Consider the following 56,594-nt stretch of genomic DNA (forward strand, 5'->3'; position numbering starts at 1 on the left):
AAATTCACGGGATGGTGCATTGCAGTGGAGGCGCACAAACCAAGATCCTTCATTTTGTTGAAAATCTGCATATTATTAAAGATAAGCTCTTTGAAGTGCCGCCATTGTTTAAGCTTATTCAGCAGGAAAGCAAAACCGACTGGAAAGAGATGTACCAGGTGTTCAATATGGGCCACAGGATGGAGCTATATGTAGACGAAGAGATCGCCTCAGAGATAATAGAAATCTCTAAATCCTTCAATGTAGACGCTCAGATTGTGGGTAGAGTGGAAGCTTCCGAAGAAAAAAAACTCAGTATTAAAAGTGAGTTTGGAAAGTTTGAGTACAAATAGAAATCTAACTGGTAAATTCCGGATTTATATATCCTAATTCTTCTAATTGCAGGGGACTTGTGATAAGTTTGGTGCAGCCCTTTTTTAGAAAGTATAAATCATCGGCAATTTCCTGGATTTCCTTATAAAGGTGATCAGTAATTACAAAAGCTTTAAATTGCTTTTCCCGAAGTATTTCCTGTTTAATAATATCCATATAAATCGGATCCAGGTGAGTGAATGGTTCATCAAGTAAAACCAATTTGGCATCTGACTTTATAATTAACCAGGTTTCTACCAGTCTTTTTTCTCCTCCTGAGAGTTCTGCGATTCGGTGATTTTTCTGTAATGCAAGCTTTGGAAAAATTTCGGCGAATTCAGCCCAGTTTATATTAAATAAATTGAAAAGGCTTTTCAATTTAATATTTAAGGGTAGATAATTTTTCTGCGAAAGAAATTTCACCATTTTTGTACGGTAAAATCTATTGAGATAACCTTTTCCATCTACTCTTATAAGCTGGTTATTCGCCGTGAGGTTTCCGAAGAAAATTTTAAGCAACGAGGTTTTCCCACAACCGTTTGTGCCTAAAAGTCCGGTTACTTTTCCGGTTTCGGTTTTTAAGTAGACCCCGTAGAGAATATTTTTTTCTCCAAAATTTAGTTCTATATTTTCGAGTTCAAAAACCATAGAGCAGTCTAAAAAATTTATAGGAAACAGCGGTAAGAATGAATTCGGCAATAAGACATCCGGCTAAAAGAAATCGCGGACTGATTCCAAAATTCCTAAAAAATATCAGCTTATCATCTTCAGGAGTAAATCTAAACCAGGCAAATAAACCTGTAAAAAGAAAAAATTTAAGAAGTAGCGTAACCTCTGCCGGATTCTTCATAAAAACCAGAAATGCATTCAGAATAAGGCTGGGAAAAAGAAATTTCCTGTAGAAAATAAAGAAGACTCTAATTTTTAAAATCAAACCGGAGGTTTTAGTACCGTTTCTAAAGTTATGAAAAATTGGTGGAGTGGATTTCCAATTTCAAAAACACCGCGGTTTTTCTAAAAATTTTCCATTACCCGAAATCGCCTAAAATATCGTAAATTTGCTTTCCTAAAAATCAGTTAGATTTATATGATTGAGAAGCTTAACATAGTAAAGCAGCGTTTTGATGAGGTGAATGATCTTATCATTCAACCCGATGTGATTTCAGATCAGAAACGATATATAGAATTAAACAAAGAGTACAAGGACCTTAAGGCGCTTATGGATGAGCGCACCAAATACCTTGAACTCACCAATAATATCAAGGAAGCTGAAGAGATCATTGCCGATGGCAGTGATGCCGAAATGACCGAGATGGCTAAAATGCAGTTGGAAGAGGCAAAAGAGGAACTTCCAAAACTCGAGGAGAAGATTAGAATGATGCTTGTGCCAAAAGATCCTGATGATGCCAAAAACGTAGTTATGGAAATCCGCGCCGGTACCGGTGGGGATGAGGCCAGTATTTTTGCCGGAGACCTTTACCGGATGTACACTAAATACATTGAAAGCAAAGGCTGGAAAAGTAATATTGTAGATTTTAGCGAAGGAACCAGCGGTGGTTTTAAAGAGATAATCTTTGAAGTTACCGGTGAAGATGTTTACGGCACCTTAAAATTTGAAGCCGGAGTTCACCGGGTTCAACGTGTTCCGCAAACGGAAACCCAGGGTCGGGTTCATACTTCTGCTGCTACGGTAATGGTACTTCCTGAAGCCGAAGAATTTGATGTAGAAATAGATCCTAAGGATGTGCGAATAGATTATTTCTGTTCCTCAGGTCCAGGAGGACAGTCGGTGAACACCACCTATTCAGCAGTACGACTTACTCACGAGCCTACCGGGTTGGTAGCACAGTGTCAGGATCAGAAATCTCAGCATAAGAATAAGGATAAAGCTTTTAGGGTACTTCGTTCCCGTTTATACGAAATGGAGCTTGCCAAAAAGCAGGAAGCTGATTCTGCAAAAAGAAATTCTATGGTATCCAGCGGAGACCGTAGTGCTAAGATTAGAACTTATAATTATTCCCAGGGAAGGGTAACCGATCACCGTATCAACTTAACCCTTTATGACCTTGGCAATATCATAAACGGCGATATTCAGAAGATCATCGATGAACTGCAATTGGTGGAAAACACCGAAAAGCTCAAGGAAAATTCTGATGTATTTTAAAATAGTCACCTCCGCGAAGGCGGAGGTCTCTTTTTTAATATCAATACAATTCACCAATAATTTAAATCCTCCCAAAAACCAGTTTCAATGTCCAACCAAGAACTAACCGAACAAATACTGAAGAAAAAATCTTTTTTATGTGTAGGCCTGGATGTTGATCTGGAAAAGATTCCAACCTATTTGCTTTCTGAAGAGGACCCTATTTTCAGTTTTAATAAAGCGATCATTGACGCCACCCATAAGTTTTGTGTGGCCTATAAACCCAACATCGCTTTTTATGAAGCTAATGGGATTGACGGCTGGAAAGCTTTGGAAAAGACTATAAATTATTTGCACCAGGAATACCCCGAGATTTATAGTATTGCAGACGCTAAGCGGGGAGATATAGGAAATACTTCCCGAATGTACGCCAAGACCTTTTTAAAGGATTTAGGTTTCGATTCGGTTACAGTAGCGCCTTATATGGGAAAGGATTCTGTGGAACCCTTTCTTGAATTTGAAAATAAACACGCCATTCTTCTGGCCCTAACTTCGAATGAGGGTGCTTTTGATTTTCAGACCCAAAAAATCGATGGGGAAGAACTTTATAAAAAAGTCATTCGGGTGTCCCAAACCTGGGAAAATGCCGATAGACTAATGTATGTGATTGGAGCAACAAAAGCAGAATTTCTCACTGAGATCAGAAAGATCATTCCCGAAAACTTTTTGCTGGTGCCTGGAGTTGGCACCCAGGGTGGAAAACTGGAAGATGTATGTAAATATGGTTTGAGCAAAAATGTAGGTCTTTTGGTTAACTCTTCCAGGAAGATCATTTATGCTTCTGAATCTTCTAATTTTGCCGAAATAGCCGGGGCCAAAGCTGAGATACTTCAACGACAGATGGCCGAGGAATTAAGGCAACTTTAAATATATTTTTATGGAATTGTGGGATCAGCTTCAACGAAAAATCGTATTAGATGGAGTTCCGCAGCGCGTGGTGTCTTTGGTGCCCAGCCAAACCGAACTCCTCATAGATCTGGGACTGGAAGAAACACTGGTGGGCGTCACCAAATTCTGTGTGCATCCCATTTATCTTCTGAACACTAAAAAGATCGTGGGTGGTACCAAGCAGGTTCATATAGACAGAATAAAAAATTTACAGCCCGATCTCATTTTATGCAATAAAGAAGAGAATACTCCTGAAATAGTAGAAGCTCTGGAAAAAATTGCTCCCGTTCATGTCTCAGATATCAACGAAATTGATGATGCTTTTGAAATGATGCTTCAGTATGGGCAGATATTTAACAAGGAAGAATTTGCCAAAACGATGGTGAAATCCATAAAGGATAAAATTTCAGCATTAAAGGAAATTAATAAAGGAAAACCGACAAAAAAAGCAGCTTATTTGATCTGGAAAAAACCCCTGATGGTGGCCGGAAAAAATACTTTTATCGATACTCTTTTGCAGTTGAATAATTTTGAAAATGTATTTGAAGATGAAAGATATCCGGTTACTAACCTTGAAGAACTTAAAGCGAAAAAACCTGATTTGATCTTACTGTCATCAGAGCCTTATCCTTTTTCTGAAAAGCATATTGAGTTTTTTGGAAATACTGGAGCGGAAATAAAACTAGTGGACGGGGAGTATTTTAGCTGGTATGGCTCGCGTTTATTAGGGGCCATGGATTATTTTAAAAATCTGAATTTTTAATGGTCTATTTTATCATATTCCATTCTGTGTAGTTCGTCCAATATTTTTCTTGCCTTATCATTTAACCGATCACTTTCTTCCTTATCGGTTAATGCAAGTTTGTAGGAGCGGTGCATAAGCTGTTTATACTTATCACACATGCATTCCTCTTTTGTTCTTGTTTCAAAAATCTTAAACATAGCATCATCAACCTTAAACATTCCATCTTCCTTTCGCGTACAAAGATAGATTTAGGCCTCCATAAGTTGTGCTAAGCTTTGGTTAAGCTTATTGTAAAATAATTTTTATAAGTACTGTGTTTGTTAAAAAATTAAGGTAAACCCTGGAAATTAAATGGTTTAGGTTAATCCTGCAGCGAAAAAACCCTTTTTAGTAAGGCAGTGCTTCTGGCAGCCACATTTTCCCTGATTTCCTTTTCCTCTATTGCGATCATGGTATAAACCCCTTCAAGGGCTTCGCTTGTGACATAATCCACGAGGTCCGGATTTACATTGTTGGTTAAAGGTAAATTATTATAACGGTTAATAATGTTGCGCCAAACTTCAGTTGCTCCAACTTTATCCAACGATTCCTTTACAACCGGGTTAAAACTGTTATAGAGTGGAGTCTCGGTTTTATTGGTAAGATACACTGTAGCCGCGTTTTCACTTCCCAGTAAAATGTTGCGGGCATCGGTAAAATTGATCTCTCTTACAGCATTCACAAAAATGGGTGTAGCCTCTTTAACGGCTTCCTCGGCAGCACGGTTAAGTACCTTTAAGCCTTCATCGGCTAGGGCATCCAGGCCAACATCTCTCAGGGTTTTATCTACTTTTTGCAATTCCTGGGGAAGACCAATCCTTACGAGTTCGTTACTGTAAAATCCGTTTTCTTCGGTGAGTTTCGTGACTTGTTTGTCGATGCCGTAATCGAGTGCCTGGCGCAGGCCGGAGGCTATTTCGGTGTCGGTGACTCCAATTGGATATTCACTGGCTATTTGTTGCAATTCGGCACAGGAATAAAAACTGAAAATACTTAACAGGACAAAAAACTTCTTCATAATCTGGATTTTGCTTCAAAGGTATCAATAAATTTCCGGTGAAAATATTGGAAAAACTTCAAGAGCTTCGAACTTTGCTTTTGATGTTCCATAACTGAACTCTGAAAAACGTTAATCCAACTCTTATTTCTTTGCGATTTTCGTAAATTGCGGAACCTAAATTTCGATATCATTACAAATGGAACAACAGAGCCCATATAAACCTAAAAATAAAATAAGAATTGTAACCGCAGCCTCCCTTTTTGACGGGCACGATGCCGCCATTAATATCATGCGCCGCATCATTCAGTCTACAGGTGTTGAGGTGATCCACCTGGGTCACGACCGTAGTGTTGAAGAAGTTGTGAATTGCGCGATCCAGGAAGACGCCCAGGCTATCGCAATGACCTCTTACCAGGGCGGTCACATCGAATACTTCAAATATATGTTCGATCTGCTGCAGGAGAAAGACGCGGGCCACATCAAGATCTTTGGTGGTGGAGGCGGAGTAATCCTTCCCGAAGAGATCAAGGAATTGATGAATTACGGTATTACCCGGATTTATGCTCCCGATGATGGCAGGGAAATGGGTCTTCAGGGAATGATCAATGATATGGTGAAGATGGCCGATGAAGCTCATTCCGATCTTGATGCTGAAAAATCTGTTTCTGAATTACTGAAAAATAAAGATGTTAATACCATTGCCAGGCTTATTTCCCTTGCTGAAAATAAACACGATTCCTTCCTTCAACATTTTGAGCCGTTAAGAAAGAAATTAGAAAGTAGCGAAATTCCTGTACTTGGAATTACCGGTACCGGTGGGGCCGGAAAATCAAGCCTTGTTGATGAACTGGTTCGCAGGTTTCTGTTGGATTTCCCGGAAAAGAATATCGGGATAATTTCCGTAGATCCCTCAAAAAGAAAAACCGGCGGGGCCCTTTTGGGAGACCGCATCAGGATGAATTCGATCAACAATTCCCGGGTGTATATGCGCTCGCTGGCTACAAGACAGTCTAACCTGGCACTTTCCAAACACGTAGCAGAAGCCGTGGAGGTTTTAAAAGCTTCAGAATATGATTTGATAATTTTAGAAACTTCAGGAATTGGACAAAGCGATACAGAGATCCTCGATCATTCTGATGTTTCATTATACGTAATGACTCCTGAATTTGGGGCTGCTACACAATTGGAGAAAATCGATATGCTTGATTTTGCCGATCTGGTGGCGATAAATAAATTCGATAAACGCGGGGCCCAGGATGCCCTTAGGGATGTAAAAAAACAATATCAACGCAATCACCAGCTTTGGGATGAAAAACCTGATAATCTTCCGGTTTTTGGAACCATTGCTTCTCAGTTTAACGATCCCGGGATGAATACGCTTTACCGCGAAATCATGGACAAGATCGTGGAAAAGACCAAAGTTGAACTTCAATCGGACTTTGAGGTTTCCGCAGAAATGAGCGAAAAGATCTTCATTATTCCGCCAAAACGAACCCGTTACCTTTCAGAGATCGCTGAAAATAACAGGGCTTATGATGAGAAGGCTTCCAAAGAAGCTGAGGTAGCCCAAAAGCTCTATGGAATTTTCAAAACCATAGAATCGGTTTCAGGAATGGAACTGGATAAAGAACAAGATAAATATCTTACAAAATACGGGGTTGAGCAGGACGAGATCCTTGAAGGCACAGAGGAATCTCAGAAAAACCTTATCAAACTTTTGTTTGCAGAATTTGACAGGGTTAAGATGGATCTCGATCCTCATCATTGGGAAACGATCCTGGGCTGGCAACAAAAGGTTACAAAATACCGACAGCCGGTTTACAGTTTCAAAGTTCGTGACAAAGAGATTAAAATAGATACACATACCGAATCCCTTTCGCATACTCAAATCCCTAAAGTAGCCCTGCCAAAGTACAAGGCCTGGGGTGATATTTTAAAATGGTGTTTGCAAGAAAATGTTCCGGGAGAATTTCCATATACGGCCGGCTTATATCCGTTTAAACGTCAGGGAGAAGATCCAACCCGTATGTTTGCCGGAGAAGGTGGGCCGGAGCGTACGAACAGGCGTTTTCATTATGTGAGTTTAGGACTTCCGGCAAAGAGGCTTTCTACCGCTTTTGATTCGGTTACGCTTTACGGAAACGATCCGGACCATCGTCCTGATATCTATGGAAAGATCGGGAATGCAGGGGTGTCGATCTGTTGCCTGGATGATGCGAAGAAATTGTACTCAGGTTTCGATCTTGCCGATGCTTATACCTCTGTGAGTATGACGATTAATGGTCCGGCTCCTATGCTGTTAGGGTTCTTTATGAATGCCGCGATCGATCAGCAATGTGAAAAATACATAAAAGAAAATGGTCTGCAAGATAAAGTTGAAGCGAAACTTAAAGAGCTTTACGACGATAATAATATAGACAGACCGGTTTATCGTGGAGAACTTCCCGAAGGCAATAATGGCCTTGGGCTTATGCTTCTTGGATTGACCGGCGACCAGGTTCTTCCCAAGGAAGTTTATTCAGAAATAAAGGAAAAAACTATTAGCGTAGTGCGTGGTACCGTGCAGGCCGATATTCTGAAAGAAGACCAGGCACAAAACACCTGTATTTTCTCTACGGAATTTGCTTTGCGTTTAATGGGAGATGTGCAGGAATATTTTATCAGAGAGAAAGTGCGCAATTTCTATTCGGTTTCTATTTCGGGGTATCATATCGCCGAAGCAGGAGCCAACCCAATTACCCAGCTGGCTTTCACCCTATCAAACGGATTCACCTACGTGGAATATTACCTGAGCCGGGGAATGGATATCAATAAATTTGGACCTAATCTTTCCTTTTTCTTTTCCAACGGAGTAGATCCCGAATACGCGGTAATTGGGAGGGTTGCCAGAAAGATATGGTCTAAGGCTTTAAAATTGAAATACGGTGCTAATTCCAGGGCTCAGATGTTGAAATATCACATCCAGACTTCTGGAAGGTCTCTACACGCGCAGGAAATCGATTTTAACGATATCAGGACTACCCTTCAGGCGCTTTACGCTATTTACGATAACTGTAATTCGCTGCATACCAATGCTTACGATGAAGCAATCACCACGCCAACTGAAGCTTCAGTAAGAAGGGCAATGGCTATTCAGCTTATCATAAATAAGGAACTAGGTTTGACCAAAAATGAAAACCCAATCCAGGGATCTTTTATAATAGAAGAGCTTACCGATTTGGTTGAAGAAGCGGTACTTTTAGAATTTGACCGTATTACCGAAAGGGGAGGAGTGCTTGGCGCGATGGAAACCATGTACCAGCGCGGGAAGATCCAGGAAGAGAGTTTGTATTACGAGACTTTGAAGCACAGCGGTGAATTCCCTATTATTGGAGTAAATACATTTTTGAGTTCCACCGGGTCGCCAACAGTTACTCCGGGAGAAGTTATAAGAGCTACTGAAGAAGAAAAGCAACATCAGATAAAAACATTAGAAACACTGCATACAGCAAAAGAAGATTCAGCCCAAGCTGCTTTGGATGAGATAAAAGAAGCCGCGGTAAATAACAAAAATCTCTTTGAGGTCTTAATGGAGGCCACTAAAGTTTGTTCCCTCGGCCAAATCAGCCAGGCGATGTTTGAAGTCGGCGGGCAGTATAGAAGAAATATGTAAGCAGATCGCCCTTTTTCTCAACTGAAAGGCAGAGAAAAAGGTACAGGCTGCTTATCCCGATGAGCGCAGCGATATCGGGATCTTTAGAGGAGGAAGTTGATGCAAAAAAATCTAACCCTTGCAGGTTTCTAAAACCTGCAAGGTTTTTTTATTTACTCGGGATCATCGTCAAAAGGATTTTCAAAAGGGATATCCTCATCGGGATCTTTATCGTCATAGTTAACGCCGGGTGGATTAAATAAACCCCAGCGGTCTATAATGTAATTCCATTGATCGAAAGTCTTAACCCATTCAGCAAACAAAATCCTGAATTCTTCTATGGTAGCCCTCAACATTTCCAGATAATCAACATCTTTGAAATCTTCTATTAAAAAATGATTGCAGGAAACATAAATATCCCGGGCACTTTTTCTGATAATCGTGGCATTTTCCATTTTTAAATCGTAGAGATCACCCCCGTGAGCCCCGGCTATTTTTACAGGAATTTTCATTGCATCACTCATCATGAACTGCCCGGTGCTTTTAAGCATTTCATTTTCCTCCGGAATTAATTGTACAATATGCTCTACCAGATCAAGGATTTCAATTCCTTTTTTATATAAAGGCATTTTTTCAAATTCTCTATTCATATTTTACAAAATTTAAGTCTTTTAGTTTGCCACTCTTAAATTTCAGCTTAATTTTGCAGCTTCTTAAAATTAACCTGTAACTTCGTAAGTGTCTAAAGGATAAAACTATGGAAAATTTCTGGTTGTTTGCCATAGGAGTTTTTACCGCGTTTTTCGCCATTAATAATCCGGTGGGAAATATTCCAATCTTTATGAGCCTTACCAAACAGGCCGACAGGAGCCGGAAGAAATTTATTTCTAAAAAAGCAACCTTCACCGCCTTTGTTATCGTTTCCGGTTTTATAATTCTGGGAAAATATATTTTCGAATTTTTTGGCCTTACCATTCCGGCCTTTAAAATCACCGGAGGACTTTTGGTGTTTTTTGTTGGTTTTGAGATGATAAGAGCGCAGCAATCCAGTATTGATAACCAAACCGAAATAGATTTTAACGAAGGTATTTCTATCTCACCATTAGCAATTCCAATTTTGGCAGGTCCCGGTACCATTGTAACAGCAATGAACTATACCACCACAGCCAGTTACCTTGATATGGCTATTTTGGTGGTTATGTTTGGGCTTGTAATGCTTCTCAATCACCTGGCCTTTATTTCCAGCGATTACCTGGTGCGCTTTATAGGCCAGAATAAGATTATTGTTATCGAAAAAATTATGGGATTGATTATCGCGATAATCGGAACCAACATGTTGATTGAGGGTATAAATTTAGCTTTCCTCGAATAAGCACTAAGTCTTGTGGTTTTGGAACCAGTCGGAAACCATTTTATCAAAAAGATGGATTTCTTTCCGAAGTAGGTTCAGAAATTCCACCTCTTTAACTCCACAGCCTTCCAGTTTTCTACAAAGGTGCTTAAGGTTTTTGGCCACTGCCTTGATATTTTTAACGCGCTGAAGCCTTGATTCTGAATTAGGAGCACAGGCTGCCGAAGCAATTCCTGGAGCGAGCTGTAAGGATTCAGTTACAAGAGAACCGGCTTGGTAATGCCGGGGATTAGCTGAAAAATCCATTTCAATAACGTGTTTATCATCAGAGAAATAGGCGGCCATGGCCCTGGAAATCTTAAAGATCTCTAAGGCTTTTCTGTACACGGGTAGATGGTACGTGTTATTGGGAAATGCTGAATCCATAACCTGACAATTTTAATATAAATTTACTATGGAAATTTCAGTTCTAACTTTAGGTTTTAATTCTATATATTTAATTTACCTTTGATTTTAAGGAATAATATCTAAAATAATTAAAAATGCAGCTTGATGAATTGAACTGGGCTATCCTGGAAAAACTTCAAAAAAATGCGCGGCGGTCCTTCTCTGAGATAGGCCGGGAAATCGGTTTGAGTTCTCCTGCAGTGGCCGAAAGGGTAAAAAAAATGGAAGATGCCGGGGTGATCTCAGGTTATAAAACCGAAGTCTCCTATCACAAAACAGGACATCAGCTAAAGGCCATTATTACCCTTAGAGCATTTATGGGCCGGTTAAAACCCTTTCTTGAAAAAGTGGTTGAGTTCAGAGAAGTAGTTAACTGTTATCGAATCACAGGAAATGAGAATATCATTATGGAAGTTGTGCTTTATGACCAGGTTCATCTCACCGAATTCATTGACAGGTTAATTACCTACGGCGAAATAAAAACCCATATTATCCTCTCCAATGTAATTGAGCACGCCCCTATAAAGAGGCGACTTGGTTAAAAATATTTTAAGGTTACTCTACAATTGTTAAAAACCACGCTTTGGCTACGAAACCTTAACGTAATTTTGAGCCGGTCATATTCTTTTAGTTAAATCGGGATTAATTGTAATTTTCTTAATAATTATACGACAAACCTGTGTTTAGATTTGTATCCAACAAAACAATAAAAAAAGTTATGCGAAAATATAGTCCGATTTTTTTAATATTAGCGGTAGTGACTGGGCTGATAGGCTTTACCGGTCTTAGCTTCTCCGGAATTGAAGTGGTGAGAGTATTATTTTTAATATTTGCCGATTTACTGGTAATATCCCTTCTAGCCAAATTGATTTTTCCGGCTGAAAAATTCAAATTACAGCGCGTGAAAACTAAATAAAAAATTTAATTCTGCCCCAAGATAAAAGCTTTCCTCTTAAATAGACGAAAGCTTTTTTTATGGAAGAATATTAAATTACAAAATGCGTATCTTTATATTAAAGGAGTAATATGAAACGAGGTTTATTATTAAGTTTTTTTATAGCCATTCTCTCTTTTGGTCAAATCTGCTCACAGGAAGCACGTATAGCCAAGGGAACGGTAGTAGATACTTTAAGCGTGCAGGATAGTATATCTGAAACCTTTTCAATTTACATTCCTCAGGATTTTCAAAATGGTGAAACCTGGCCTGTCCTGGTTCTTTTCGATCCTCAGGGGCGGGGTAGGCTTACTGCCCAGCTTTTTAGAAGTATCGCGGAGGAACAGGGATATATAATCGCCGCTTCCAATGAGGTTTTAAATAAATCTTCCTTGCAGACCAATCTGCCTAAAGCCAGTCGGCTTATAAACCGTTTGCTAATCTCTATGCCGGTAAATGCGAATATGGTTTATGTTGGAGGTCTGGGGGAGGGTGCCCAACTGGCATCGGCGGCACCTTTAATTTATAAGGATATTAAGGGCGTACTTGCTGTGGGCGATGCCTGGGCCAATGCAGAACTTACCGATAAATTAAAAACATTTGTTTTTAGCGCGGTGGCCGGCGATGAAGACGCTAAGCTTTTTAATATGCAAGCGCTGGTTGAATTTTATAAGCAAAGGAAATTTCCTACTGAAATTAATTATTTTGATGGAAAAAATAACGAGTGGCCTGATTCATTTGTGTTAAGCAATGCAGTAAACGCTTTTACCCTTGATGCTATTAACAGAGGGTTTAGAGAGAGTAATCAGGAATTGGTGCAGCGATTATTCAGCAACGAACTTGAATCAACCGAGATGCTTCGGCGCCAAAGGAATTACTATCAGGCTTACGAAAAGCTTGAACAGATGGAAGCCAAGTATGCACTCTTTGATGTAAATACCGATGAGCTGAAAGATCGTATGAAGTCTTTAAGGCGTAACAAAGTATATAGACAGCAACGTAGGGATTTTAGGAAAGCAGAGAATCTGGAAGCTGAAAAGCAGGAGGAATATCGTTACCTGATGGAAATGGATATCATAAGTACCAATTTTGAAAATATTGGGTGGTGGGAATACCAAATGGAAGAACTTCAGGAGCTGTATGAAAAAGGCAATCTTGCAGAAAAAAAAGTCTACAACCGATTACAGGATTTTCTGCAGGAACTTTCCCGAAGCCATTTCAATATTATCATGGAAAGCCAGGCTGGGATCGATACTAAAATTTTTGTGAGTGTTTTGAGAACCGCCCTTGATAAGGAAGATCCTGAAGCATATTTAAAAATTATTTCCCTTGCAGGCCACGATGGGGATCACCAGACAGCCCTGATGTATCTGGAAGACCTATTAAAAACTGGTTATGACGATATGGATGCTTTGTATGAAATTGATGGAATTCTTGATTTGAAACTGAGCAAAGAGTATAACGATTTAATAAGAAAATACCTGGGAGAATCAAAATACTATAAGCAATCCTGAAAATGAAGTTTGTTGTTTTTTCTCTGTTTTTGGTCATCTTTGATCTTTGTATAGCCCAGGAGAAGGAGTATTTGGCTGAATTGCAACAACATCGTAAAGCGATTGACTTAAAATTTGCAGATGAAGAAGAATCTCCACTTGAAGAAAACGATCTTCGGGATTTTAAAAATCTGGATTACTTTGAGGCAGACCCCAAATTCAGGCTAAAGGCAAAATTTGTGAGGACTCCAAACACGCCATTATTTGCAATGCCTACCACAACTTTGCGACTTCCGTTATACCGGAAATATGCCGAGATTTACTTCAGCCTTAATGGAAAGAAATATAAGTTAGATTGTTACCAGAATCAAGAATTAATTTCAGATCCTGAATATCATGATTATTTATTTCTTCCTTTCACCGATCTCACCAATGGCGAAACCACCTACTCCGGCGGACGGTATTTGGACTTAAGGATACCGGAGGGTGATTCCATTATTTTAGATTTTAATAAAACATATAATCCTTACTGTGCTTATAACGGTGAATATTCCTGCCCCGTGGTTCCGAATGAAAATCATCTGGAAATCCCTGTTGCTGCCGGGGTTAAAAAGTTTTAATCAACTTTCATTTATTCCCAGACTTGTATAGGCTGCTGTTCCGTGCTCATGAGCATCCAAACCTTCGATCTCTTCGATTTCTGTAACCCTTAAGCCAATGCTTTTCTTTAAGCCGAAAAGAATAATGAATGAAGAAGCTACACAAAACAGACCAACGGCTAAGATTCCTGCAAACTGATTTAATAATTGGGACCAACCTGCCAGTTCTCCGAAAATTCCTACTGCCAGGGTACCCCAAATTCCGCAAACCAGGTGTACGGATATTGCGCCCACCGGATCGTCCAGTCTTAAACTATCAAGAAATGCCACTGCCAGGACTATCAATACTCCGGAAATGAAACCAATAGCGAGGGCATCAATAACCCCCATTAGGTTGGCGCCGGCAGTTATTCCTACTAATCCTCCAAGAACTCCGTTCAGGATCATACTCAAGTCGTTGTCACGATATCTAAGGTAGGAGACCACAAAGGCTCCAAGACCTCCGGCAGAAGCAGCAATACAGGTGGTGACCAGCACCAGGGAGGTTGTGGCAGGATCGGCGGAAAGAACAGAGCCGCCATTAAAACCAAACCAGCCAAACCAAAGTAAAAATACCCCAACTGTAGCTAATGGAATGCTATGGCCGGGAATCACACTTATCTTCCCTTCTTTAAATTTTCCAATTCTTGCACCTAATAAAGTAATGCTCACCAGGGCTGCCCAGCCTCCCACAGAATGAACCAGGGTTGAGCCGGCAAAATCGTAAAAACCAAGTTTGTCCAGAAAACCGCCACCCCATTTCCACATTCCGGTTATGGGGTAGATGAAGCCAACATACAATATCGAGAAGATCAAAAAACTTGAAAGTTTGATTCGTTCAGCTACTGCACCGGAAACAATAGTAGCTGCGGTTGCTGCAAACATTGCCTGAAACAGAAAATCGGTATAAAAAGTATAAGCACCATCGGCATAATCGGCAGAGAGACCGTTGGAGGGTAAAAGCAAACCAAAATTGGAAAATCCGAACACCGCTCCAGCGAAAGTTTCTCCCGGGTACATTAAGCTAAAGCCAACAAGGGTGTATGAAAGTATCCCGATTATTAAGATCATAACATTTTTGAAGAGAATATTGATGGTGTTTTTGGCCCGGGTAAGCCCTATTTCGAGTAGAGAGAAGCCCAGATGCATAATAAATACAAGAGCTATGCAGATCATCATCCACAAGTTGTTGGTGGTAAAAACAGCGTAGTCCATGCTAATTAAGAGATTTTATTCCGGTTTCCCTGGTTCGTATTCTATAAACTTCTTCGACCGTGGAAATAAATATTTTCCCATCGCCCACATTCCCGGTATAAGCGGTTTCTAAAAGAATATTGATCGCTGCTTCGGTAAAATCCTCGCTAACGACCATAGAAAGCATACGTCTTTGAATATCGCTGGTACTATAGGCAACCCCGCGGTAAACCTTCCCGTGTTTTTCATTTCCAACTCCGGTGACATCCCAGTAGGTAAAGAAGTTCACATCAATTTGTTGAAGGGCATTCTTAACCTCCTCGAATTTCGATTTTCGGATTATTGCTTCAATCTTTTTCATATGTGTTTTTATTGTCTTTTGATGTTCATAGGTAATTCTCATATCGGTAATCGCCCTTATGTTGAATTCCGGTTATGTCTATTTAGTATGTTCAAATCGACTGTTGATTTGATCCAAAAGTATAAAATAATTCTTCAGAAGAATAAAAATTAGGGGTGTGATGCTAATTTTTATTAAAATATAGAAAACAACCCCTATAAAATTAGGGGTAACATAAATATAGGTGCGTTTTTTATGGAATTCGTATGTGGAATTCGGGGGTTATAACGATTTAGAGAAGAAAAGACCTAAACCTATAGCAAGAATTCCCAGGATAATACTACCCAGAGTATAAATTAGAAAATGAAGATAATCTCCCGACTTTAGAAGGCTTTGATTTTCAAAAGCAAAAGTGGAAAAAGTGGTGAAGCCTCCACAAAACCCTACAGCAAGTGCAAGATTGATATTTGAATTCAGGGCATTGTTCTTTATGGCCCAGCCGAGAATAATTCCCAGTAGCAAGCTTCCCAGTATATTAACCGTAAGGGTGCCATATGGAATATTGAAATGAGCTTTGTTAAGGTATTTGGTTACCAGAAATCTTAAAGCGCTGCCAAGGCCACCTCCTAAAAATACAAGAATAATTTGTTTAGTCATTAAAACTATTTAATAGGAAAATGAATTTGGGTAACCCAGTCTGCCGGGTTTGAGCTACTTTTAGGCCCGGTGATATAGACTTCAAAAACATCTTCTTCTTCATTTAATTCCAGGCTGTGCTCTTCAATATAATCGTAAGCAGTATTCCAGGCATCCGGGAGGTTTTTATAATCACCCTTAAGGGTTGCTCTTAAAACTTTTTGGTTTGGAAGGTTGCCGTTAAGTACCCGGCTATTGTTTGGCGTTACCACCTGACTCGGTGTAAAGATCCCTGCTGAAAAAATTGCTGTGCCAGCATTTTCATCCCTTTCATTATAAAGGGTAAAAGGTTTCCCGCTTATTTCTATATTATTTTCTTCCATATAGGTTCTTACATCTGCGATCATTTTTTGTACCCGCTGATTAACCTGGGAAGTTTTGGTGGCTGTAGTGGTGTACATATAATAGCCACCTCCGTGCTGTATCACTCCATCTATATTGATGGTAAACTTTTCCATCTTCTTTATCACTGAATTTTCCAGGTTTTCCAGGCCTTTTCTAAACATTGGCCGCATCATTTCACTTAAGGTTTCCGACTGGAAACTGAAAGCGAGTTTTTCCATGAAACTCTGGGTGCCTTTCATACCCCAGGTAACTTTAGTGCTATCTTCCATTTGGTTGAATTCCCAGTAAATATCACTGGTGGAAGTGCCAAAGGGCGTGTCAAAGTTTATTTCCTGGTCAATGCTGGAAAAAGGTTTAGCGTCCAGGGTTTTAATCTTTCCATCTCCCATACTTTCACTTTTCCAGGAATAACCGGCATCTTTACCACGGGTTTTTTCATCATATTCAACAACCATATCATCTGTTTCCAGAGACCAGGGTTCCCAATTTTTCCAGTTATGGTATTCATTCACTTCATTAAAAATCACTTCAACCGGAGCCGGAATTATTCGGGTTTCTTCAATGTGATATTCCCCGTCTTTGGTTGCGATATAAATTGAACCGGCAATTACAATAATCAGAAGTAAAAAGAGAAGGTATTTAATTATTTTCATTTTGGCAATGGTTGATTATACTGCTAATATAAAGAATTTAACAAACCAATATTGCCTATTCCCGGTTAGATTAATGACCAAGCCATGATTTCAGGAAAAAAAGAAGAATTATGAAAGCAATAAAACCAATTAATACGTAAATACTACCTTTATAATACTTTTTGTGCAGCTTGGTATCTTTCCGGTAGGAGAAAATAATTATTGCAACAAATGCAATAAGAAAAAGGGCCGCAAATACTAATTGTCCGGTGCTAAACATTCTGAATAATTTGTGGCAAAGTTACATTTTTATAGTTTTATCTTCTCTAATTATTGCGGAACAAAAAGAAAACTAATAAATTATAAAAGCCAGGATTAGCTCTTATTCATAGTTCTTCGAAAGCTTGTGCTAATTTTAAAAGAAAAATATGAAATACACTCTTTATATCTTATTGTGTTTGTTGAGTTTTTCTGCTTGTAAAGAAAAATCTAAAGAAGAGTCAAAGACCAGAAAAACTAAAAGCAGTGCTGTAAAAAAATCTTCCAAACAGTATAATTCAGCCGATTTTCAGCTCGTATTTGAATATCCTGTGAATTATGAAGTTAGGGAAGACAGCCTTGCAGGTCAGACTCCCGTGATAAATGTATTCAGAAAAAATAACCCTGGGGTGCCTCCATTTGGAATTCACGAGGATTTCGAAAATGTCTATATTTCATTTTTACCTGACGGATTTGGAGTAGACGGGCCTGCAGGAGCTCAAAAATCTATCGAGGAATTCGGCAATCCACTGCCTCTTTCTTTTGAAGTTGATGAAAAGAAATCCCGGGTTTATCTTTTGAATAGTGGAGAGGTTTGGGGTTTTCACCTCAGGTTTGCGACCCCTCCTGAAAGCTGGAGTGAATTTGGCGGTATATTTATCAGGTATAAAGTGCGGGACTTCAAAGCCAGATGTAAATCCTCCAGGGATATGGAAATACCTATGGAAGAATGCGATCCCCTAACAGGGGATAAGATTTTATATTTTGGTGAAGTGGATGGAAAATCTAAAAAGGAGATCGACGAAATCCTTAAGAGTCTTTGGTTCTCCCGAGAAAATTATGATCGTAAGAATATTTCTGATTTAATCAGGCTTGATAAGCCGGTTGAAGGAAAAACCATAGACTCTCCTCTCCAGATTAAAGGAGAAGCCCGCGGAAACTGGTTTTTTGAAGCCACAGCTCCAGTGGAATTGCTTGATGGTAATTTTCAATCTCTTGGCGCAAGCTACATAGAAGTTGCGAACGCTGATTGGATGACCGAAGATTTTGTAGACTTTCAAGGCAGTATTGATTTCAAAAAGCCAGATACCGAAAAGGGATATTTGTTGCTTAAAAAAAACAATGCTTCAGGAAAGCCCGAACTGGACCAGATTCTAAGGATCCCAGTTAAATTTTAAACTACTGTTTTACCTCGTATCTCCAGCCGTATCTATCTTCGGCCTGGTTATACTGGATTTTCATCAGTTTGTCTTTAAAGAAACTAGCGTAGGTATCCTCTAATTTTGGAAGCTCAAATTTTTCACCCTTGTGACCAAAGCCAACAATTGGGTTGATCACTGCTGCTGTGCCGGCACCAAACATTTCTTTTAATTCTCCCTTTCTGGCAGCTTCAACGATCTCTTTCACGCTTACCTTTCTCACTTCAACAGGAATATTGAATTCTTCGGCAAGTGTAATAATGCTCTTTCGGGTAACCCCATCCAGAATCCTGTCGCTGGTAGGAGCAGTGAGCAATTTATCTCCAACCCTGAAGAAAATATTCATAGTTCCCGCTTCTTCCAAGTATTCGTGCGTATTAGCATCGGTCCAAACTATCTGCTGAAAACCTTCCTCTTTTGCAAGGTTTGTAGGATGGAACTGCGCAGCATAGTTTCCGGCAGCTTTGGCATATCCTACGCCGCCATCGGCAGCACGGCTAAAGGTTTCTGAAAATTTCACTCTTACCTCGCCGCTGTAATAAGCCTGGGCGGGTGAGCAAATAATCATAAATTTATATTTGGTAGATGGTGCGGCAGAAACACATTCTTCGGTAGCGATTACAAATGGACGGATATAAAGTGAGTTGCCGAAACCTTTCTGAATCCATTCCTTATCTATTTTTAATAATTCCTCAAGACCATTGAAGAAATAATCCTTCGGGAATTCTGGAATGGCAAGCCTTGCGCCAGATACATTTATACGTTTAAAGTTTTCTTCCGGCCTGAAAAGCCAGATCTTATCATCTTCATCCTTAAAGGCTTTCATTCCTTCGAAAACCGCCTGTCCATAATGAAAAACCTTCGCCGATGGCATAAGCTCTATGGGGCCATAGGGTTTGATTTTTGGGGTCTTCCACTTTCCATTTTCATAATCACACTCCAGCATATGATCGGTGAATATTTCACCAAATACGAGCTTGTCCAGCTTAGTTTGATCAAGTTTAGAGGTAGTAGATTTTATAATTTCGAGAGAGGAAGTGTCGGTTTTCATTGATTTAAATTTAGTTAACAAATTTACCGAAATATTGGCAGAATAAAAATCAAAAGTTTTGGTAAATTAGTTTTTTACTAATTCACTTAAGCTTATCGATAATGAATAAAGTATTTACTGTAATCACCTTATTTTTGACCTTGTTTTGCTGGAATGTGAATTTTGGTCAAAATTCTGAAGGTGTTTCTTATTCATCTTACGGAGAGAAAATTTCTCCTGAAAAGCCGTTTGAACCCCTGGCAGCGAAAAGTCAGTTTGACTTACTGAAAGTTGGGGATACTTTAGATCTTAAGTTTTCTACAAGAGTAAAAAGCGTATGCAAGATGAAGGGTTGCTGGATGATCCTGGATCTGCCCGGGGAAGAAGTACGTGTTACCTTTAAGGATTACGGTTTTTTTGTTCCGAAAGATATTGAAGACAGGGAAGTGATAGTTGCCGGAAAGGCATATCTGGAAGAAATTTCAGTGGAAGATCAAAAACATTATGCCGGGGATGAGGGAAAAACTGAAGAAGAAATAGCACTTATCAATGAGCCCGTTTTAACCAGGTCCTTCCTGGCGCACGGGGTTTTGTTAAAAGAATAATTTGGAAAGAAAGATAATAAAGACCGCCGATGGGTCTGTAACAATTCATTTACCCGAATGGGATGAACAATACCATTCTAAACACGGCGCGGTACAGGAAGCCCAACATGTTTTTATTAAAATGGGTTTGCATCATTTCTTAAAGCAAAGCCCAAAACCTCAAATTTCCATATTGGAAATAGGTTTTGGTACCGGGCTTAACGCTTTTATCACTTTTCTGGAAGCTCAGAATTTGCCTCTGCAATTTGACTATACCGGGGTGGAAGCTTATCCTGTCACTTCTGAAGAAATTGCAGCCTTGAATTATGCTGAAATGCTTTCAGCTGGAAGTCAGGATTGGGCATTACAGAAGATGCATAATTGCCCCTGGGGACAACCGGTAGAAATAAGCGATAACTTTAAATTAAAAAAACTTCAGAAGAAATTTGATGAGATCACCATAAAAGATGAGTTTGAAATTATTTATTTTGATGCTTTTGGGGCCAGGGTGCAGCCTGAACTCTGGACCGAGGAGATTTTTGAAATCATGTATTCTGCTCTAAAAGAGGGAGGAATCCTAGTCACTTATTCGGCAAAAGGTAGTGTTAGACGTGCTCTGCAAAAGGTAGGTTTCATCGTTGAAAGACTTCCCGGCCCGCCTGGAAAAAGGGAAATGTTAAGAGCAACAAAAAATTGAAATGTTATCTTGTTAAACCTCTAATAAAATCTTGGGGTAGCCCGTGGCAAGTGCTTATCTTGTAAAGAAAAATGCGTGTATTAATTACCGGAGCTACCGGCCTTATTGGAACAAAGATTACCCAGCTATGCCAGGAAAAAGGTATTAAGGTAAATTATCTTACTACCACCAAAGATAAAATTGAATCCAACCCCGATTATCAAGGATTTTACTGGAACCCGGAAAAAGATGAAGTAGACCCTGAGGCTTTTAAAGGCGTAAGTACTATTATTAATCTTGTTGGAGAAAATATTGCTAAGAGATGGACGCAGGAGCAAAAAGATAAAATTTTAAGTAGCCGGGTAGATACAGCGGCACTGCTGTATAAAACGCTTCAGAATAACAATCATCATATCACCCATTTTATTTCTGCCAGCGCAATTGGGATTTATCCCAGCTCTCTGGAAAAACTCTATACCGAAGATAATGAGGCTGTAGATGATTCCTTTGTCGGGGAGGTTGTTGTTCAATGGGAGGAAGCTGCCGATAGTTTTGGTGATCTGGGAATGGATGTTGCCAAAATACGGATAGGCCTTGTTTTAGCCCGGGAGGGCGGTTTATTGGAGAAACTAAAGGAGCCTGTGAATTTTAACGTGGGCTCTCCGCTTGGCAGTGGCAATCAGTGGCAATCCTGGATACATATAAATGATGTGGCGGGAATTTTTATGCATACCCTGGAAAATAAACTGGAAGGAACCTTTAATGCTGTGGCTCCCAATCCCGTGACCAATAAGGAACTGGTGAACGAAGTCGCCTCGAAAATGGGGAAATCGGTATGGTTGCCTAATGTGCCGGCTTTTGCCATTAAAGCAGTGCTGGGTGAAATGTCACGGCTTGTGCTATCCAGCCAGTTGGTAAGCAGCGATAAAATAGAGCAGACGGGCTATAGTTTTGAATACACCAATTTAGCGAAAGCCCTGGAAGATCTTATGCAATAAAAAAGTCACTAAACCTAGTGACTTTTCTATTGGTATTAATGGTGATTTTAAGATTTTTCGGCGATAAGCTTTATCCGTAATTTAATATCATCGTAAACAAAATTATCTCCAAGCCCATCAAAAACTGATCTTGATCCAAAATTAATCTTCCAATGGGTACGGTCTATGCTGAATTCATCGCTTGAAATTTCTACCTGCTCTCCACTATGATTAATGTTAACCGGGAAGGTGATATTTTTGGTGTCTTCCTTTATAGTAAGGTTGCCCGAAAGCATCGTTTGCCCGTTTTCATCAGTTATATCGGTGATTTCGAAGGTGGCTTCAGGATATTCTTTCGTATTGAAAAAGTCGCCTTCCTTGCCTTCAACGGTACCTTTTAGATGGGCCTCAAGGTCAGAGCGATCCTTGCCTTTTAGGTCGGTCACCTCTATGGATTTCATATCGATTACAAAACTTCCACTTTCGATGGTGGTGTCGTTTGCCTTGAAGGAACCTTCTGCAAGTTTGATAGTCCCCGTGTGAGTGGCGGTGGGTTTCCGGCCTTTCCAGTGAATAACAGATTCATCGGTCTTTACATTAAAAGTTTCAGCTTCAAGATTCGCTTCGCGGGCATCTCTGGCATCTTCTGTTTTAGCCTTATTGTTTTCATTTTTACAACCTGTAACAGCTATACTTAGAAAAGCAATAAAAAATGTTTTACTCAAAAGTTTTCTCATTTTTAGTCGATTTAGGTATAAATTCAAATTTAAGCTTTCTGTTATTCGAAGTTTCATAAAACAATATTAAAAAGATTTTGTGACATTTTGACATTTGATAAGAATTGGCAATACTTTTGACCGTTTCTGCCCGTATTTAAATGCTGAAAAATGAGTAAAAAGAAAACAGATAAAACCAAAAATCACGTAGAGGATAATTCGGTTAAGGATAAAGTAGAAGACGCTATCGACCAGGCTATTGAGGACGTTGAAGAAAATGCCGAAAATAACCAGGAAGATGGAGAGTTTTCTGAAACCGACAAACTAAAAGAAGAGGTTCAGAAGGAAAAAGATAAGTTTTTACGTCTTTTTGCTGAATTTGAAAATTATAAAAGACGTACATCCAAAGAAAGACTTGAGCTATTTAAAACTGCCAACCAGGAAGTAATGTCAGCCATGTTACCTGTGCTGGACGACTTTGACAGGGCTTTAAATGAAATTCAGAAAACCGAAGATAAAAGCCTGCTTAAAGGGGTGGAGCTTATTCACACTAAATTTAGTGAAACCTTAAGGAATAAAGGCCTCGAGCCTATGAATGTTGAAAAAGGGGACGATTTTGATGCAGACCTGCATGAAGCGATCACCCAAATCCCGGCGCCTTCAGAAGAGCTTAAAGGCAAGATTGTTGATGTAGTGGAGCGTGGTTACAAACTTGGAGAGCGTATAATTCGCTATCCCAAGGTAGTAACCGGGAAATAAAATGCATTTTTTGAATCGCAAAAACACCAAATGAAAGAAGATTATTACGAAATATTAGGAATAAGTAAAGGTGCTTCTACTGCCGAAATAAAAAAAGCATATCGTAAGATGGCTATTAAGTATCATCCGGATAAAAATCCCGATGATCCTAAAGCCGAAGAGATGTTTAAAAAATCGGCAGAGGCTTATGAAGTATTAAGCAATGAAGATAAGCGTGCCCGTTACGACAGATTTGGTCATCAGGCTTTTGAAGGCGGCGGTGGCTTTGGCGGCGGCGGAATGAATATGGACGACATCTTCAGCCAGTTTGGCGATATTTTTGGCGGTGGCTTTGGCGGTGGAGGTTTCTCTGGTTTTGGCGGAGGCTTTGGCGGCGGAAGACGTCGTGCTAAAGGTAGTAACCTTCGTATTCGCGTTTCGCTCACCCTGGAAGAAATTGCCAATGGTGCAGAGAAAAAGATAAAAGTTAAACGTAAAGTTCAGGCTCCCGGCACTACCTATAAAACCTGCAGTACCTGTAACGGTACGGGGCAGGTGACACGGGTAACCAATACTATTTTAGGAAGAATGCAAACGGCATCTCCCTGCGGTACCTGTAGCGGTTCCGGACAGATTATAGACCAGAAACCCGCCGATGCCGATGCCCAGGGGCTTAAAATGAAAGAAGAGACTGTTTCCATAAAAATCCCTGCAGGGGTAGAAGAAGGAATGCAGCTTAAAGTTGGAGGGAAAGGGAATGACGCTCCCGGAGATGGTGTTCCAGGAGATCTTCTGGTAGCTATAGAGGAGAAAGAACATCCAAGTTTACAGAGGGAAGGTGACAACCTGCATTACGATCTTTATATAAGCCTTTCTGAGGCCGTGTTAGGAACCTCGAAAGAGATCGAAACGGTTAATGGAAAAGTTCGCATTAAAATAGATGAAGGTGTGCAATCGGGAAAAATCCTGAGATTACGCGGTAAAGGTATTGGTAACCTTAACGGCTATGGCAAAGGAGACCTTTTGGTGCACGTAAATGTTTGGACACCCAAAACAGTTAACAGGGAACAGAAGGATTTCTTTGAACGAATGGCTGATGATGAAAATTTCCAGCCAAATCCGGAAAAATCTGATAAATCCTTCTTTGAGAAGGTTAAAGATATGTTTTCTTAAAACTCCCATTTTAAGAAATTATTTATATATTTGATTATCACTAAGTCTTTTGGTGATAATTTTTCTTTTTCATAGCAATTTTTTTCCCATCCTTAATTTATTAAGGGTGGGTTTTGCTTTTTAGACGGGTACGCAAATTATAAATTCTTCTTAATTCAAAATCTCTCTCCTGCCATTTCAATATATTTACCAATCACGAAATCTCACGTATGGATAACCTGTTAGTGGCAGAAAATATTTACAAAACCTTTGGAAATTACACTGCACTAAATAATGTTTCTATAAATGTTCCCAGAGCCAGTGTCTTTGGACTTTTAGGCCCTAATGGCGCCGGTAAGACTACACTGTTAAGGATTATCAATCAAATTACTATGCCAGACCGTGGCACGATCTATTTGGACAATAAACCTTTGCATCCTGATGATATTCAGCATATTGGTTATCTGCCTGAAGAGCGGGGACTTTATAAATCGATGAAAGTTGGGGAGCAGGCTCTTTACCTGGCACAATTAAAAGGACTTTCTAAGGCTGAAGCAAAACAGCGTCTTGAATACTGGTTTGAGAAACTCGAGATTTCCGGTTGGTGGAACAAGAAGATCCAGGAGCTTTCCAAAGGCATGGCTCAAAAGGTGCAATTTGTGATTACGGTACTTCACAAACCAAAATTGCTAATCTTTGATGAGCCTTTTAGTGGGTTTGATCCCGTGAATGCAAGGCTTATTAAGCGTGAAATCCTTCAATTAAAGGAGGAGGGGGCAACTATACTTTTTTCCACCCATCGTATGGAAAGTGTAGAGGAGCTTTGTGATTATATGGCCCTTATCCATAAATCGAAAAAACTTCTGGATGGTCGCGTTTCTGATATTAAAAAAGAGTATAAGTCGAACACCTTTGAAGTGGGTATGGAAGCCAAAAATGAACCTGCATTGCTGGCCGAGCTTCAGCAAAAATTTATTGTGGGGAATGCTACTTTTAAAAGTATCCATACCGATTTGAAATTAAGAATTCAACTTCAGGAAAATGAATCGGCGAATCATTTGTTGGAGTTCCTTATAAATCGTGCGCAGATAAATCATTTTGTTGAGGTAATTCCTTCAGTAAACGATATTTTTATCCAAACCGTCACCCGGGATGCGTAATTTGAAACTAATCATAAGGCGTGAATACCTGGCAAGGGTTAGGAATAAAACCTTTATCATCATGACTTTTTTAAGTCCGTTGATTCTGGTTGGGATGTTTATGCTGGTGGGATATTTAAGTATGCTGAATAGCAGCGAACAGCAAATAATCGGGCTTTATGATGAGACCGGTATTTTTTCTTCAGATTTTAAAGATGGAAGGCAGGTACAATATTTGGATTTTTCAAACCTTTCTTTCGAGAAGGCTTTGGTTAAGGTTAGGGAACAGGAATATTACGGATTGATTTATATTCCTGAAAAAGAAAATGGGGATGTAGGCCAGATTCAGTTTTTTGGATTAGAACCTCCAGGCCTGGGTACGGTACAGACCGTGGAGAAAACAATTTCTGACAGGCTTACCAAAAGGGAATTGATGCTTCGTGGGATAGATATTAGCGCGATGGAGGCTGCAGAGGTAAAAGTGGATGTTGAAATTCAGAATTTTTCCGGACAGCGAACTTCTAAGATGTCCAACTATATCAAAATGATCTTTGGGGGTATTGCCGGGTATTTATTAATGATGTTCATTATAATTTATGGCAATATGGTGATGCGTAGTGTGATTGAAGAGAAAACCAATCGAATTATCGAAATAATAGTCTCTTCGGTGAAACCTATACACCTTATGTTAGGTAAGGTTTTAGGAACGTCTCTCGCGGGGCTTACCCAATTCAGCATCTGGGTAATACTGGGAGCGGTATTGCTGTGGATCACAAGTTTTACACTGGGAATTGATATTCTATCCACTCAAAAGGAACAGATGGAAATGATGGGGCAAATGGCTCAGTCTGATCTTAGCCTGTTCCTTGCTGATGTATATAATTTACCATTGCTGAGTTTATTCGTATTTTTTGTAATCTATTTTCTGGGGGGATACTTCCTGTACAGTTCTATCTATGCAGCCATTGGAGCAGCAGTAGACAGCGAAACCGATACCCAGCAATTTATGTTTCCGGTAATTTTCCCATTAATGCTTGGAATTTACGTTGGATTTTTTGCAGTGATTGAAAACCCCCATGGTACTATTTCTACGATTTTTTCTATGATTCCCCTTACCTCCCCAATCGTGATGTTAATGCGTATACCTTTTGGAGTGCCGTGGTATGAATTGCTCATTTCTTTAAGTTTGCTTTTAATTACTAATTTAGGAGTAATATGGCTGGCCTCAAAAATTTACAGGGTGGGAATATTGATGTACGGGAAGAAGGCCACATATAAAGAATTATTTAAATGGCTTAAATATTAAAAATGCAGGATCAAAACACAGCCGAAAATATTAAGGAGGTAATAGAACAGGACATCTGGGGGTTAATCCAGGATATATGGAATCATGTTCTGTTTTCCTATGACCTGGGAGGTGATAGGATATATATATCTGTAGGATTGATTCTACTGATTATTTTTGCCTTTGTTCTTACCAGTACCATCCTGAGAATAATAAGATCTTTTGTTACGGGAAAACTTGTCGATGAAGATAAGATGAAATTTATAAGCATCTTTAAATTTATAAAATACTTCATATATGTTGTAGTGATTTTAATAACTCTGGGCTCCGCAGGGATAGACATTACAATACTTTTAACAGCATCAGCAGCGTTATTTGTTGGTTTAGGATTAGCTTTACAAGAGTTATTTCAGGATGTGATTGGGGGCATATTTATTATCCTGGATAAATCACTTCTGGTTGGAGATATCATCGAAATGAACGGGCGCGTAGGAAGGGTTTTTGAAATTAAACTCCGAACCACAAGAGCACTTACCCGGGACGACAAAGTGATGATAATTCCAAATCATAAGTTCATGAGTGACGTGATTTATAACTATACACAAAACCATAAAACCACTCGTGAAATGGTAAAAGTTGGAGTTGCCTACGGCAGCGATACTCAATTAGTGAAAAAGATCCTGCTTGATAGTGCAAAACAGAATGATAGTATTTTGGATACACCTGTACCATTTGTTCTTTTTGAGGATTTTGGAGATTCAGCCCTATTGTTTGCGGTTCATTTTTATGTGAGCGACAGTTTTGTTGATCCAAAGATTAAAAGCAACCTGAGGTTTAAAATAGACCAGGAATTTAGAAAAAACAAGATTACCATCCCATTCCCACAGCGCGATGTGCATATTTTTAATGACAACCTATCTACAAAATAGAATAAAAATGTGTAGGACTTTAATTTTATTGGGTTTAACCCTGATGCTGGTGGGAACGACTACGAAGCTTTCAGCCCAACCAACCGACATTGCAAGAATTGAATATACTTATTTTCCGCAATCAAACTCTGATAATTCCTTTAGAAGATTCCGAAGTTTTGTGAATTTTCCTATTAAACTTAATAATAAGGGAGCTTATCTCGTTCCGGGGGTTGAATATCGCAATGTGAACTTTATCTACGAAGATCACGAAAATTTTAATACTAAAAATTTGGATCGCTTTCATTCATTCAAAGGAAATCTGGCCTATACTTTTAAGTTAAGTGATGATTGGCGGTTCGCGGCTGAAGCTGGCCTTAAGATCGCCTCTAATTTCACCACCGATAAAGCTATAGATGATGACTTTATCTATGAAGGTTCAGTGTACTTCGTGAAGATAAAGGAGGATGAACGCTATGTAGAACCCTGGCGATTAATTCTGGGGCTAAATTACTCTACAACCACCGGGTTTCCTTTTCCACTACCAATTGTGAATTATTACAAGAGATTTCATCCCAATTGGTCTTATACCGTGGGAACTCCAAAATCTAATTTAAAATATTATTTTAACGATAAACATTCCATGCAGGCCTTCGTAACCCTCGATGGATTTTTTGCGAATATTCAGGAAAACTTTCGGGTGCAGACCCCTGATAATGGAATTGCTGAAAGTGTTTCCATGACGATTCTCCTTAGCGGTCTGGGTTATGAATATCACTTCACCGACCATATTTCATTTTACACTTATGCAGGTTATACTTTGATGAATGATATTCGGTTACGGGATAAAGACTTGGAAGATCTATACACTATTAACAAAACCAATACTTTTTATGCCCGCGGAGGTTTAAAATTTAGTATATTATAATTATGGCAAAAATTTTATTAATAGAAGACGAAGCATCTATAAGAAGGGTATTGGTGAAAATCCTTACCGAAGAAAATTCTAATTATTCTGTAGTTGAAGCTGAAGATGGTCTTGTTGGCACCGAAAAGATAAAAGATGAGGATTTTGACCTGGTTCTTTGTGATATCAAAATGCCCAAAATGGATGGAGTTGAAGTCCTTGAAGCGATCAAAAAAATAAAACCGGAAGTGCCTGTAGTGATGATCTCCGGCCACGGAGACCTGGATACTGCTGTGAACACTATGAAGATGGGCGCTTTTGATTATATTTCTAAACCACCAGATCTTAATCGGTTGCTTAATACCGTTCGAAATGCTTTAGACCGTAAAGAACTTGTGGTGGAAAATACCCGCCTTAAAAAGAAAGTAAGCAAGAACTTTGAAATGATTGGTAAGTCCAAAGCTATCCAGCATATTAAAGATCTTATCGAGAAAGTGGCACCTACAGATGCCCGGGTGTTAATCACAGGGCCAAATGGGAGTGGTAAAGAACTTGTAGCGCATTGGTTGCACCAAAAGAGCGATCGTTCTTCAGGGCCTATGGTAGAGGTGAATTGTGCCGCAATTCCTTCAGAATTGATAGAAAGTGAGCTTTTTGGCCACGTTAAAGGTGCTTTTACCTCGGCTAATAAAGACCGTATAGGGAAATTTGAGCAAGCCAACGGAGGTACTATTTTTCTGGATGAAATAGGAGATATGAGCCTTTCGGCGCAGGCGAAAGTTCTTCGTGCTCTCCAGGAAAGTAAAATATCAAGGGTTGGTAGTAGTAAAGATATTAAGGTAGATGTTCGGGTGATTGCCGCTACCAATAAAAACCTGAAGAAAGAGATTGAGGAGAAACGATTTAGAGAAGACCTATACCACAGGTTGGCCGTTATTTTGATCCAGGTACCAGCCTTAAACGAAAGGCGTGAAGATATCCCGTTGCTCGTAGAGTACTTTGGCGAAAAAATAGCCAACGAACACGGGACTAACAAAAAACATTTTACTCCAGAGGCTTTAAAGCTTTTGAAGGAATACGACTGGCGTGGTAATATTCGTGAATTACGCAATGTAGTGGAGCGCCTTATAATTTTAGGAGGAAACGAGGTGACCGAAGACGATGTAAAGGTTTTCGCAGGGAAATTATAATTTCTTAGTCTTTAGCTGGCGGTATATATCTTAAAAAATACATAGTATCCCCGCTGGGATGTTGCCACTCGTGAAAAAGTTCAAATCCGAAGCGCTGATAAACAAGGGCATTTTTACGCATGCGGGTTTCAGCATAAAGAGGAATCTGGTATTCCCTGGACTGCCGATAAAACTCATCTTTCATCTCTTTGCCAACCTGGGTGTCGGCGCCACGTGAATCGGCGAGTATTCCCCAAAACCAGCAGTAGAGGTAGTCCCCTTCAGCAGGGCGTTGCTTCTTGATATAATTCTGATTTTTGATAATCCGGAAAGCATTATTTATTCCGGTTACATTAATAACCAAACCCAACTGTGTCCAGATATCTTTCCAGAAATTATCGGCTTTACTATTGGTTTTAAATAAAATGGCTATTCCTTTTCGGTTTTCAGAAATTATAAGAGCATCTTTCTCAATCGCTTTTTCTACCATATGATTGGCGAGATATTGAAAGCGTTTATGCCTGTTTCCACCTTTTTTAACGATATCCATTGATGAAGGAATCTCCTTTAAAAGGCTGGTTACTTTTTCTATTATTTCCTGTTTTTCTTCCTTTTTCAAGCCAAAGTATTTAGTGGGCGAAGATAAAAAAAATGTTTCTTAAAGATTGTATCTTTAGTTACCCAAATAAGGCCTAACAGTTAGATAGAACTTATTAACCTGCTAATTTCCAGATTATGAAGAAAGTAAGCCCCGGGGTTTTTAAAGTTACAAACAAAATAAACCTGGATGAGATCCCAACCAAATTTGACCTTGAAGTTAAAAAGAAGAGAGTTAAGAAATCCCTCGAATCAACAAGAGAAGACCTTGGGGAGTGGCAGGATAAATTATATGCCCATGGTAAGTATGCGGTGCTGGTTTGTTTGTAGGGAATAGATACCGCCGGAAAAGACAGCCTCATCAGGGAAGTTTTTAAGGATTTTAATTCTCGCGGGGTAGTGGTACATAGTTTTAAGGTGCCCAACTCCCTGGAGTTAAAACACGATTATCTTTGGAGACATTATATTGCACTGCCGGCCAGGGGTAAGTTTGGTGTTTTTAATAGAACGCATTACGAAAATGTACTGGTTACCCGTGTTCATCCTGAATATCTGCTGAATGAAAATCTTCCACAGATAAAAGGCCTGGAAGATATAAACGAGGATTTCTGGGAAAATCGTTTTGAACAAATCCGGAATTTTGAAGAACATATCGTTAGGAACGGCACCATAGTTTTCAAGTTCTTTCTACATATTTCAAAGGAAGAACAACGCCAGCGATTATTGCGTCGACTTAACAAACCTAATAAAAACTGGAAATTTTCTCCCGGAGATCTGGAAGAGCGAAAACTATGGGAAACCTACCGAAAATATTACCAGGATGCTATTAATAAGACTTCAACCGAAAAGGCCCCCTGGTATGTTATCTCTTCAGATTCCAAACCAACGGCACGTTATTTGGTTGCTAAAATACTTTACGAGGAACTCATTAAATACAAAGATGTAAAAGAACCCGAATTAGCTCCTGAAATTTTTAAGAAATTAAAGGAATATATTGAGGAGCTTAAAAAGGAATAGTTATTTTCGTACACATTCACATTAAATTATAATTTATCAATGAAAAGATTACTTAGCCTACTTTTTATCAGCTCAATGTTCTTAACTGCGAACTCCCAGGAAGCCTCCTCCAAGGAAGATTCATTACAATTACGGAAAATATATGATTATGCCCTTTTGGAGGGAAAAAGTTATGATTGGCTTGATCATTTATCAAATAATATCGGCGGAAGGCTTTCCGGGTCTTTAAATGCACAGAAAGCTGTGGATTATACCAAAGCCGAATTAGAAAAACTCGGCTTGGATAAGGTTTGGTTACAACCGGTAATGGTTCCTAAATGGACCAGAGGTGGTCGTGAATACTCTTATCTGGAAACGGCTCCGGGAGAGACCAGAAACCTTAATATCACCGCTCTCGGTGGTTCTGTTTCAACACCCGAAGGCGGAACAAAAGCCCAGGTAATTGAGGTGCAAGGTCTGGAAGAGCTTGCGGAACTGGGAAGAGAAAAAATTGCAGGAAAAATCGTTTTCTATAACCGCCCTATGCGGCCAGAATTAATTCATACTTTTGAAGCTTATGGAGGTTGTGTTGATCAGCGCTATTCAGGTGCAGAGGAAGCTGCCAAATATGGGGCTGTAGGTGTGATTGTACGCTCGTTAAGTCTAAAACAGGACGATTACCCGCATACAGGTTCCATGAGCTATGGAGATACTCCTGTTTCAAAAAGAATTCCTGCAGCAGCCATAAGTACCAACGATGCCGATTACGTAAGTGGAATGTTGAAAATTTCTCCAGATCTTAAACTTTATTTTAAGCTGAATTCAGAACAACACGAAGATGTACTTTCTTATAATGTTATAGGAGAAATCACGGGTAGTGAATATCCTGATGAAATTATGGTTGTTGGAGGTCATCTGGATTCCTGGGATCTTGGCGACGGTTCTCACGATGATGGAGCCGGGGTCGTACAATCTATGGAGGTACTAAGGCTCTTTAAGGAGATGGGCTATCAACCAAAACGAACTATAAGGGTGGTGCTTTTTATGAACGAAGAAAACGGTCTTCGCGGTGGAAATGAATATGCAAAAGTTGCCCATGAAAAAGGAGAAAATCACATATTCGCGTTAGAGAGTGATTCAGGTGGATTTACACCAAGAGGCTTTTCTTTTGATGCCGATGAGGCGCAATTTGCCCAGATAAGAAGCTGGCAATCTCTTTTCAAACCTTACCTGATCCATTATTTTGAGTTAGGTGGAAGCGGCGCAGATATTGGCCCGTTAAAAGAAGGGGATATGGTTCTTGCCGGTCTTCGTCCCGATTCTCAACGTTATTTTGACCATCATCACGCTGCGACAGATACCTTTGAACATGTTAACAAGCGGGAATTGGAACTTGGAGCTGCTACTATGACTTCGTTGATCTACCTTGTGGATAAATACGGTATCAAGCAAATCAATACCCAATCCCAGCAGAAATTCTAAAAAAAATAAATTCTCATCATTACAGCCGGACTTTTTAGTCCGGTTTTTTTGTGTATTCCGGTTATTGAATTTTCCTCACCTTTCAATTTTTATGGTGATAAAACATTCTATATTTGCAGCCTAAAAAAATAGGCTTGCAGTTATCAGCATACACTAAAGAATTCAACCGAAACCTTAATATAGCCTTTCCGGTAATGCTTGGGCAACTTGGTCATGTAATGGTTGGCCTTGTTGATAACCTAATGATAGGAAGATTAGGAGCAGCACCCCTTGCTGCGGTTTCCCTGGGAAACGCGATGGTTTTTATAGCTCTTTCCCTTGGGATTGGGTTTTCCTTTGCGATAACTCCACTCATCGCTGAAGCTGACGGTGCTAAAGACATAGAGAAGGGACGAAGTTACTTTCACCACGGTGTCGTTTTATGTACTCTCAATGGAGTTTTTCTGTTCCTTGCTTTATTACTCGCAAAACCGATTCTACATTATATGGATCAACCCCCGGAAGTGGTTGCCCTGGCCATTCCCTACCTGGAAATCGTGGCTTTTTCCATGATCCCGCTCATGATCTTTCAGGCGTTCAAGCAATTTGCCGATGGACTCTCTCAAACCAAATATGCAATGTACGCCACCCTAATTGCCAATGTGGTGAATGTGGTGTTTAATTACCTGCTTATCTACGGAATTTGGATCTTTCCACGCCTCGAGTTGGAAGGAGCAGCTATTGGAACGTTAATTGCACGCTTTTTTATGCTCTGGTTCGTGTGGGAAATCCTTAGGCGAAAGAAAAAATTTGCCGAATATTTTAAATGGAGCAGGAAGGAATTTCTTAAGCCAGATATTTTTAAGCGGTTGCTCGCCCTGGGTTTTCCTACCGCACTACAAATGCTTTTTGAAATTGCTATTTTTACCGCCACGGTTTTTCTTGCCGGGACTTTGGGAACCAACCCCCAGGCTGCCAACCAGATCGCACTTAACCTGGCTTCTATGACCTTTATGATCGCAGTTGGTCTGGGAGTTACGGCCACCATAAGGGTAGGGAACCAAAAAGGGCTGAGGAAATTTAAGGATCTTCGCAGGATAGCTTTTTCAACATTTTTACTGGTTTTCCTTATCGAGGCTGTTTTTGCAGTAGGTTTTATCTTACTCAAAGACTGGTTGCCTACTTTTTATATCGATAACACTGAAGTGATTCTTCTTGCAGCCCAATTACTTGTTATTGCTGCTCTTTTTCAGCTCAGTGATGGATTGCAGGTAGTAATTCTTGGGGCTTTACGGGGCCTTCAGGATGTAAAGATACCCACTCTTATTTGTTTTATCGCATACTGGCTTATCGGGTTTCCGGTATCCTGGTACTATGGTAAAGCCGAGCAGTTAGGAAGCATGGGAATCTGGTTGGGATTGTTGGCAGGCCTTACCGCTTCGGCATTAATGTTGTACCTTCGGTTCAACTTTTTAAGTAAACGTTTAATTGAAAAGAAAGCCGTACTGGCTTAAAATTAAATATTTTTAATATGGATTTTCCTAAATTTCTTCTAGGCGATAATACCGATTATCCCGATGCTGTTTTCGTAGTACATACCGAATTCCCCCGCTTTATCATCAACCTTGAAAATGATGAGGTAGATTGGCTGGAGGATTTCGATACCACAGACGAAGAGGAACTTGCAAACGAGACTGAAGCTTTGATCAAAGAGGCTTCTGAATTTTATGATCGTGAAGTTTCCCGTTACGAAGAAGATTAATCTATGGATCGCCTTATCGAAATAGATCACAACCTTTTTCTTTATCTCAATAACCTTGGAAATGAACAATGGGACTGGTTTTGGTTACTGGTAACCGATAAATGGACTGCCATACCTCTGTATGCAATTCTTGTCTTTTTACTATTCAAGAAATTTGACTGGAAAGCTACTTTGCTTAGTTTGGTATTAGTAACTCTTTTGATCACCACAACCGATCAATTAGGGAATATTTTTAAAGATGGCTTTCAGCGCTTACGTCCTTGTGGGCAGGAAGGGATAAAGGAGTATGCCCGTTTTGTCGCAGTGAGATGTGGAAAATACGGTTATTTTTCAGCCCACGCTTCCAATTCTTTTGGAGTGGCAGTTTTTCTCGGACTTATTTTTAAGAGGCATTTTCCAAAACTAATCTATTTTCTGCTTTTTTGGGCGGCTTTGGTAGCTTACAGTAGAGTATACCTTGGAGTGCATTATCCGGGAGATATATTAACCGGTGCTTTTATCGGAGCTTTTTTTGGCTTTTTATATTATCAACTTCAAAAATTTTTACTGAAAAAATTTTCGCTCTAATCCTTACTTTCCAGAAGGTAGAATGCCCTTATCAACCGGTCTTTATAACCACCTGCTTCGGGGTTCACGTAGTTAAGGTCGTAACGCTCGCGTTGTTTTATCTCGAAATTCTTAAAGTAGGATTTCACCTGGAGGCTGTCTTCTTCCATAAATAATATTCCGAAGGAATCTTTGTTTTCCAGGTTCTTTAGATCTTCTATTAATGGGATGGAGCTTCCGTATTCCCAGATTAACTCGGGGGAGAAGCTTTTGTATTCGTAAACCTCGAAGTTTTCTTCTTCGGCTAAAAGATTCAGGTTTTTAATATTGTTGAAGTCAGGGTTTTTTAAAAAGGCATACATCAGCGGAAAGCCAAAAAGAATAATTCCGGCGATAAAGCTTACCGTGAGATAGAAAACCGGAGGATACTTCTTTTTCCACAGAAAATATAAAATCCCGAGACCAATACCGAATAGCGTTACTGAAGCTGCTATATACCAAAACCAAAATCCGGTAAGATCCAGGTAAAAGAAAGCAGCAAGAGGAAATACGAGTCCGATAAAAGCGATGAGCCCGTGGTTCACGTAAACTATCCAGCTTTCTGACTTAGAAAGTTTTCTGAAATTCCGGAAAAGATATTCTATATAAAAACCGGTATTTATAGCCATAGGAATAAGCACCGGTAGTAGGTATCGTGATTTTTTTTCAGGAATAACAGAGAGTAATATAACTGCGGCAATTGTCCATAAAAACGAGAATTTATAGGCCTTTGGATTGGAGACTTTATTTTTTAAATAAGGATAAAGCAGGGCTACAAATGAGGGGATAGTCCAGATACCGCTTTGAACAAAAAAGCTCCAGTAATAATAAAATGGTCTTACGTTATATCCTGCCCAGTTTGAGGTTTCTCTGGTTGCGATCTTCAGAAAGGTAACGGGATCTGCAATTCTTACATAGATAAACCACCAGGTGCCCAAGGCGATTCCAAGAATAATAAAAAGGAAAATGGCCAGACGCTTTCCTTTGAATCCTCTGTAGTTATAGGTTAGGCCATATGCGATTAAAAATGGCAGGAAGAGTGCGTAAAGAGATACCGGACCTTTACTTAACAGGGAGGCCCCAAAGAAAATCGCAGCTAAAACGGCATTGCGATAAAGCTTTTTAGAATCCTGAAAGATTTTGATCAGGAAAAAAATACTACCCATCATAAAAGTGTGGGTGAAAATATCCCATTGCCCATCTCGCCCTGAAAAAATAATATAGAATGAGGTTGCCAGAATTAATGCACTTAAAAAGCCCTGTTTTTTCGGAATTTTAAGTAAGCCCTGGAAGGCATAAAAAATAAATAACAGCATAACCGCTGTGATAGCTGCCGGTAGACGCATTGCATAAAGATCGTAATTTCCAAAAATCCAGGCGCTTAAAGCGGTCAGCCAGGTGGGTAAGGGGGGTTTTTGGTAACGTGGGAGATCATTAAGGGTAGTAAGAAGCCAGTTTTCTTTTTCAAGCATTTCGCGGGCTGCAATAAAATTGCGGGCTTCCATGATGTTTACATATAAAACATCAAGCTGAGTTAAAAATATTACAGAACCTATCAGGAATAGTATCAGGAGATAATTATCAGTGATTTTTGGCAGTTTAAGCATAGGTTTTCAAACTTAAAACAATGTTTCTAACATAAATAAAGCTTCCTAAAATATGTCCTATAAAAAGTACAGGATCTTGCCTTAGAATCGCATAAATAAGAATCAGGCTGGCCCCGAATAGGCTTAACACCCAAAATCCAAGCGGTAGGACAGATTGTCTTATTTTTTCAGAATAAAACCATTGGTAAATAAATCTTAGATTAAAAATTATCTGGGCCGAGGTTCCTAAAGCGAGTAACCAGAAAGGAATATCCTCATTCAAGAACAATTTATCGATATGGAAACTTTTAAAAGTAATGAAAAAGCTAATTACTCCAATTGGGAAGAGGTAAAGCAGCCACTGTAACCAGGATGGTAATCGCTGCCAGGTGCCCTGCAGGTAAAGGTTTCTAATATAAATAAAATAGGTGATTCCCTGTCCAAACATTATGGCAAAGTCATCGCGAAAATACCCGTAAACAAATAAAAGGAAGGAAGCAAAGAGGCTAAGTTTCCAAAACAGGGTGGGGGTGACCACCATTTTTAGTTTTTCTGAAAGCAACCACTGATGCAGTAGCCTGGCCGAAAATAAAATTTGCGCAGTAAAACCTATAGCATAAATCTGCCAATTTTCCATTTAACCCTTTTTCTCGATCTTATAATTGATGTACTTTTTTTTCATCCACAAATAAGCAAAACAATCTACGAGAGGTCCGCCCAGCCTGTTCCAAAGGTGATATTTCGGGGTACCGGCGAGCCTGGGATAATGTCTTACCGGCACCTGTTTTACTGTGCCTTCCTGTAAAAGGATCATTGCCGGCAAAAACCGATGTAGTCCCTGGAACATTGGAATGTTCAGGGCATATTCGGCTTTGATAACCTTAAGGGGACATCCCGTATCCTCCATTCCATCGTTAGTGAAACTCCGCCTGATATTATTGGCGATCTTGGACGAAATATTCTTGACGAATCTATCTTTTCGGTTTCCTCTAACCCCTGTAACAAGGTCATACTCCCCAATTTCGGCTAAAAGAAGATCAAAATCTTCAGGGTCCGTTTGGAGATCGGAATCTATATAGCCAATCAAAGGAGATTCGGCGTGATCAAATCCTGCTTTAATAGCTGCACTTAAACCGCGGTTTTTATCGAAAGAAATATATCTGAAGTGTTCCTGCCTGCTACAAATTTCCTCAATGAGTGTAAGACTGTTGTCTGTAGAACCATCGTTTACCAGCAGCACACTGCTCATTTTTATCGCCTTGTTTATATAATCGCTTAAGGCCTGTTCTACTCTCAAAAGGTTCTCTTCCTCGTTAAAGAGTGGAACAATAATAGTAAATTCGTATTGCATATGATGGATTAAACAGGCTGCAAAGGTATTAATAAAATACAGTAGAATTAAAATTTCTATTAAAGGCCTTTAGGTCTAATTAAATTAAGATTGTAATTTGCGCCAGATAATTCCAAATTGTTTATATGAGAGTTTTAATCACCGGGGTAGCTGGGTTTATCGGTTCACACATGGCCGAAAAACTTGTCGAGCTCGGTTATCAGGTTACTGGAATTGATAATTTTTCCGATTATTACAACGTATCCCTGAAAAGACAAAATGCTGAAATTCTTCGGAAAAAAGGTGTGGAGGTTTTAGAGAAAGACCTTAGAAATCCTGAAGATTATGAAGATCTAACCCAGGATTTCAATTTTGTTTTTCATTTTGCCGGTCGCCCGGGAATTTCGGCAAGCAGTAGCTTTGATGATTATTTTTCAAATAATGTTTACGCAACCGAGCTTTTGCTGAATTTCTCTCTCAAGAATAAAAACCTGAAGCATTTCTTTAATATTGGCACGTCTTCCATCTACGGTAGAGAAGCTACATATACTGAAACCGAAGTGCCACGACCTGTTTCTAATTATGGAGTTAGCAAACTGGCAGCCGAGCAACTGGCACTTTCCCTGGCCAGAAGTGAGAAGATTAAAGCTTCTTCGCTTAGATTGTATTCGGTTTACGGGCCCCGGGAAAGACCTGATAAATTATATACAAAACTTATTCAGTGTGCCTATAACGAAGAGGAGTTTCCCCTTTTTGAAGGCAGTGAAGAACATCTAAGGAGTTTTACTTATGTTGGAGATATTGTAGATGGAATTGTGAGAGCCCTGGAGAATTACGAAAAGCTAAATACACAAATTATTAACCTGGGAAGTGAAGAAGAGTTTTCTACCAGCAACGGAATTCAATTTATTGAAGAGATCCTGGAAAAGAAAATAAAAATAAAACATTTGCCAAGGCGTGCCGGCGATCAGTTAAGAACCCGTGCGAAAATTGAGAAGGCCAGGGAGCTTATAGGTTACGATCCTAAAATATCACTGTTTGAAGGGCTGGGAAAACAGGTGGAATGGTACAAAGAATTTATGATGCCTCAAATTTCCTGATCAGCTCATTGGCAGCTGCGAAAGCGGTGGTCTTATTATTTTCAATTGCCTTAAGCTGAATTTTTAAAGCTTCTTTGATCTCAGGATCTCTGTAGAAGCGATTTTTAAGGTGTTCGTCTATGGTTTGGAACATCCAGAATTTATTTTGTTCACGCCGATTGTGTTCAAAATATCCATTTTCTTTTGTTTGCTTTATATAACTTAATATCAGACCCCATACCTCAGAAATCCCCGTGTTATTCAAAGCACTACAAAGGTTAACTTTGGGTTTCCAGCCGCTTTCTTTAGTTGAATAGAGATTTAAAGCTCTTTTGAATTCCATTTTTGCTTCACGGGCTGCTTTAAGATTATCGCCATCGGCCTTATTAATTACTATGGCATCGGCCATTTCTATGATGCCGCGTTTTATTCCCTGCAATTCGTCTCCTGCACCTGCAAGTTTCAGCAATAAGAAAAAATCGGTCATACTATGCACTGTAGTTTCGCTCTGGCCAACTCCTACAGTCTCGATTAAAATAACATCAAAACCCGCAGCTTCGCATAACAGAATACTTTCCCGGGATTTTCTCGCAACCCCACCCAGAGATTCTCCCGATGGAGATGGTCTCACAAAGGCGTTTTTCTCTTTCACGAGATTTTCCATCCGGGTTTTATCACCAAGTATACTTCCTCTGGAAATACTGCTGCTAGGATCTACAGCAAGTACCGCAACTTTTTTCCCCTGGTTTACCAGGTAAGTACCGAAACTTTCAATAAAAGTACTTTTTCCCACCCCTGGAACTCCGGTGATCCCAATTCTAATAGATTTCTGAGCATGGGGTAAAGCTCCTTCAATAAGGATTTCAGCGTTTTTTTTATGTTTTGGCTGATTGCTTTCTATAAGGGTAATGGCTCTACCCAGGGCAGCTTTATTTCCTTCAAGCAATTGTGTAAGCAAATCTTCTTCTGAAAGAATGTTTTTTCGCCGGGCTTTAAATTTTTCAGCAGCATCCGAATTTACGCTAACCGCAGATTTTTCGGAACCTGATTCGTGTAGAGCAGAAGAAGTGGTTTTTTTAGCCAAGCTGAGTTTATTTATGACAAATTTATGAATTCATTCTTTGCCTCGGTATTTTTTGCTTGTTATATTGAAGCAGACAATAAAGTTAATTAAAAACAATAAGATGAAAACATTGTACACAGCCACGGTAACAACCAAGGGAGCCAGACACGGGCACACCACTAGTGATGATGGCGTTTTAGATATGAAATTAAGTATGCCTAAAAGCCTGGGTGGCGAAGGCGGTAAATTCAGTAATCCAGAACAACTTTTCGCAGCAGGGTATTCTGCCTGCTTCGGAAGTGCCCTGGAGGCAGTTGCAAAGGATCACAAGGTAGATCTTGGTGATTTTAGCGTAACGGCTATAATTGACCTTGGTAAAACCGAGGAGGACGAACTTCAGCTTGCCGCAACCCTGGATTGTTATATCCCCGGGGTTGATGTTGAAACAGGGGAGAAACTTATCAATGGAGCTCACGAAATTTGTCCTTATAGCCGTGCAACCCGTGATAATATTGATGTAACCCTTAATTTGTTGGTAGACGAGGATTAATAAAACAATCTGTTAGTAGAAAATCAGGAGCCGTTGGAAGACGGCTCTTTTTCTTTTATAGGCACTGCAATTCTTGTTTTATCCCAGGATAATACCATAAAAATAAGGTCGTTGGTTTCCTCAAAGAGGATAGTAAATTGTTCTATACTTGTTTCAGAAATACTTACGGGTACTTCGAGGACCAACATATCGTATTCCGGATCCCTATAAGCTTTTTCCTCAAGATCAATTCCCCAGGGATACATTTTGGAATTGAAGATTACCTTCCAGGATTCTTCCATAGGGATAGTCCAAAGTGTATATTTACCGGCTTTTAATTCAGAACCATCTACAAGAATATCTTTATTGGTGGTAAAGGTTGTAGCCTCGTTAGCACCGGTTCGCCAAACCTCATTATATGGAACCAGTTCTCCAAAGATCACCCGGTCTTTTTTGTAAGGCCTGTTATAAAATACCTCCAACTCTAAATCTCCTTTTGAAAAAGTCACGGTCTCCTCGGGACTATGCGTTTTTGTGGTGGTTCGAAGAAAATAAATTATCCCGGCCGATAATACCAGGATAATACCTAGGATCTTTAATGTGGTTTTGAGGGTAGAATTCATTGCAATTTTTTTCCGGAGTAATTTAAGTACAGGTTATACTCTTGTCTGATTTTTTCTTCTATCATTTTAAATTTAGGCATTATTAGTTGATTTTAACTAATTTCAAAAAAATAAACAGGCGTGCAACATTGCAAAATCCCTGTCGTCTTTATAGTAACCAATTAGTTTAAATTTTGATACAACATCAATTAATAGAGGCTTGTAAACAAAATGACCGTAGGGCCCAGCTAAAGCTTTACAACAAGTACAGCGAGGGTATGTATTATGTGGCCTACCGGTTTATGAAAGATCGTTTTGAAGCCGAAGACGCGATGCAGGAGGCATTTATTAAGGCCTTCGCGAAACTTAATCAGTTCACCGGGGAGGTTAGTTTTGGTGCCTGGCTTAAGAAAATAGTTATCAATAAATGTATTGATAAACTGAAGGCTAAGAAACTGGAGTTGGTGGCCATCAACGAACAGGTGCTAAGCTCGGTAGATGAGAATGATAACTGGAAGGTGGAAGAAGGGGTAAGCCTGGAACAGATTAAAAAATGCATGGAAAATCTCCCCGAAAAATACAGATACCCGTTGATGTTGTTTTTAATGGAAGGTTATGATCACGAAGAGATTTCAGAAATAATGGAAATAAGCCAGGTTGCCTCAAGAACATTGGTGCATCGGGGTAAGAAAAAATTGCAGGAAGAATTAAAATCACAAAGACATGGAACAGGATATTAGGGAGATGTTTAAAAATGAAGCCCCCCATACTCCCGAAAAATTACCGAAGGGGCATAAAAAAAGATTTGAAGCAAGGCTGGATGAAGAGTTTCCGGAAAGCTCAAATAACAAACAGCTTTATTTCTTTATGAAAATAGCCGCTGTGTTGGTGGTAGCCCTGGGGATCGGTTTTTACCTGCTTCAGCCGAATAACTTCACCAATGAACCCGCAGTTGTTGAAACTGAAGTGGAAGAACAGGAAGAGCAGGGTACGCCTGAAACTCCGGCAGAGAAACAATTTCAGCTAAGTGAAGTTTCACCGGAATTCAAGAAAATCGAGAATTTCTATCTGGCGAGTTTGAATATGGAACTGGCTAAAATTGATATCAATGATGAGAACCGGGGTCTTATCAACTCTTTTATGGAACAAATGGCTGATCTGGATGAAGAGTATCAGCGCCTTAATATGGAAATAAGCCAGAATGGTCCCAATGAACAAAGTATCGATGCTATGATCGGTAACCTTCAACTTCGCCTGGAACTGCTCTATAAATTAAAGAATAAATTAAAGGAAATCAATCAATCAAAAGACGAACAATATGAAAACTATCAGGTATAATTTATTCGCGATACTGGCGTTCATCAGCGCCGTCGCGTTTGCCCAAACCACAACTTTAGATAAAAGTTATAAGGTTAACTCTGATGCCGAAATAAGGATAAATACTAGCCATACCAATATTGTGGTAGACTACTGGGATAAGAATGAAGTAAGAGTGGAAGCGCTTCTGGATACTGAAGGAATGGATGATGAAGCCCGAAAAAAGCTTACCGAAGGCTGGACACCTGAAATTAAAGCTTCAGCCGGAAAGGTGGAGATCAACTCAGGACCGGTAGCTGTTCACTGGGAAAAGAGTATGGAAGGCCTGGAAGAACCTTTAGCGCAACTGCCCGAAATGCTTGGCCCGCTTTTGGAAAACCTTGGTCCCATGCTGGAAAGCATTACCGCCACCCCGCTTCCCCCTGAATTTGCTGAAAATATGGGTAAAATAAAATTTGATTATGAAGCCTACCGGAAAGACGGGGATAAATACCTCGAAAAATTTGAACAGGAAATGGAAGGTAACTTCGGAGAAGATTTCGAAAAGGCCATGGAAGAATGGGCAGAGCAGTTTGAGAACAATCCGAATATGAAGAAATTTGAGATGGATATGGAAGTCTGGGGAGAAAACTTCGGAAAAGATATGGAAGCCTGGGGCGAGGAGTTCGGAAAGAAAATGGAAGCCTGGGGAGAAAATTTTGGCCAGGATATGGAGAAATGGGCCCAGCAGTTTGAGGCAGATATGGAAGACGGCAGTGGGGATCCCGGTAGGATCACGGTGCTAAGAAGTAAAGACGGAAGCGCTAAAAAGACCCTGAAGCTAAACCTACCCAGAAATGCGAAATTAAATCTGGATGTTCGCCACGGGGATGTAAAACTTAGCGGTACAACAACAAATCTAAAAGCCGACCTTTCTCATAGTCGCTTTACAGCAAATGCCATTGCAGGTAAACAAACTGAACTTAAAGTAGCTTATACTCCGGTTAAAATCAAAACCTGGGACTACGGAGTGCTTAGTGCAAGGTATGTAAAGGACTTAAAGATTGACAAGGCCCGAAGCATTAAACTTGATTCCAAATCCAGCGATATTATTTTTAATGAGATAGGGGAGACCGGTATCCTTAGTGGAAGTTTTGGTAAATTAAAGATAGGTAAACTAAATCCTGAATTTAAAAACCTGGATGTAAGCCTTGAGAATAGCGATATGGAATTGTCTTTGCCGGATGTTGCTTATAATTTCAGTTATAACGGAACGAAGAGCAAGATCAAAACACCTCCAGCATTAAAGCTTAAAAGCAGCAGTTCTTATGATAACGAAAGCCTTAACGGGTATAACAAAACCCGTGATGCGAATGCTTCAGTAACAATTAAAGCAAGTTTCAGCGATGTGTTGCTAAATTAAGATCCAGCGCTTACTTTTGGAAAATCAAAACCTGCAGCTTTTGTTGCGGGTTTTTGATTTAAAAGCTAAGAAGATGGAGAGAACAGGATTTGAAAAGTTTATATGGAACCTTACCCAGCGGTTCACCAGTGTACTGGATACCAGTTTTTCACCGGAGGATTATATCGCGATAGATCTTTCTGAAACCAATGAAGAACTGGAGAAAATAGATATTTCCTCTTCGGAATCCTTTGCTGGGTTTATAGATAATTACCTGAAGAACACAGGAAAAAAAGTGGCCTTTGGTGGTTACACTGAAATCAGGAAACTATATAGGCGCAGTGAGCTTTTTAGTCATCTTGAGGATGCCCGGGATATTCATCTGGGAATGGATTTCTGGGCACCGGCCCAAACCGCTGTTCTGGCAGTTTTGGACGGAAAAATACAAAGTTTTAAAGATAATGCCAATTTTGGAGATTATGGCCCAACCATTATTCTTGAACATAGCCTAAATGGTGATAAATTTTACTCGCTTTACGGTCATCTTAGCCGGAAATCACTGGAAAATCTGAAACCTGGCCAGGAATTCAAACAAGGAGAAAAGATTGGAGAACTGGGGACTGCAGAAGAAAACGGAGATTATGCGCCACATCTTCATTTCCAGATCATCGGCCACCTGGAAGATAAGATAGGTGATTTTCCGGGCGTAGCTTCAAGAAGGGACCTGGATTTTTACCTGCGCAATTGTCCAGATCCGGACTTATTACTGAAGTTAAGACACTAAGATTATTTCCGTTTTAAAATAAGCGCGACAATAGCCGAAGTGACCACGCCCATCATTAAAGCTCCCGCTACCGATTGGATGATGTAGGATTGTAGGTTGAAATAAGCCTCTGCCTCCTCTTTTTCCATCCTACCGTTTTCAATAGTGTATACAATTACATTTTCAAAATAATTAGGGGTAATCAACTCGTGAGTGATGTATTGTCCCAGGGGAGAAAGTATAGCCACAACAATGGTGAGTATTATTCCGGAAACGAATCCCTGTTTCCAGCTCATTTTACCCTGAAAATAATTCTTCCGTTTATCGTAAATGGCAAAGAGGTAGATCGCTATGGCAAAAAGACCGAAGAAATTGGTGTAAATCGCATGCCGGGAAATAAGCGCATCATGCCAGCCCATGGCTTTTTCAAAATACATCCAAAGCAGAGAAACAACAAAAAAAATGATTCCCCATTTGATCTCGATAGCGTAATTCTTCATTTTTTGAAATTGGTTAGTTGAGTTAAAAATAAGGAAAAATATCATTTATTTCTAAAAACAAAAAAATCCCGAAGCAACAGCTCCGGGATTCTCCAGTATTTATTATTTAGAAAATTATTGATCTACCAATACCCAATCTCCTTTATCTAAAAGGGGGATGGCTTGTTTGAATTTCATAGTCTTGTTTTCTCCACTCATCACATTTTTGATAGTTACCTTATCATTACGGCCAATTTTTGGCTGGTCTCTGGTAATGGTTTCGGTAACCTGAGGACGGCGTTGCTGAGTTTGGCCTGCCGCCTGGTTTTGAGCTGCGCGTTCATCCATATTAGGAATTTCATCCTTCTGAGTTTCCAGGTTTTCTTTTTTCTTTGGCTGTCTTGCCTCAGAAATATTAGATACATTCCCTTGAGGGATTTCTCCTTTGAAAAGGAAGGAAATTACATCCCGGTTCACCTGGTCTAACATAGCTTTGAATAATTCGAAAGCTTCGAATTTATATATAAGAAGCGGATCTTTTTGTTCGTGAACTGCCAACTGTACACTCTGTTTTAACTCGTCCATCTTGCGAAGATGAGTTTTCCAGGCATCATCAATAATAGCCAGGGTAATATTCTTTTCGAAATCTTTTACCAGCTGTGCGCCTTTGGTTTCGTAGGCTTTTTCCAGGTTAGTGATAACCTGAAGGGTTTTTTGTCCATCGGTAAACGGAACAGAGATTCGCTCAAACTTATTCTCGCCTTCATATACCTGCTTAATTACGGGGAAAGCCTTTTCGGCGCTGTTCTCCATCTTATCCTGGTAATGTTTATAGGCATTTTTATAAACTTCGCCGGCGATCTTCTGAATACCCATCTTCTCAAATTCTTCCTCTGTTACAGGGGAGCTCATAGAGAAATAGCGTATAAGTTCAAACTCAAAGTTTTTGAAATCCTGGGCTATTTTATTTTCTTCGGTGATAGCCTCAGAGGTGTCAAAGATCATATTGGCGATATCTACGCGAAGGCGTTCTCCGAATAATGCGTGGTATCGACGTTTATAGATCACTTCCCGCTGGGCATTCATCACATCATCATACTCCAGCAAACGCTTACGAATTCCGAAGTTATTTTCTTCTACTTTTTTCTGTGCCCGTTCAATGGATTTAGAGATCATAGAGTGCTGGATTACTTCGCCTTCTTCCAGTCCCATTTTATCCATTAGTTTCGCAATTCTTTCTGAACCAAATAAACGCATCAGATTGTCTTCAAGCGAAACATAGAACTGAGAGCTTCCAGGATCTCCCTGCCTACCGGCACGCCCCCTTAACTGCCTGTCTACCCGTCTTGAATCGTGGCGTTCTGTTCCTACAATGGCCAGACCTCCGGCTTCTTTAACCTCTGGGCTTAATTTAATATCGGTACCCCGACCCGCCATGTTGGTAGCGATAGTTACGATTCCCGATTTACCGGCTTCAGCAACAATATCGGCCTCTTTTTTATGCAATTTCGCGTTAAGCACATTATGAGGTACATTGCGAAGTTTCAACATACGGCTGAGCAATTCTGAAATTTCTACAGAAGTGGTACCTATAAGCACCGGCCTTCCTGCATGGGAAAGTTCAGTAACATGGTCTATAACCGCATTGTATTTTTCACGTTTGGTCTTATAAACCAAATCTTCTTTATCATTACGGGCAATAGGACGGTTAGTTGGAATTTCAACAACATCCAGTTTGTAGATTTCCCAAAGTTCCCCGGCTTCAGTCACCGCAGTACCCGTCATACCGGAAAGTTTACGGTACATCCTGAAATAATTCTGAAGGGTTACCGTAGCAAAGGTTTGGGTAGCATCTTCGATCTTTACATTTTCCTTGGCTTCAATCGCCTGGTGTAATCCATCGCTGTAACGACGGCCTTCCATAATACGACCGGTTTGTTCATCTACGATCTTCACCTTATTATCAATCACCACATACTCGGTATCTTTTTCAAATAGGGTATAGGCTTTAAGTAACTGGCGAAGGGTATGTATGCGTTCACTCTTCACACTATATTCGCGGAAGAGTTCTTCTTTTTTCTCAGCTTCCTCTTCTTTAGAAAGGCCTTCTTTTTCAATTTTGGCGATTTCCATACCTATCTCAGGCATCACGAAGAAATCCGGATCATTTTTTCCTGAAAGGAATTCAATACCTTTATCGGTAAGGTCTATCTGGTTATTTTTCTCTTCAATAGTAAAAAGCAGGTCTTCATCAACTTTGGGCATTTCCCTGTTGTTATCCTGCATATAGTGATTTTCAGTCTTTTGAAGTAGCTGCTTGATCCCTTCCTCACTTAGGAATTTGATCAGTGCCTTATTCTTCGGAAGTCCGCGGTAAACCCTAAGCAATAGGAAAGCTCCATCTTTAGTGTTTCCTTCTTTGATAAGTTTTTTAGCTTCAGCCAGTACTTTAGTAAGGTGGCTGCGTTGCTTTTCAACGATTGTTGCAATGGCTGGTTTTAACTCATCGAATTCGTGAACATCTCCCTTGGGAATTGGTCCCGAAATAATAAGGGGAGTACGGGCATCATCTACAAGTACAGAATCCACCTCATCCACAATAGCGTAATTGTGGGGGCGCTGTACAAGATCGTCGGGAGCGTGAGACATATTATCCCTTAAATAATCAAAACCAAATTCATTATTGGTTCCGTAGGTAATGTCGGAATTATAGGCTTTTCTCCTGGCCGCCGAATTAGGACGGTGGTAATCTATACAATCTACACTCATGCCGTGAAACTGGAAAATAGGAGCCATCCAGGCGCTGTCACGCTTGGCCAGGTAATCGTTTACTGTTACCAGGTGCACCCCTTTTCCGGTAAGGGCATTAAGATACATGGGTAGTGTGGCTACAAGGGTTTTACCTTCTCCGGTTTGCATCTCTGCAATTTTACCCTGGTGCATAGCAACCCCACCAATAAGCTGAACATCATAATGGATCATATCCCAGGTAATGGGTTTCCCGGCGGCATCCCAGGAATTGCTCCATATCGCATGATCTCCATCGAGATTAATATAATCTTTCTCTGCTGAAAGTTCCCGGTCAAATTCTGAAGCGGTAACCTTGAGTTCAGTATTATGGAAGAATCGTTTTGCAGTTTCCTTTACTGTAGCGAAGGCTTCGGGAAGTATATCATTAAGAACCTTTTCTGAAATTTCGTAGGCCTTATCTTTTAATGCATCAATTTCGGCGTAAATATCTTCTTTTCGGGTGATATCGTCAGACTCATCAGCCTCTTTTTCCAGGTCGGCGATCTGGGAGTTTACTTCTTGTAAAGCCTCGGCGATCTTTGCTTTAAATTCGGTGGTTTTTGCTCTAAGCTCATCAATGCTAAGTTTTTCAAAATCAGCTTCAAGAGCTTTGATCTTGTCAACTATTGGGGTTATTTCCTTGACGTCTTTTTTGGATTTATCGCCTACAAATACTTTTAATACAGAATCTAAAAAACTCATAATAGTTTTTACGTTTAATAAGGTTCAAATGTACGCAAAAAAAAAGCCTCACTTTGGAGACTTTTTTCTATTTTTTTGCGTGGTTTCTAATATTCATCCTCGTTCCAAAGATAATCTTCGTCTGTAGGATAATCGGGCCAAATTTCTTCAATAGAATCGTATGAATCTCCTTCATCTTCAATAGCCTGCAGGTTTTCCACAACCTCTAAAGGGGCTCCGGTCCTGATTGCATAATCAATTAACTCATCTTTGGTTGCCGGCCATGGTGCATCGCTTAAGTAAGATGCTAATTCTAAAGTCCAGTACATTGGTTAATCGGGTTTTTTATTTTTGCAAAAATAAATTTTTTACTGAGATAGCAAAGAAAAAAAATCTAATATTTCCTCAATAATATAAGAACTTTTTCTAAAATTAAAAATTTCGGAGAAAATTATTTTTTTAGAAGAGGTTGGACGAGAATATCAGGATTTTGGAGGGATCCATTTTATCTCATCAGCCTGTAACTCGTGACTCAACTTTCGTGCCAGCACAAAGAGATAGTCAGAAAGGCGGTTGAGGTATTGCAGCAGCTTTTCATCAAACTTCTCATTCTCATATAAAGCTGTGGCCATTCGCTCGGCACGACGGCAAACACAACGGGCTATGTGACAGAATGACACGCTTTGGTGACCTCCCGGAAGAACGAAATGAGTCATTTCAGGTAGGCTTTCATTCATCTTATCCATTTCTTTTTCGAGGAGCTCAATATCTTCTACAGTAATTTTGGGAATATTAAGTCTTTCTTTTCCGCTTTTCAGGGTTGCTTTTTCGGGATCGGTAGCCAGCATAGATCCTATGGTAAAGAGGCGATCCTGAATTTTTATAAGAACTTCATGGGTCGGCTTATCTATTTTCTGATCGCGAACCAGGCCTATGTAGGAGTTTAGTTCGTCTACGGTGCCGTAACTTTCTATGCGTATATGGTGTTTGGGAACACGGGTGCCTCCAAAAAGAGCCGTGGTTCCTTTATCTCCTGTTTTTGTGTAAATTTTCATAAATGCTATTTCCCTCAAAGGTACAAAAGGAAGTGAAAAAAGTCTCCCACATAAAATTTTATGAAAGCTTAGAGGTGGTTTTCTGTTTCAGATTGCTGTTTTTTGCGCCGTTCCAGATAGCGTCTTCTGAAGTTTTCATTTTTGCGGGCTTTTCTGTTTTGTTTTGCGCGGCGTGAGTTCCACATAAAAACAACCAGAAAAACCACGATAATGGCGAGATAAATCCAGGTTTCCTGGTCGAAATCGATCATTTTACAGTGATAATTTTTTACAAGGTAATAAAAATGTGCAAGTTGCCATATCCTGATTATCAATAGATTGATTATGGGCAAAGAAAAAGCCCCGAAAAACGGGGCTTATCCTAAGTTTTGAAAGCCGATTATTCTTCGATTTCTTCAGCTTTATCTACTACCAGTCTCTCATCGCGGTTGGCGATTTCCCAGGCGGTTAGAAAAATCAATTGAGCGCGATTCTTTAACGCTTCATATTCAATTTTTTCCGGGGTATCAGTATGTTGGTGATAATCGGGGTGAACTCCGTTAAAGTAAAAAATCACCGGAATATTATTTTTAGCAAAATTGTAGTGATCACTTCTGTAATAAAAACGGTTAGGATCGTTCTCATCATTATAGGTGTAATCCAGGTCCATATTCATGTATTCTGAATTGACATTTTCACTAAGTTCATGTAAGTCGGTGCTGAGTTTATCACTACCAATTAGATAAACATAATTATCATTGCCTTCGTGCTCGGCGTCAATACGACCAATCATATCAGCATTAAGGTTGGCAACGGTATTTTCCAGAGGAAAAACAGGATTTTCAGTATAATATTTTGATCCTAAAAGACCTTTTTCTTCGCCGGTAAGCAACATAAAAAGGATGGAGCGTTTTGGAGTATATCCATCTCTTTTGGCTTCAGCGAAAGCTCCCGCGATTTCAATTACACCCATTGGTCCGGAACCTCCATCATCGGCACCGTTATAGATATTTCCTTCCTCATCAATTCCCACGTGGTCATAATGAGAGGTGATAACAAGAAATTCTTCGGGGAATTCGCTTCCTTCGATATATCCAAGTACATTTTCTGAAGCCTTTAGTTTTCCGTCGAAATATTCAGTTGGGATTATCTGGTAATAATTGTCTACTCCGGCGGGCGAAGGGATATTTAAATTAATAAATTCGGCACGAAGATATTCGGCAGCTTTTTTCTGGCCAGCTTCTCCGGTATCACGACCTTCAAATTCATCATCGGCGAAAACATACAGGTGATCTTTCAGCTCTTGAGAAGTGATGGTGTTTGCATACTCCATCGGATTCGCATTTTCTACGTTTTTTTGATGAACTCCGCAACTAACAAACCCTGCGGTAAGGGCTAATAAAAATATTTTTTTCATATTATAAATAATTGTTTTAAAAGGCCCCAAGATAGGGGTTTTCAGTATTAATAATCAAATGCTACACCTGAAAACAGAAAATCTGGCTTATTTTTTTCTATTTAGACTTCAGAGCTTTCTTTATGGCTTCAAGAACAAGAGGTTCCATAACCGCATAGCCTTTTTTGGTGGGGTGAACGCCGTCTTCGGCGTATTCAGCTTTCATCCCCTTCTTTTCATCGGCTAAAACAGGGAAATAGTCGAGATAGATATGATTATTTTCCCGGGCGTAATTTTTCATCCATTTATTTACTTCAGCAATTTTCTCCACCGGTTTAATGCCGGGCTTCCAAGGATAATCATAGACCGGAAGAATGGAGCTTAGCACCACTTTAATCCCGTTGGCTTCGGCAAGTTGAGCCATAGCCTTAATATTATCGGTGATCATTTTTACTGAAGAGGCTCCCGTATTGCCGGCAATGTCATTGGTACCGGCCAGGATAACCACCACTTCAGGATCCAGATCGATCACATCGGGGGTGAAGCGGATTAGCATTTGCGGGGTGGTTTGGCCTCCAATTCCGCGTCCTGTAAAATTATTTTTTCTGAAGAAATTTGGATTGGTGTTTACCCAGCCTTCGGTTATGGAATTTCCCATAAATACAGCGATAGGTTTTTTACCGGAATCTTTGATCTTCTGATTCTCGTTTTGATATTTTTGAAGATTAGGCCAGTCCTGTTCCATTCGGTCTTTATTTTGGGCGCTTAAGCTAGATATACCAAACAGCAAGATAATAAAGGCATAAATATTTTTCATCGGGAAGGGATTTTGAGCTAAAGTTAGGAAAAGCTCAGAAACCACCTAAAATTTTTTAAGCTTACAAGCTGAAAATTAATTACCTGCAAAAGCGTCTAAAAAACTTGAAGTTTTTATTGGGTGTAATTGAAAAAGCTTATTATATTTGCACTCGCTAAGGAGGAATGGCAGAGTGGTCGAATGCGGCAGTCTTGAAAACTGTTGAGGGTCACACCTCCGGGGGTTCGAATCCCTCTTCCTCCGCCACGAAAAACCGTAACACGCTGATAATACAGTAGTTACGGTTTTTTTGTCTTCATATTTGTACGATTAATGTGGATCAAGGGATCAAGTCCAAAAGTTTTGGGATTTTGGTATTATGCAAAAATTGTTGTTAGTCTAAATAGAAAGAAATCGGATCAACACCTAATTTTAATGAAAAAATGTACCGCTTAATTAATCTTTGAAATGTAGAATAATACTCTTGTTTTATAGGGGTCAAAACAGGTATATTCACCAACTAACGAACCGACATTGACAGATTGCAAAAATAAAAAAGCAAACCTGAATATTCCCTTAACAGAAACAAATAGAATCTTGGCACAATACATTTAAATCACTAAATGGAGCCTTATTTTAGCAGTGCTTCATACGGTTGCCGACACAATCCTAAAAAACAAATAAAATATTATTGATCCATTGAATACTATTGCTAATTTGCAAACTGATTAGTTACTATTTATATTTCAAACAATTGAATCATGAACAAGACACTGCTTTTAAGCCTTTGCCTGCTTTATTTTACGATTAGCCCAGCAAAAAGAAGTTTCGGCCAACCTCCTATACAACAACCAGTTGAAGCCATTCAACTCTTCAACGGCCACAACCTCGATGGCTGGTACACCTTTTTACAGAACAGCGGGAAAAACAATGATCCCAAAGATGTTTTTACGGTCAACAACGGAATGATTCGTATTTCAGGAGAAGAATGGGGGTCTATCACTACGCTCGATGAATATAAGAATTATCGGTTAGTAACTGAATTTAAATGGGGCGAAAAAACTTTTGAACCTCGGATTAATAAAGCACGTGACTGTGGAATTTTACTGCATTCGCAGGGTGAAGACGGTGGCTCAGGCGGAATCTGGATGCGCTCCATCGAATGCCAGATCATCGAAGGTGGAACTGGCGATGTTATTGTGGTGGGTGACAGCAGTAGCAATTTCAGTGTTACTGCCACCGTGGCTTCCCAAAAACAAGACAATTCGTTTGTTTTTCAGCAGGGTGGGAAAAAAGAGACCATCAATTCGGGCCGCATCAATTGGTTAAAACGCGATCCCGAATGGAAAGATACACTCGGTTTCAGGGGAAAACATGATGTGGAAAAACCCGTTGGCGAGTGGAACACGCTGGAATGTGTGGTCGATGGTGACCGGCTTACCATTTACCTGAACGGTGAGCTGGTAAATGGAACCACCAATGTTAAACCACAAAAAGGCCGCATTCAGATACAATCGGAAGCAGCTGAAATTTTCTTCCGGCGGGTGGAACTCACTCCCCTTTCTCCCCACAAATAATTCAAAAGGAAAGGGATGATAAAATGCCGTTTTTTTTGTTTTGGCTAAAAACAAAATTATCTTTATAATACTTTGTAAGATGTCATCTATATGCCAGACAAATTAAAAAAGTATTATGCATCAACCGAACAGGTGTATCCACAACTTGATAAAAAGATGCGCACAGAATGAAGTCAAAAAGTTGTGAGATTTTAGTGTTACGCAAAAATTGTTGTTAGTCTAAATAGAAAGAAATCTACGTTCCTAACTCCCCTAAACTGTGCCCTAAACGCTTTTATTTTTGCGTTGAATGACTCTGCTGAAGCGTTTGTGCTCCGGTTGTCAAAGTAGTTTAGGATGTTCATATAATGTATTGACATTGTTCTTGCTATTGTATTGAAGCTGCTAAATGCTCCTGCCTTACTTTTTCATCCCATTTTGCCAAACGTATCAGTGCCGAGGTTTTGTCTTTTGTATTGTTGTATATCCAGGATAGGTTCTGGTATAATTTGTATGCCTTTTCTAAATCTGGATAGCGTTCAAAAAGTATTATGGCTCTTTCTAATTGGTTTTCAGTCCATTTACTACTTGATTTATAGAGCAAGTACCTGCTTCTGGCCAGTAACTGTTTTAGTGTATCTCCATTGTGGAACAGCTCTGGAGTATATTTTAAGGATTTGTTTCTAGTGTATTCTATGGCGTCATTCTCAGTATCCAGGGCTTCCCACCTATGCTTGATCCTGATCTCCTGTAGCGCGTCCAATGCCAGTTTCTGGACATGGAAACGGTCTATTACCAAGGTTGCGTTTGGGAATGATTTTTTAACGATGAGCCACATATTTCCTGCCATATCCAAGGTTACCTCCTTGACCTTTTTTCTTTGTTTTAAAGGGATCTTGTGTAGTATTGCTATAACGGTCTCAGCTTTGGTCCGCTTGACCATCGCCACCAAAGCTCCCTTCTTTCCTTTTGCTTTTTTATTGGTCAGTATGGTGTATAGATCACCATTGGAAAAGGCTGTCTCATCAAGGGATAGGTGGCTTCCTAAGTTTTGGGGAAACAAGAGCCACTCCTTAGCGTGTCTTTTTTGATCCCAGGTATTAAAATCACTTAAATAGTCCTTGTATTGCAGCTGCAGACTTCTGGGCTTAACCCCATAGAACTTGGCTACAACTGAGGTGCTGGAGGCATTGTTACTGATGGATCTCTTTTAAAAAAGTAGCAAACTCACTAGTGATTCTAGTTCCTTTTGCTACCAATTGCCAATCTCTTGAAACAGCCTTGCCTGTATCTTCATCAAGCCATCTTCGCCGCGTTATATGCAGGAAAACGTTTTTACCGCGTATGGGAAAATCCTGAACCGTGGCTTCTGGGAAAAAGCCTTTGGAATGAAGCTTAGTGCCGTTATATCCATCAGGGACTTTGTTTTGTTCCGTGAAATAGAAGTGAAGCTCTTCTCATTTGATCTCGTGCTTTGTTAAATCAAAATAGGTTACAAGTACTTCGGGAAGTAATAAATTGGCTATAGCTAAAAGTGAATCTGAGGGCATCGAAATCTTTATTTCAAAGTTCCCTCATTTTTAGTTACTCCACAACTTTTTGTGTTGAGCCTCTAATATCAAGTTTTTTGAAGCAAATTTGGTTACACTAACTTATTTAAATTTGGTGTAACCAATTGGAAGTAATTTCCTACAAATAATAACTTAAAACCTTTTGTATCAATAGTTTATGAGGTATTTATTTTCTGCCTTTAACTTCAATCAGAATTAAAAATTGATGTTATGGATAATCATTTTGGCTACACTTTCTTTATCAGGTCTATTAGGTCAAACCCTGAATTCGGTGCAATTTATTTAAGAATCAGTTCTAATGGTAAACGGGCTGCGTGTAGTTTATATAGAAAGGTTTCTTTTACCGATTTTAACGAATCAAAAAATGAACGCCCATTTGAAAGAGATAGCTGACTTATGTTCCATAAATAAGAATTAAACTTTTCATTTGGCCAGACACACTTTCGCAACAACAGTAACCCTATCAAATGGGGTGCCTATCGGAAGTGTAAGTGAAATGTTAGGACATAAAAATTTGAGGGCTACATAGTATTACTCCAAAATTTTGGATAGGAAAGTTAGTGATGATATGGCAGTATTAAAAAGCAAATTATTTGGTTGACCTCCTTAAACATTTTTCCAATTAAATTTATCAGGGATTACAATAAAAATTACATTAATTGAGGGCCACACTCAGCGTGGTTTTTAACTTATTAGAAGGATAATGCCTGCTTTTTATCTTGGTTTTTTTATTTTTTTGAACGAATAAGAATGCCCATTTCCGTGTTTTGGGGAGAACGATGAAATGGGCGGGTTCTTAGGTTTTGCAAAGCAAGTAGGATTTGTATATTTTCTATATGGGGGATTTCCCCCATTTTTAACCAAATTGTTATAATTGAATTCCAGCTTTAAGAGAGATTGCCAGATATGATTATTTCGACGCTGAGAAAATAAGCGCCGATATGATTGATTTTTTTTTGGTTATTTTTTTACGGCTACAGGTAGGGCCCGAAAGCTGAGATTATTGAACTATCGGTGGTGACCTGGGTGATAGATTTCCATGAGAATTTGTTTATCAGGTTTTGTCGATACAGCGGATCTAAGTATCCCCGGAAGGAGAAAATCACGGAACAGATGAAGATCTTTATGCGAGATATTAGTATTAGTGAAGATTTTATAAGAAGACGTTTGGTGGATTTTGAAGTAGGCAAGGATATGTATTTTGAAAGAGAAAAGTTTGAAAATAAGTTCCTGGAGTTGAGATCCAGAATGAAGCCTGTTCGTTAAGGTTCTTGGGTTTTATTATATGAATCTCGTGGGTCAATATGAGACGTAGGTCCAGGCTGTTAAACGGTTTAGGGCCCTGCCACTTTCTTTGAGAAAATAGGTTGAGGGGACCTTTAGAAATTGGTCTTATAAGAAAATGCTGAAAAAGTTTTTGGAAAAAAAGGGTTCAACCTTTAAAATTGGTTAAACCCTTTATCAACAGAAGGTATTTATTAAAAAACTACTCTTTCAGATGAATGCTCTTCTTGAGATTGTTTACAGATATCTCGAATTCTCCCGGCTCTGCCATTGTTTCTCCTTTCGGATTAA

58 protein-coding genes, 1 tRNA gene and 4 pseudogenes (2 of these 63 cut by a window edge) are annotated in these 56,594 nt (G+C 39.6%); 35 read left to right on the top strand and 28 right to left on the bottom strand.

The features are described from left to right. Positions 1–332, top strand: partial view of an AIR synthase related protein gene (locus BM266_RS06340; protein ID WP_093407326.1) — the end only. 850 nt of this gene lie to the left of the window's left edge; the window shows 332 of its 1,182 coding nt (coding positions 851–1,182); its start codon lies beyond the left edge, outside the window; the stop codon is at positions 330–332. Between the two features lie 4 nt (positions 333–336). Here BM266_RS06340 and BM266_RS06345 read toward each other — a convergent pair whose 3' ends face one another. After that, positions 337–999 (bottom strand): ATP-binding cassette domain-containing protein, encoded by a 663-nt coding sequence (locus BM266_RS06345; protein WP_093407329.1) that lies wholly within the window; start codon positions 997–999, stop codon positions 337–339. A gap of 439 nt (positions 1,000–1,438) precedes the next feature. Here BM266_RS06345 and prfA point away from each other — a divergent pair, with 439 nt between their 5' ends. The 3 genes from prfA (at position 1,439) to BM266_RS06365 (ending at position 4,205) form a co-directional block, all read left to right on the top strand. After that, positions 1,439–2,515, top strand: coding sequence for a peptide chain release factor 1 (gene prfA / locus BM266_RS06355; protein ID WP_093407333.1), 1,077 nt, complete (start codon positions 1,439–1,441; stop codon positions 2,513–2,515). Positions 2,516–2,602: 87 nt separating this feature from the next. Next, positions 2,603–3,421, top strand: a complete 819-nt coding sequence (gene pyrF / locus BM266_RS06360; protein WP_093407336.1) for an orotidine-5'-phosphate decarboxylase — start codon at positions 2,603–2,605, stop codon at positions 3,419–3,421. Positions 3,422–3,431: 10 nt separating this feature from the next. Further along, positions 3,432–4,205 (top strand): ABC transporter substrate-binding protein, encoded by a 774-nt coding sequence (locus BM266_RS06365; protein ID WP_093407338.1) that lies wholly within the window; start codon positions 3,432–3,434, stop codon positions 4,203–4,205. Here the strand turns inward: BM266_RS06365 and BM266_RS06370 are convergent. Both BM266_RS06370 and BM266_RS06375 read right to left on the bottom strand, forming a co-directional pair. Beyond that, the gene (locus tag BM266_RS06370; protein WP_245760397.1) at positions 4,202–4,405 is read right to left on the bottom strand and encodes a Lacal_2735 family protein; all 204 of its coding nucleotides are present in this window, start codon (positions 4,403–4,405) and stop codon (positions 4,202–4,204) included. The genes BM266_RS06365 and BM266_RS06370 overlap by 4 nt on opposite strands. A gap of 143 nt (positions 4,406–4,548) precedes the next feature. After that, a complete protein-coding gene (locus tag BM266_RS06375) occupies positions 4,549–5,244 on the bottom strand; it encodes a DUF4197 domain-containing protein (RefSeq protein ID WP_093407341.1) in 696 nt (231 codons plus the stop codon). Between the two features lie 178 nt (positions 5,245–5,422). Here BM266_RS06375 and BM266_RS06385 point away from each other — a divergent pair, with 178 nt between their 5' ends. Then, a complete protein-coding gene (locus tag BM266_RS06385; protein ID WP_093407346.1) occupies positions 5,423–8,878 on the top strand; it encodes a methylmalonyl-CoA mutase family protein in 3,456 nt (1,151 codons plus the stop codon). A 152-nt stretch (positions 8,879–9,030) separates the two neighbouring features. Here the strand turns inward: BM266_RS06385 and BM266_RS06390 are convergent, their stop codons facing one another. Continuing rightward, positions 9,031–9,507 (bottom strand): hypothetical protein, encoded by a 477-nt coding sequence (locus BM266_RS06390; RefSeq protein ID WP_093407348.1) that lies wholly within the window; start codon positions 9,505–9,507, stop codon positions 9,031–9,033. A 107-nt stretch (positions 9,508–9,614) separates the two neighbouring features. Between BM266_RS06390 and BM266_RS06395 the strand changes: the two genes are divergently transcribed. Then, positions 9,615–10,229 (top strand): MarC family protein, encoded by a 615-nt coding sequence (locus BM266_RS06395; RefSeq protein WP_093407351.1) that lies wholly within the window; start codon positions 9,615–9,617, stop codon positions 10,227–10,229. 3 nt (positions 10,230–10,232) lie between these two features. On the opposite strand, the gene BM266_RS06400 is transcribed toward BM266_RS06395, so the two are convergent. After that, positions 10,233–10,634, bottom strand: a complete 402-nt coding sequence (locus BM266_RS06400) for a hypothetical protein (protein WP_093407353.1) — start codon at positions 10,632–10,634, stop codon at positions 10,233–10,235. A 116-nt stretch (positions 10,635–10,750) separates the two neighbouring features. On the opposite strand from BM266_RS06400, the gene BM266_RS06405 reads away from it, so the two are divergent. From BM266_RS06405 to BM266_RS06420, 3 genes are all read left to right on the top strand, one after another. Next, positions 10,751–11,197, top strand: a complete 447-nt coding sequence (locus BM266_RS06405) for an Lrp/AsnC family transcriptional regulator (protein WP_081209655.1) — start codon at positions 10,751–10,753, stop codon at positions 11,195–11,197. 484 nt (positions 11,198–11,681) lie between these two features. Beyond that, complete coding sequence (locus BM266_RS06415) at positions 11,682–13,103, top strand: hypothetical protein (RefSeq protein ID WP_093407358.1); 1,422 nt, start codon at positions 11,682–11,684, stop codon at positions 13,101–13,103. A gap of 2 nt (positions 13,104–13,105) precedes the next feature. Beyond that, positions 13,106–13,702 carry a DUF1684 domain-containing protein gene (locus BM266_RS06420; protein ID WP_093407361.1) on the top strand — a complete coding sequence of 199 codons (597 nt, stop codon included), beginning with the start codon at positions 13,106–13,108 and terminating at the stop codon, positions 13,700–13,702. Here BM266_RS06420 and BM266_RS06425 read toward each other — a convergent pair whose 3' ends face one another. The 5 genes from BM266_RS06425 to BM266_RS17340 form a co-directional block, all read right to left on the bottom strand. Beyond that, positions 13,703–14,935: an ammonium transporter gene (locus BM266_RS06425; RefSeq protein WP_093407363.1), complete on the bottom strand. Its 1,233-nt coding sequence runs from the start codon at positions 14,933–14,935 to the stop codon at positions 13,703–13,705. 1 nt (position 14,936) lies between these two features. Next, positions 14,937–15,275, bottom strand: a complete 339-nt coding sequence (locus BM266_RS06430; RefSeq protein ID WP_093407577.1) for a P-II family nitrogen regulator — start codon at positions 15,273–15,275, stop codon at positions 14,937–14,939. 261 nt (positions 15,276–15,536) lie between these two features. Further along, on the bottom strand, positions 15,537–15,911 hold the full coding sequence (crcB, locus tag BM266_RS06435; RefSeq protein ID WP_093407366.1) for a fluoride efflux transporter CrcB: 375 nt from the start codon (positions 15,909–15,911) through the stop codon (positions 15,537–15,539). A 5-nt stretch (positions 15,912–15,916) separates the two neighbouring features. Further along, positions 15,917–16,948 carry an SRPBCC family protein gene (locus BM266_RS06440; protein WP_093407368.1) on the bottom strand — a complete coding sequence of 344 codons (1,032 nt, stop codon included), beginning with the start codon at positions 16,946–16,948 and terminating at the stop codon, positions 15,917–15,919. A 70-nt stretch (positions 16,949–17,018) separates the two neighbouring features. Further along, positions 17,019–17,207 (bottom strand): hypothetical protein, encoded by a 189-nt coding sequence (locus BM266_RS17340; protein WP_093407371.1) that lies wholly within the window; start codon positions 17,205–17,207, stop codon positions 17,019–17,021. 148 nt (positions 17,208–17,355) lie between these two features. On the opposite strand from BM266_RS17340, the gene BM266_RS06450 reads away from it, so the two are divergent. After that, positions 17,356–18,363 (top strand): Gmad2 immunoglobulin-like domain-containing protein, encoded by a 1,008-nt coding sequence (locus BM266_RS06450; RefSeq protein WP_093407373.1) that lies wholly within the window; start codon positions 17,356–17,358, stop codon positions 18,361–18,363. 1 nt (position 18,364) lies between these two features. On the opposite strand, the gene BM266_RS06455 is transcribed toward BM266_RS06450, so the two are convergent. After that, entirely contained in the window at positions 18,365–19,435 is a 1,071-nt protein-coding gene (locus BM266_RS06455) for a branched-chain amino acid aminotransferase (protein ID WP_093407376.1), read from the bottom strand. A 101-nt stretch (positions 19,436–19,536) separates the two neighbouring features. On the opposite strand from BM266_RS06455, the gene BM266_RS06460 reads away from it, so the two are divergent. From BM266_RS06460 to BM266_RS06470, 3 genes are all read left to right on the top strand, one after another. Continuing rightward, on the top strand, positions 19,537–20,019 hold the full coding sequence (locus BM266_RS06460) for a DUF4920 domain-containing protein (RefSeq protein WP_093407377.1): 483 nt from the start codon (positions 19,537–19,539) through the stop codon (positions 20,017–20,019). 1 nt (position 20,020) lies between these two features. Further along, the gene (mnmD, locus tag BM266_RS06465) at positions 20,021–20,695 is read left to right on the top strand and encodes a tRNA (5-methylaminomethyl-2-thiouridine)(34)-methyltransferase MnmC2 (RefSeq protein ID WP_093407379.1); all 675 of its coding nucleotides are present in this window, start codon (positions 20,021–20,023) and stop codon (positions 20,693–20,695) included. Between the two features lie 71 nt (positions 20,696–20,766). Continuing rightward, a complete protein-coding gene (locus BM266_RS06470) occupies positions 20,767–21,672 on the top strand; it encodes a TIGR01777 family oxidoreductase (RefSeq protein WP_093407381.1) in 906 nt (301 codons plus the stop codon). 47 nt (positions 21,673–21,719) lie between these two features. Here BM266_RS06470 and BM266_RS06475 read toward each other — a convergent pair whose 3' ends face one another. Continuing rightward, entirely contained in the window at positions 21,720–22,388 is a 669-nt protein-coding gene (locus tag BM266_RS06475; RefSeq protein ID WP_093407383.1) for a YceI family protein, read from the bottom strand. 150 nt (positions 22,389–22,538) lie between these two features. On the opposite strand from BM266_RS06475, the gene BM266_RS06480 reads away from it, so the two are divergent. The 7 genes from BM266_RS06480 to BM266_RS06510 all read left to right on the top strand — a co-directional run bounded on the left by BM266_RS06480 (position 22,539) and on the right by BM266_RS06510 (position 29,686). Continuing rightward, positions 22,539–23,126 (top strand): nucleotide exchange factor GrpE, encoded by a 588-nt coding sequence (locus tag BM266_RS06480; protein WP_093407385.1) that lies wholly within the window; start codon positions 22,539–22,541, stop codon positions 23,124–23,126. 30 nt (positions 23,127–23,156) lie between these two features. Further along, on the top strand, positions 23,157–24,278 hold the full coding sequence (gene dnaJ / locus BM266_RS06485) for a molecular chaperone DnaJ (RefSeq protein ID WP_093407387.1): 1,122 nt from the start codon (positions 23,157–23,159) through the stop codon (positions 24,276–24,278). A 209-nt stretch (positions 24,279–24,487) separates the two neighbouring features. Next, positions 24,488–25,417: an ABC transporter ATP-binding protein gene (locus BM266_RS06490; RefSeq protein WP_093407389.1), complete on the top strand. Its 930-nt coding sequence runs from the start codon at positions 24,488–24,490 to the stop codon at positions 25,415–25,417. After that, positions 25,410–26,702: an ABC transporter permease gene (locus BM266_RS06495; protein ID WP_093407391.1), complete on the top strand. Its 1,293-nt coding sequence runs from the start codon at positions 25,410–25,412 to the stop codon at positions 26,700–26,702. Before BM266_RS06490 ends, BM266_RS06495 begins: the two co-directional genes overlap by 8 nt. Before the next feature lie 2 nt (positions 26,703–26,704). Then, complete coding sequence (locus BM266_RS06500; protein ID WP_093407394.1) at positions 26,705–27,610, top strand: mechanosensitive ion channel family protein; 906 nt, start codon at positions 26,705–26,707, stop codon at positions 27,608–27,610. A 7-nt stretch (positions 27,611–27,617) separates the two neighbouring features. After that, positions 27,618–28,517 carry a DUF6268 family outer membrane beta-barrel protein gene (locus tag BM266_RS06505; RefSeq protein ID WP_245760398.1) on the top strand — a complete coding sequence of 300 codons (900 nt, stop codon included), beginning with the start codon at positions 27,618–27,620 and terminating at the stop codon, positions 28,515–28,517. Positions 28,518–28,519: 2 nt separating this feature from the next. After that, positions 28,520–29,686 carry a sigma-54-dependent transcriptional regulator gene (locus BM266_RS06510; RefSeq protein ID WP_093407399.1) on the top strand — a complete coding sequence of 389 codons (1,167 nt, stop codon included), beginning with the start codon at positions 28,520–28,522 and terminating at the stop codon, positions 29,684–29,686. A 4-nt stretch (positions 29,687–29,690) separates the two neighbouring features. Here BM266_RS06510 and BM266_RS06515 read toward each other — a convergent pair whose 3' ends face one another. Then, on the bottom strand, positions 29,691–30,284 hold the full coding sequence (locus tag BM266_RS06515; protein WP_093407402.1) for a hypothetical protein: 594 nt from the start codon (positions 30,282–30,284) through the stop codon (positions 29,691–29,693). A gap of 116 nt (positions 30,285–30,400) precedes the next feature. On the opposite strand from BM266_RS06515, the pseudogene BM266_RS06520 reads away from it, so the two are divergent. The 5 genes and pseudogenes from BM266_RS06520 to BM266_RS06540 all read left to right on the top strand — a co-directional run bounded on the left by BM266_RS06520 (position 30,401) and on the right by BM266_RS06540 (position 35,048). Further along, positions 30,401–31,279: pseudogene (locus BM266_RS06520) on the top strand (PPK2 family polyphosphate kinase). 39 nt (positions 31,280–31,318) lie between these two features. Then, complete coding sequence (locus BM266_RS06525; protein WP_093407404.1) at positions 31,319–32,740, top strand: M20/M25/M40 family metallo-hydrolase; 1,422 nt, start codon at positions 31,319–31,321, stop codon at positions 32,738–32,740. A 134-nt stretch (positions 32,741–32,874) separates the two neighbouring features. After that, entirely contained in the window at positions 32,875–34,233 is a 1,359-nt protein-coding gene (locus tag BM266_RS06530; RefSeq protein ID WP_093407580.1) for an MATE family efflux transporter, read from the top strand. 17 nt (positions 34,234–34,250) lie between these two features. Continuing rightward, positions 34,251–34,481: a hypothetical protein gene (locus tag BM266_RS06535; protein WP_093407407.1), complete on the top strand. Its 231-nt coding sequence runs from the start codon at positions 34,251–34,253 to the stop codon at positions 34,479–34,481. A 3-nt stretch (positions 34,482–34,484) separates the two neighbouring features. After that, a complete protein-coding gene (locus BM266_RS06540) occupies positions 34,485–35,048 on the top strand; it encodes a phosphatase PAP2 family protein (protein WP_093407409.1) in 564 nt (187 codons plus the stop codon). Here the strand turns inward: BM266_RS06540 and BM266_RS06545 are convergent. The 3 genes from BM266_RS06545 to BM266_RS06555 are packed head-to-tail and all read right to left on the bottom strand — an operon-like array spanning position 35,045 to position 38,003. Beyond that, positions 35,045–36,673, bottom strand: coding sequence for an ArnT family glycosyltransferase (locus BM266_RS06545; RefSeq protein WP_245760399.1), 1,629 nt, complete (start codon positions 36,671–36,673; stop codon positions 35,045–35,047). The genes BM266_RS06540 and BM266_RS06545 overlap by 4 nt on opposite strands. Further along, a complete protein-coding gene (locus tag BM266_RS06550; protein WP_093407412.1) occupies positions 36,666–37,289 on the bottom strand; it encodes a lipid-A-disaccharide synthase N-terminal domain-containing protein in 624 nt (207 codons plus the stop codon). Before BM266_RS06550 ends, BM266_RS06545 begins: the two co-directional genes overlap by 8 nt. Further along, positions 37,290–38,003, bottom strand: a complete 714-nt coding sequence (locus BM266_RS06555; RefSeq protein ID WP_093407414.1) for a glycosyltransferase family 2 protein — start codon at positions 38,001–38,003, stop codon at positions 37,290–37,292. It abuts the gene before it with no gap. 125 nt (positions 38,004–38,128) lie between these two features. Between BM266_RS06555 and BM266_RS06560 the strand changes: the two genes are divergently transcribed. After that, positions 38,129–39,082, top strand: a complete 954-nt coding sequence (locus BM266_RS06560; protein ID WP_093407417.1) for an NAD-dependent epimerase/dehydratase family protein — start codon at positions 38,129–38,131, stop codon at positions 39,080–39,082. Here the strand turns inward: BM266_RS06560 and meaB are convergent. Next, positions 39,060–40,145, bottom strand: a complete 1,086-nt coding sequence (gene meaB / locus BM266_RS06565) for a methylmalonyl Co-A mutase-associated GTPase MeaB (RefSeq protein WP_093407420.1) — start codon at positions 40,143–40,145, stop codon at positions 39,060–39,062. The genes BM266_RS06560 and meaB overlap by 23 nt on opposite strands. Before the next feature lie 100 nt (positions 40,146–40,245). On the opposite strand from meaB, the gene BM266_RS06570 reads away from it, so the two are divergent. Continuing rightward, positions 40,246–40,674, top strand: coding sequence for an organic hydroperoxide resistance protein (locus BM266_RS06570; protein WP_093407585.1), 429 nt, complete (start codon positions 40,246–40,248; stop codon positions 40,672–40,674). A 23-nt stretch (positions 40,675–40,697) separates the two neighbouring features. On the opposite strand, the gene BM266_RS06575 is transcribed toward BM266_RS06570, so the two are convergent. Beyond that, the gene (locus BM266_RS06575; protein ID WP_093407422.1) at positions 40,698–41,276 is read right to left on the bottom strand and encodes a DUF2911 domain-containing protein; all 579 of its coding nucleotides are present in this window, start codon (positions 41,274–41,276) and stop codon (positions 40,698–40,700) included. A 173-nt stretch (positions 41,277–41,449) separates the two neighbouring features. On the opposite strand from BM266_RS06575, the gene BM266_RS06580 reads away from it, so the two are divergent. From BM266_RS06580 to BM266_RS06595, 4 genes are all read left to right on the top strand, one after another. Further along, complete coding sequence (locus BM266_RS06580) at positions 41,450–41,995, top strand: RNA polymerase sigma factor (protein WP_093407424.1); 546 nt, start codon at positions 41,450–41,452, stop codon at positions 41,993–41,995. Continuing rightward, positions 41,979–42,593: a hypothetical protein gene (locus BM266_RS06585; protein WP_093407426.1), complete on the top strand. Its 615-nt coding sequence runs from the start codon at positions 41,979–41,981 to the stop codon at positions 42,591–42,593. The genes BM266_RS06580 and BM266_RS06585 overlap by 17 nt, the downstream gene beginning before the upstream one ends. Continuing rightward, positions 42,574–43,974, top strand: a complete 1,401-nt coding sequence (locus BM266_RS06590) for a YggN family protein (RefSeq protein ID WP_093407429.1) — start codon at positions 42,574–42,576, stop codon at positions 43,972–43,974. The genes BM266_RS06585 and BM266_RS06590 overlap by 20 nt, the downstream gene beginning before the upstream one ends. A 73-nt stretch (positions 43,975–44,047) precedes the next feature. Continuing rightward, on the top strand, positions 44,048–44,737 hold the full coding sequence (locus BM266_RS06595) for a peptidoglycan DD-metalloendopeptidase family protein (RefSeq protein WP_093407588.1): 690 nt from the start codon (positions 44,048–44,050) through the stop codon (positions 44,735–44,737). A gap of 2 nt (positions 44,738–44,739) precedes the next feature. On the opposite strand, the gene BM266_RS06600 is transcribed toward BM266_RS06595, so the two are convergent. The 7 genes from BM266_RS06600 to BM266_RS06630 form a co-directional block, all read right to left on the bottom strand. Beyond that, positions 44,740–45,216, bottom strand: coding sequence for a DUF4199 domain-containing protein (locus BM266_RS06600; RefSeq protein ID WP_093407590.1), 477 nt, complete (start codon positions 45,214–45,216; stop codon positions 44,740–44,742). Positions 45,217–45,330: 114 nt separating this feature from the next. Then, complete coding sequence (secA, locus tag BM266_RS06605; protein ID WP_093407431.1) at positions 45,331–48,687, bottom strand: preprotein translocase subunit SecA; 3,357 nt, start codon at positions 48,685–48,687, stop codon at positions 45,331–45,333. Positions 48,688–48,773: 86 nt separating this feature from the next. Next, on the bottom strand, positions 48,774–48,995 hold the full coding sequence (locus tag BM266_RS06610; protein ID WP_008272287.1) for a DUF2795 domain-containing protein: 222 nt from the start codon (positions 48,993–48,995) through the stop codon (positions 48,774–48,776). Positions 48,996–49,148: 153 nt separating this feature from the next. Continuing rightward, positions 49,149–49,721 carry a cob(I)yrinic acid a,c-diamide adenosyltransferase gene (locus tag BM266_RS06615; protein WP_093407434.1) on the bottom strand — a complete coding sequence of 191 codons (573 nt, stop codon included), beginning with the start codon at positions 49,719–49,721 and terminating at the stop codon, positions 49,149–49,151. 68 nt (positions 49,722–49,789) lie between these two features. Next, on the bottom strand, positions 49,790–49,972 hold the full coding sequence (locus tag BM266_RS06620; protein WP_093407593.1) for a hypothetical protein: 183 nt from the start codon (positions 49,970–49,972) through the stop codon (positions 49,790–49,792). Between the two features lie 128 nt (positions 49,973–50,100). After that, positions 50,101–51,117: a M28 family metallopeptidase gene (locus tag BM266_RS06625; protein WP_093407436.1), complete on the bottom strand. Its 1,017-nt coding sequence runs from the start codon at positions 51,115–51,117 to the stop codon at positions 50,101–50,103. 97 nt (positions 51,118–51,214) lie between these two features. Further along, a complete protein-coding gene (locus BM266_RS06630) occupies positions 51,215–51,913 on the bottom strand; it encodes an SGNH/GDSL hydrolase family protein (RefSeq protein WP_093407439.1) in 699 nt (232 codons plus the stop codon). 158 nt (positions 51,914–52,071) lie between these two features. Here BM266_RS06630 and BM266_RS06635 point away from each other — a divergent pair. Together BM266_RS06635 and BM266_RS06640 are read left to right on the top strand one after the other, a co-directional pair. Beyond that, positions 52,072–52,159 (top strand) — tRNA-Ser (locus tag BM266_RS06635). A 494-nt stretch (positions 52,160–52,653) separates the two neighbouring features. After that, a complete protein-coding gene (locus BM266_RS06640; RefSeq protein WP_093407441.1) occupies positions 52,654–53,469 on the top strand; it encodes a 3-keto-disaccharide hydrolase in 816 nt (271 codons plus the stop codon). Positions 53,470–53,666: 197 nt separating this feature from the next. Here BM266_RS06640 and BM266_RS06650 read toward each other — a convergent pair. Next, a pseudogene (locus BM266_RS06650) lies at positions 53,667–54,649 on the bottom strand (ISAon1 family transposase). Then, positions 54,642–54,893 (bottom strand): annotated as a pseudogene (locus BM266_RS17640) (ISAon1 family transposase N-terminal region protein); the annotation flags it as partial. The pseudogenes BM266_RS06650 and BM266_RS17640, both read right to left, overlap by 8 nt. A gap of 463 nt (positions 54,894–55,356) precedes the next feature. Between BM266_RS17640 and BM266_RS17350 the strand changes: the two are divergent. Both BM266_RS17350 and BM266_RS17050 read left to right on the top strand, forming a co-directional pair. Next, positions 55,357–55,620: pseudogene (locus BM266_RS17350) on the top strand (tyrosine-type recombinase/integrase); the annotation flags it as partial. Between the two features lie 512 nt (positions 55,621–56,132). Further along, positions 56,133–56,285, top strand: a complete 153-nt coding sequence (locus BM266_RS17050) for a hypothetical protein (protein ID WP_175494767.1) — start codon at positions 56,133–56,135, stop codon at positions 56,283–56,285. Between the two features lie 220 nt (positions 56,286–56,505). On the opposite strand, the gene BM266_RS06670 is transcribed toward BM266_RS17050, so the two are convergent. Next, on the bottom strand, positions 56,506–56,594 hold the 3' end of the coding sequence (locus BM266_RS06670) for a glycoside hydrolase family 3 N-terminal domain-containing protein (RefSeq protein WP_093407452.1). Its footprint extends 2,227 nt past the window's final position; the window shows 89 of its 2,316 coding nt (coding positions 2,228–2,316); its start codon lies off the right edge, out of view; it ends in the stop codon at positions 56,506–56,508.

It is taken from the genome of Salegentibacter flavus (genome assembly GCF_900115145.1).
Taxonomy (GTDB): domain Bacteria; phylum Bacteroidota; class Bacteroidia; order Flavobacteriales; family Flavobacteriaceae; genus Salegentibacter; species Salegentibacter flavus.

What these genes read in the sequence shown, in the direction of transcription:
- BM266_RS06345 (WP_093407329.1), bottom strand. Translation starts at nt 999, where the DNA reads ATGGTTTTTGAACTCGAAAATATAGAACTAAATTTTGGAGAAAAAAAT.
- prfA (WP_093407333.1), top strand. Translation starts at nt 1,439, where the DNA reads ATGATTGAGAAGCTTAACATAGTAAAGCAGCGTTTTGATGAGGTGAAT.
- pyrF (WP_093407336.1), top strand. Translation starts at nt 2,603, where the DNA reads ATGTCCAACCAAGAACTAACCGAACAAATACTGAAGAAAAAATCTTTT.
- BM266_RS06365 (WP_093407338.1), top strand. Translation starts at nt 3,432, where the DNA reads ATGGAATTGTGGGATCAGCTTCAACGAAAAATCGTATTAGATGGAGTT.
- BM266_RS06370 (WP_245760397.1), bottom strand. Translation starts at nt 4,405, where the DNA reads ATGTTTAAGGTTGATGATGCTATGTTTAAGATTTTTGAAACAAGAACA.
- BM266_RS06375 (WP_093407341.1), bottom strand. Translation starts at nt 5,244, where the DNA reads ATGAAGAAGTTTTTTGTCCTGTTAAGTATTTTCAGTTTTTATTCCTGT.
- BM266_RS06385 (WP_093407346.1), top strand. Translation starts at nt 5,423, where the DNA reads ATGGAACAACAGAGCCCATATAAACCTAAAAATAAAATAAGAATTGTA.
- BM266_RS06390 (WP_093407348.1), bottom strand. Translation starts at nt 9,507, where the DNA reads ATGAATAGAGAATTTGAAAAAATGCCTTTATATAAAAAAGGAATTGAA.
- BM266_RS06395 (WP_093407351.1), top strand. Translation starts at nt 9,615, where the DNA reads ATGGAAAATTTCTGGTTGTTTGCCATAGGAGTTTTTACCGCGTTTTTC.
- BM266_RS06400 (WP_093407353.1), bottom strand. Translation starts at nt 10,634, where the DNA reads ATGGATTCAGCATTTCCCAATAACACGTACCATCTACCCGTGTACAGA.
- BM266_RS06405 (WP_081209655.1), top strand. Translation starts at nt 10,751, where the DNA reads ATGCAGCTTGATGAATTGAACTGGGCTATCCTGGAAAAACTTCAAAAA.
- BM266_RS06415 (WP_093407358.1), top strand. Translation starts at nt 11,682, where the DNA reads ATGAAACGAGGTTTATTATTAAGTTTTTTTATAGCCATTCTCTCTTTT.
- BM266_RS06420 (WP_093407361.1), top strand. Translation starts at nt 13,106, where the DNA reads ATGAAGTTTGTTGTTTTTTCTCTGTTTTTGGTCATCTTTGATCTTTGT.
- BM266_RS06425 (WP_093407363.1), bottom strand. Translation starts at nt 14,935, where the DNA reads ATGGACTACGCTGTTTTTACCACCAACAACTTGTGGATGATGATCTGC.
- BM266_RS06430 (WP_093407577.1), bottom strand. Translation starts at nt 15,275, where the DNA reads ATGAAAAAGATTGAAGCAATAATCCGAAAATCGAAATTCGAGGAGGTT.
- crcB (WP_093407366.1), bottom strand. Translation starts at nt 15,911, where the DNA reads ATGACTAAACAAATTATTCTTGTATTTTTAGGAGGTGGCCTTGGCAGC.
- BM266_RS06440 (WP_093407368.1), bottom strand. Translation starts at nt 16,948, where the DNA reads ATGAAAATAATTAAATACCTTCTCTTTTTACTTCTGATTATTGTAATT.
- BM266_RS17340 (WP_093407371.1), bottom strand. Translation starts at nt 17,207, where the DNA reads ATGTTTAGCACCGGACAATTAGTATTTGCGGCCCTTTTTCTTATTGCA.
- BM266_RS06450 (WP_093407373.1), top strand. Translation starts at nt 17,356, where the DNA reads ATGAAATACACTCTTTATATCTTATTGTGTTTGTTGAGTTTTTCTGCT.
- BM266_RS06455 (WP_093407376.1), bottom strand. Translation starts at nt 19,435, where the DNA reads ATGAAAACCGACACTTCCTCTCTCGAAATTATAAAATCTACTACCTCT.
- BM266_RS06460 (WP_093407377.1), top strand. Translation starts at nt 19,537, where the DNA reads ATGAATAAAGTATTTACTGTAATCACCTTATTTTTGACCTTGTTTTGC.
- BM266_RS06470 (WP_093407381.1), top strand. Translation starts at nt 20,767, where the DNA reads ATGCGTGTATTAATTACCGGAGCTACCGGCCTTATTGGAACAAAGATT.
- BM266_RS06475 (WP_093407383.1), bottom strand. Translation starts at nt 22,388, where the DNA reads ATGAGAAAACTTTTGAGTAAAACATTTTTTATTGCTTTTCTAAGTATA.
- BM266_RS06480 (WP_093407385.1), top strand. Translation starts at nt 22,539, where the DNA reads ATGAGTAAAAAGAAAACAGATAAAACCAAAAATCACGTAGAGGATAAT.
- dnaJ (WP_093407387.1), top strand. Translation starts at nt 23,157, where the DNA reads ATGAAAGAAGATTATTACGAAATATTAGGAATAAGTAAAGGTGCTTCT.
- BM266_RS06490 (WP_093407389.1), top strand. Translation starts at nt 24,488, where the DNA reads ATGGATAACCTGTTAGTGGCAGAAAATATTTACAAAACCTTTGGAAAT.
- BM266_RS06495 (WP_093407391.1), top strand. Translation starts at nt 25,410, where the DNA reads ATGCGTAATTTGAAACTAATCATAAGGCGTGAATACCTGGCAAGGGTT.
- BM266_RS06500 (WP_093407394.1), top strand. Translation starts at nt 26,705, where the DNA reads ATGCAGGATCAAAACACAGCCGAAAATATTAAGGAGGTAATAGAACAG.
- BM266_RS06505 (WP_245760398.1), top strand. Translation starts at nt 27,618, where the DNA reads ATGTGTAGGACTTTAATTTTATTGGGTTTAACCCTGATGCTGGTGGGA.
- BM266_RS06510 (WP_093407399.1), top strand. Translation starts at nt 28,520, where the DNA reads ATGGCAAAAATTTTATTAATAGAAGACGAAGCATCTATAAGAAGGGTA.
- BM266_RS06525 (WP_093407404.1), top strand. Translation starts at nt 31,319, where the DNA reads ATGAAAAGATTACTTAGCCTACTTTTTATCAGCTCAATGTTCTTAACT.
- BM266_RS06535 (WP_093407407.1), top strand. Translation starts at nt 34,251, where the DNA reads ATGGATTTTCCTAAATTTCTTCTAGGCGATAATACCGATTATCCCGAT.
- BM266_RS06540 (WP_093407409.1), top strand. Translation starts at nt 34,485, where the DNA reads ATGGATCGCCTTATCGAAATAGATCACAACCTTTTTCTTTATCTCAAT.
- BM266_RS06545 (WP_245760399.1), bottom strand. Translation starts at nt 36,673, where the DNA reads ATGCTTAAACTGCCAAAAATCACTGATAATTATCTCCTGATACTATTC.
- BM266_RS06550 (WP_093407412.1), bottom strand. Translation starts at nt 37,289, where the DNA reads ATGGAAAATTGGCAGATTTATGCTATAGGTTTTACTGCGCAAATTTTA.
- BM266_RS06555 (WP_093407414.1), bottom strand. Translation starts at nt 38,003, where the DNA reads ATGCAATACGAATTTACTATTATTGTTCCACTCTTTAACGAGGAAGAG.
- BM266_RS06560 (WP_093407417.1), top strand. Translation starts at nt 38,129, where the DNA reads ATGAGAGTTTTAATCACCGGGGTAGCTGGGTTTATCGGTTCACACATG.
- BM266_RS06570 (WP_093407585.1), top strand. Translation starts at nt 40,246, where the DNA reads ATGAAAACATTGTACACAGCCACGGTAACAACCAAGGGAGCCAGACAC.
- BM266_RS06575 (WP_093407422.1), bottom strand. Translation starts at nt 41,276, where the DNA reads ATGAATTCTACCCTCAAAACCACATTAAAGATCCTAGGTATTATCCTG.
- BM266_RS06585 (WP_093407426.1), top strand. Translation starts at nt 41,979, where the DNA reads ATGGAACAGGATATTAGGGAGATGTTTAAAAATGAAGCCCCCCATACT.
- BM266_RS06590 (WP_093407429.1), top strand. Translation starts at nt 42,574, where the DNA reads ATGAAAACTATCAGGTATAATTTATTCGCGATACTGGCGTTCATCAGC.
- BM266_RS06595 (WP_093407588.1), top strand. Translation starts at nt 44,048, where the DNA reads ATGGAGAGAACAGGATTTGAAAAGTTTATATGGAACCTTACCCAGCGG.
- BM266_RS06600 (WP_093407590.1), bottom strand. Translation starts at nt 45,216, where the DNA reads ATGAAGAATTACGCTATCGAGATCAAATGGGGAATCATTTTTTTTGTT.
- secA (WP_093407431.1), bottom strand. Translation starts at nt 48,687, where the DNA reads ATGAGTTTTTTAGATTCTGTATTAAAAGTATTTGTAGGCGATAAATCC.
- BM266_RS06610 (WP_008272287.1), bottom strand. Translation starts at nt 48,995, where the DNA reads ATGTACTGGACTTTAGAATTAGCATCTTACTTAAGCGATGCACCATGG.
- BM266_RS06615 (WP_093407434.1), bottom strand. Translation starts at nt 49,721, where the DNA reads ATGAAAATTTACACAAAAACAGGAGATAAAGGAACCACGGCTCTTTTT.
- BM266_RS06620 (WP_093407593.1), bottom strand. Translation starts at nt 49,972, where the DNA reads ATGATCGATTTCGACCAGGAAACCTGGATTTATCTCGCCATTATCGTG.
- BM266_RS06625 (WP_093407436.1), bottom strand. Translation starts at nt 51,117, where the DNA reads ATGAAAAAAATATTTTTATTAGCCCTTACCGCAGGGTTTGTTAGTTGC.
- BM266_RS06630 (WP_093407439.1), bottom strand. Translation starts at nt 51,913, where the DNA reads ATGAAAAATATTTATGCCTTTATTATCTTGCTGTTTGGTATATCTAGC.
- BM266_RS06640 (WP_093407441.1), top strand. Translation starts at nt 52,654, where the DNA reads ATGAACAAGACACTGCTTTTAAGCCTTTGCCTGCTTTATTTTACGATT.
- BM266_RS17050 (WP_175494767.1), top strand. Translation starts at nt 56,133, where the DNA reads ATGAAGATCTTTATGCGAGATATTAGTATTAGTGAAGATTTTATAAGA.